The sequence below is a fragment of the Flavobacterium sp. GW823-FHT06G12 genome (genome assembly GCF_058794775.1).
In genome coordinates, this window is the sequence record NZ_JBXAHE010000007.1 from 1 (window position 1) to 57,671 (window position 57,671).

Annotated in this window: 35 protein-coding genes (1 of these 35 running past the window's edge); 28 read left to right on the forward strand and 7 right to left on the reverse strand. The window is 34.0% G+C overall.

Annotated features, from left to right (window positions below):
* The first annotated feature begins 891 nt into the window (after positions 1-891).
* Positions 892-3,165, forward strand: a complete 2,274-nt coding sequence (katG, locus tag AC1Q5Z_RS22360; protein ID WP_343586645.1) for a catalase/peroxidase HPI — start codon at positions 892-894, stop codon at positions 3,163-3,165.
* Positions 3,166-3,225: 60 nt separating this feature from the next.
* Here katG and AC1Q5Z_RS22365 read toward each other — a convergent pair whose 3' ends face one another.
* Positions 3,226-3,684, reverse strand: coding sequence for an RNA methyltransferase (locus AC1Q5Z_RS22365; protein WP_198858494.1), 459 nt, complete (start codon positions 3,682-3,684; stop codon positions 3,226-3,228).
* A 221-nt stretch (positions 3,685-3,905) separates the two neighbouring features.
* Between AC1Q5Z_RS22365 and AC1Q5Z_RS22370 the strand changes: the two genes are divergently transcribed.
* Positions 3,906-6,398 carry a cation-translocating P-type ATPase gene (locus AC1Q5Z_RS22370; RefSeq protein WP_492446894.1) on the forward strand — a complete coding sequence of 831 codons (2,493 nt, stop codon included), beginning with the start codon at positions 3,906-3,908 and terminating at the stop codon, positions 6,396-6,398.
* Positions 6,399-6,427: 29 nt separating this feature from the next.
* Here the strand turns inward: AC1Q5Z_RS22370 and AC1Q5Z_RS22375 are convergent, their stop codons facing one another.
* The gene (locus tag AC1Q5Z_RS22375; RefSeq protein WP_198858496.1) at positions 6,428-7,300 is read right to left on the reverse strand and encodes an AraC family transcriptional regulator; all 873 of its coding nucleotides are present in this window, start codon (positions 7,298-7,300) and stop codon (positions 6,428-6,430) included.
* A 246-nt stretch (positions 7,301-7,546) separates the two neighbouring features.
* Between AC1Q5Z_RS22375 and AC1Q5Z_RS22380 the strand changes: the two genes are divergently transcribed.
* From AC1Q5Z_RS22380 to AC1Q5Z_RS22425, 10 genes are read left to right on the forward strand one after another with little or no spacing between them, the layout of a single operon-like run.
* The gene (locus AC1Q5Z_RS22380) at positions 7,547-10,609 is read left to right on the forward strand and encodes a SusC/RagA family TonB-linked outer membrane protein (protein ID WP_198858497.1); all 3,063 of its coding nucleotides are present in this window, start codon (positions 7,547-7,549) and stop codon (positions 10,607-10,609) included.
* A gap of 9 nt (positions 10,610-10,618) precedes the next feature.
* The gene (locus tag AC1Q5Z_RS22385) at positions 10,619-12,112 is read left to right on the forward strand and encodes a RagB/SusD family nutrient uptake outer membrane protein (RefSeq protein WP_492446896.1); all 1,494 of its coding nucleotides are present in this window, start codon (positions 10,619-10,621) and stop codon (positions 12,110-12,112) included.
* Between the two features lie 18 nt (positions 12,113-12,130).
* Positions 12,131-13,072 carry a hypothetical protein gene (locus AC1Q5Z_RS22390; protein ID WP_343586638.1) on the forward strand — a complete coding sequence of 314 codons (942 nt, stop codon included), beginning with the start codon at positions 12,131-12,133 and terminating at the stop codon, positions 13,070-13,072.
* A gap of 24 nt (positions 13,073-13,096) precedes the next feature.
* Entirely contained in the window at positions 13,097-14,572 is a 1,476-nt protein-coding gene (locus AC1Q5Z_RS22395) for a hypothetical protein (protein WP_343586636.1), read from the forward strand.
* A 13-nt stretch (positions 14,573-14,585) separates the two neighbouring features.
* Entirely contained in the window at positions 14,586-15,779 is a 1,194-nt protein-coding gene (locus AC1Q5Z_RS22400; RefSeq protein WP_343586634.1) for a glycoside hydrolase family 26 protein, read from the forward strand.
* Positions 15,780-15,801: 22 nt separating this feature from the next.
* Entirely contained in the window at positions 15,802-16,833 is a 1,032-nt protein-coding gene (locus tag AC1Q5Z_RS22405) for a glycoside hydrolase family 130 protein (RefSeq protein ID WP_343586631.1), read from the forward strand.
* Positions 16,817-18,346, forward strand: a complete 1,530-nt coding sequence (locus tag AC1Q5Z_RS22410) for a hypothetical protein (protein WP_492446898.1) — start codon at positions 16,817-16,819, stop codon at positions 18,344-18,346. Before AC1Q5Z_RS22405 ends, AC1Q5Z_RS22410 begins: the two co-directional genes overlap by 17 nt.
* Before the next feature lie 2 nt (positions 18,347-18,348).
* Positions 18,349-19,986, forward strand: a complete 1,638-nt coding sequence (locus AC1Q5Z_RS22415; RefSeq protein ID WP_492446900.1) for a sodium:solute symporter — start codon at positions 18,349-18,351, stop codon at positions 19,984-19,986.
* 16 nt (positions 19,987-20,002) lie between these two features.
* Positions 20,003-22,237: a beta-glucosidase BglX gene (bglX, locus tag AC1Q5Z_RS22420; RefSeq protein WP_492446902.1), complete on the forward strand. Its 2,235-nt coding sequence runs from the start codon at positions 20,003-20,005 to the stop codon at positions 22,235-22,237.
* A 4-nt stretch (positions 22,238-22,241) separates the two neighbouring features.
* Positions 22,242-23,516 carry a glycoside hydrolase 5 family protein gene (locus tag AC1Q5Z_RS22425; protein ID WP_492446903.1) on the forward strand — a complete coding sequence of 425 codons (1,275 nt, stop codon included), beginning with the start codon at positions 22,242-22,244 and terminating at the stop codon, positions 23,514-23,516.
* 110 nt (positions 23,517-23,626) lie between these two features.
* Here the strand turns inward: AC1Q5Z_RS22425 and AC1Q5Z_RS22430 are convergent, their stop codons facing one another.
* Positions 23,627-24,604: a GlxA family transcriptional regulator gene (locus tag AC1Q5Z_RS22430; RefSeq protein ID WP_492446905.1), complete on the reverse strand. Its 978-nt coding sequence runs from the start codon at positions 24,602-24,604 to the stop codon at positions 23,627-23,629.
* Positions 24,605-24,743: 139 nt separating this feature from the next.
* Here AC1Q5Z_RS22430 and AC1Q5Z_RS22435 point away from each other — a divergent pair, with 139 nt between their 5' ends.
* Positions 24,744-25,055: an EthD family reductase gene (locus tag AC1Q5Z_RS22435; RefSeq protein ID WP_492446907.1), complete on the forward strand. Its 312-nt coding sequence runs from the start codon at positions 24,744-24,746 to the stop codon at positions 25,053-25,055.
* 483 nt (positions 25,056-25,538) lie between these two features.
* Here AC1Q5Z_RS22435 and AC1Q5Z_RS22440 read toward each other — a convergent pair whose 3' ends face one another.
* From AC1Q5Z_RS22440 to bioB, 3 genes are all read right to left on the reverse strand, one after another.
* Complete coding sequence (locus tag AC1Q5Z_RS22440; protein ID WP_492446909.1) at positions 25,539-26,045, reverse strand: DNA-deoxyinosine glycosylase; 507 nt, start codon at positions 26,043-26,045, stop codon at positions 25,539-25,541.
* A gap of 70 nt (positions 26,046-26,115) precedes the next feature.
* Positions 26,116-26,670: a GNAT family N-acetyltransferase gene (locus tag AC1Q5Z_RS22445; RefSeq protein ID WP_492446911.1), complete on the reverse strand. Its 555-nt coding sequence runs from the start codon at positions 26,668-26,670 to the stop codon at positions 26,116-26,118.
* Positions 26,671-26,843: 173 nt separating this feature from the next.
* Positions 26,844-27,833 carry a biotin synthase BioB gene (bioB, locus tag AC1Q5Z_RS22450; RefSeq protein WP_492446912.1) on the reverse strand — a complete coding sequence of 330 codons (990 nt, stop codon included), beginning with the start codon at positions 27,831-27,833 and terminating at the stop codon, positions 26,844-26,846.
* A gap of 576 nt (positions 27,834-28,409) precedes the next feature.
* On the opposite strand from bioB, the gene AC1Q5Z_RS22455 reads away from it, so the two are divergent.
* The 4 genes from AC1Q5Z_RS22455 (at position 28,410) to AC1Q5Z_RS22470 (ending at position 33,068) form a co-directional block, all read left to right on the forward strand.
* The gene (locus AC1Q5Z_RS22455) at positions 28,410-29,012 is read left to right on the forward strand and encodes a murein L,D-transpeptidase catalytic domain-containing protein (RefSeq protein ID WP_198858003.1); all 603 of its coding nucleotides are present in this window, start codon (positions 28,410-28,412) and stop codon (positions 29,010-29,012) included.
* A gap of 264 nt (positions 29,013-29,276) precedes the next feature.
* The gene (locus AC1Q5Z_RS22460; RefSeq protein WP_198858004.1) at positions 29,277-30,302 is read left to right on the forward strand and encodes an NAD(P)-dependent alcohol dehydrogenase; all 1,026 of its coding nucleotides are present in this window, start codon (positions 29,277-29,279) and stop codon (positions 30,300-30,302) included.
* A 397-nt stretch (positions 30,303-30,699) separates the two neighbouring features.
* The gene (locus AC1Q5Z_RS22465) at positions 30,700-31,206 is read left to right on the forward strand and encodes an acetolactate synthase small subunit (protein ID WP_492446913.1); all 507 of its coding nucleotides are present in this window, start codon (positions 30,700-30,702) and stop codon (positions 31,204-31,206) included.
* Positions 31,207-31,283: 77 nt separating this feature from the next.
* Positions 31,284-33,068 (forward strand): mechanosensitive ion channel family protein, encoded by a 1,785-nt coding sequence (locus tag AC1Q5Z_RS22470; protein WP_492446915.1) that lies wholly within the window; start codon positions 31,284-31,286, stop codon positions 33,066-33,068.
* Between the two features lie 33 nt (positions 33,069-33,101).
* On the opposite strand, the gene AC1Q5Z_RS22475 is transcribed toward AC1Q5Z_RS22470, so the two are convergent.
* Positions 33,102-34,565, reverse strand: coding sequence for a glycoside hydrolase family 125 protein (locus tag AC1Q5Z_RS22475; protein ID WP_492446917.1), 1,464 nt, complete (start codon positions 34,563-34,565; stop codon positions 33,102-33,104).
* A gap of 414 nt (positions 34,566-34,979) precedes the next feature.
* On the opposite strand from AC1Q5Z_RS22475, the gene AC1Q5Z_RS22480 reads away from it, so the two are divergent.
* From AC1Q5Z_RS22480 to lacZ, 11 genes are all read left to right on the forward strand, one after another.
* Positions 34,980-37,133, forward strand: a complete 2,154-nt coding sequence (locus AC1Q5Z_RS22480) for an alpha-N-acetylglucosaminidase (protein WP_492446918.1) — start codon at positions 34,980-34,982, stop codon at positions 37,131-37,133.
* 277 nt (positions 37,134-37,410) lie between these two features.
* Entirely contained in the window at positions 37,411-40,422 is a 3,012-nt protein-coding gene (locus AC1Q5Z_RS22485; protein ID WP_343586602.1) for a SusC/RagA family TonB-linked outer membrane protein, read from the forward strand.
* Between the two features lie 18 nt (positions 40,423-40,440).
* Complete coding sequence (locus AC1Q5Z_RS22490; RefSeq protein ID WP_343586600.1) at positions 40,441-42,054, forward strand: RagB/SusD family nutrient uptake outer membrane protein; 1,614 nt, start codon at positions 40,441-40,443, stop codon at positions 42,052-42,054.
* A gap of 338 nt (positions 42,055-42,392) precedes the next feature.
* Positions 42,393-44,693: a GH92 family glycosyl hydrolase gene (locus tag AC1Q5Z_RS22495; RefSeq protein WP_492446920.1), complete on the forward strand. Its 2,301-nt coding sequence runs from the start codon at positions 42,393-42,395 to the stop codon at positions 44,691-44,693.
* Between the two features lie 120 nt (positions 44,694-44,813).
* A complete protein-coding gene (locus tag AC1Q5Z_RS22500; protein WP_492446922.1) occupies positions 44,814-47,081 on the forward strand; it encodes a GH92 family glycosyl hydrolase in 2,268 nt (755 codons plus the stop codon).
* A gap of 13 nt (positions 47,082-47,094) precedes the next feature.
* Positions 47,095-47,658 carry a hypothetical protein gene (locus AC1Q5Z_RS22505; protein WP_492446924.1) on the forward strand — a complete coding sequence of 188 codons (564 nt, stop codon included), beginning with the start codon at positions 47,095-47,097 and terminating at the stop codon, positions 47,656-47,658.
* 298 nt (positions 47,659-47,956) lie between these two features.
* On the forward strand, positions 47,957-48,808 hold the full coding sequence (locus AC1Q5Z_RS22510) for a DUF4861 family protein (RefSeq protein WP_198858014.1): 852 nt from the start codon (positions 47,957-47,959) through the stop codon (positions 48,806-48,808).
* A gap of 226 nt (positions 48,809-49,034) precedes the next feature.
* Entirely contained in the window at positions 49,035-50,864 is a 1,830-nt protein-coding gene (locus tag AC1Q5Z_RS22515) for a metallophosphoesterase (RefSeq protein ID WP_343586591.1), read from the forward strand.
* Positions 50,865-50,916: 52 nt separating this feature from the next.
* A complete protein-coding gene (locus AC1Q5Z_RS22520; RefSeq protein WP_492446926.1) occupies positions 50,917-54,951 on the forward strand; it encodes a hybrid sensor histidine kinase/response regulator transcription factor in 4,035 nt (1,344 codons plus the stop codon).
* Between the two features lie 479 nt (positions 54,952-55,430).
* Positions 55,431-56,318 (forward strand): inositol oxygenase family protein, encoded by an 888-nt coding sequence (locus AC1Q5Z_RS22525; RefSeq protein ID WP_286971706.1) that lies wholly within the window; start codon positions 55,431-55,433, stop codon positions 56,316-56,318.
* Positions 56,319-56,517: 199 nt separating this feature from the next.
* Positions 56,518-57,671, forward strand: partial view of a beta-galactosidase, LacZ type gene (lacZ, locus tag AC1Q5Z_RS22530; protein ID WP_492446928.1) — the start only. It continues 1,984 nt past the right edge of the window; the window shows 1,154 of its 3,138 coding nt (coding positions 1-1,154); it begins with the start codon at positions 56,518-56,520; the stop codon falls past the right edge of the window.

Sequence of the window (57,671 nt, forward strand, 5' to 3'; positions counted from 1 at the left end):
AGAGTATGTCGTCGCCTTTCTTTTGAAAACCCTATCCAAACCGGATAGGGTTTTTTGTTTTATAGCCATTTTTTAAAGTATTATCAAAAAAAGATAAAATTTCATTTATGCTGTCTGGAGATATCGCTGATGAAACCGTTTCTTTAACTCCTTTTCTTTCATTAAAAAATCCAAGCATAAATTTTGAGTGAGATAGTAACTTCAATAAACTAATAATCTTTGGAGTATAAAATCAAATGAATTTTGACATTCTATAATAATTTATTTAAGAATGATATTTAAACTGTCTAAATAATAAAACGTAAACGCATTTTAAATGAAATTTCACAATCGTTTCAACGTACACGTTGATTTAATGGTGTGGTATTGTTTGGCTAGATATAAAAAAAAGGTGAAGATAGCAGTGGCTTATCATTTGACCAAATTAGAGAAGTCGAGACTTGATAAAACATCTTAAAACAGCATACTAAACAAAACGTTACAAAAAAAACGAGTTAAATAATGATTTGACTCGTTTTTTACTTTTGGAGTGTTTATATCGAGGATTTAAACTTATTTTTTACCTTTTAAGTATGATTAATAAATTAATGAAAATAAAAAAACTTCCGAGTCTGTGCGCAAAAATTGGAACGTAACAGACAGGGAAGTAAATGTTTATAAAAATAAAAGGATTCTTTTTATTAAATTTATATAATTAAAATTCGATATTACAAAATTGTTGCTCATTTAGAAAAGTATGATTTATCTATAACGAGTAGTATTATAAGTAATTAAGGATGTAAAAAAAGAGTTGCATAGATTTTATCTATTCTGTAAGAATTATTTATGATTCACAGCTGTATTTTTCTTTTTCATTAGTTAGTAATTTAGTAAAAAATAAAATTTTGAACTATGGATAATCAATCAAATGACATCAGCAAATGCCCATTTCACAATGGGAGCATGGACAAACAAGCTGCTTCAGGAACGAAAAATCGAGACTGGTGGCCAAAGCAGTTAAAAGTAAATATTCTGAGACAGAATTCGTTATTGTCAAATCCGTTAGATAAGGATTTTAATTATGCTGAAGCTTTTAAAAGTCTCGATATTGAGGCGGTGAAGAAAGATTTACATGCTCTTATGACTGATTCACAAGATTGGTGGCCTGCAGATTTTGGTCACTATGGCGGTCTTTTCATACGAATGGCGTGGCATAGTGCAGGTACTTATAGAGTACATGATGGACGAGGCGGAGCAGGAGCAGGACAGCAGAGATTTGCTCCTCTTAACAGCTGGCCTGATAATGTGAGCCTTGATAAGGCAAGAAGATTGCTTTGGCCAATAAAACAAAAATATGGACAAAAGATTTCATGGGCCGATTTGTTAATCCTAACTGGTAACGTTGCACTAGAATCAATGGGTTTTAAAACATTTGGTTTTGCAGGAGGACGTGCTGATGTTTGGGAAGCTGATGAATCTGTTTACTGGGGATCTGAAACTACATGGTTAGGCGGAGATGAGCGTTATAAAGATGGTTCTGAAGGCGTTCCAAAAGATCATGGAGTAGTTTCATCAGATGATAATGCAGATGGAGATATTCATAGTAGAAATCTTGAAAAACCTCTTGCAGCAGTGCAGATGGGACTTATATATGTAAATCCTGAGGGACCAGATGGAAATCCAGACCCTATTGCGGCTGCTAAAGACATCAGAGATACTTTTGGACGTATGGCAATGAATGATGAAGAAACAGTAGCGTTAATAGCTGGTGGACATACTTTTGGTAAAACTCACGGAGCTGCTTCATCAGATCATGTTGGGGCAGAGCCTGAAGCAGCTGGTTTAGAATTACAGGGATTAGGATGGAAAAATAGTTTTGGCTCAGGAAAAGGTAGTGATGCGATTACAAGTGGACTTGAAGTTATTTGGACAACAACACCAACACAATGGAGCAATAACTTTTTTGAAAATTTATTTGCTTATGAATGGGAACTTTCTAAAAGTCCTGCAGGTGCGCACCAATGGGTAGCAAAAAATGCTGAGGCAATTATTCCGGATGCATTTGATGCTAACAAAAAACACTTGCCAACAATGCTTACTACAGATTTATCATTAAGATTAGATCCTGCTTATGAAAAAATATCTCGTCGTTTTCTAGAAAATCCTGATGAGTTTGCTGATGCTTTTGCTCGAGCATGGTTTAAATTGACGCACCGTGATATGGGACCGCGTGCTTTATATCTAGGATCTGAAGTGCCATCAGAAGAACTTTTGTGGCAAGACCCTATTCCAGCGGTAAATCACACCCTAATAAACGATGAGGATATAGCACAGTTAAAAGAGAAAGTTTTAAACTCAGGATTAAGCATATCACAATTGGTTTCTACAGCTTGGGCTTCTGCCTCTACTTTTAGAGGTTCAGATAAGCGCGGAGGAGCAAATGGTGGACGTATAAGACTCGCACCACAGAAAGATTGGGAAGTAAACAATCCAACTGCTCTTAAAGTGGTTTTAGATAAATTAGAGGCTATTCAGAAAGATTTTAATGAAGCAAATGGCGACAAAAAAGTTTCACTGGCTGATTTAATAGTTCTTGCTGGTAGCGCAGCTGTCGAAAAAGCGGCTAAAGAAGCAGGAGCTTCAGCTAAGGTACCTTTCTCACCTGGACGTATGGATGCATCTGCAGAACAGACAGATGTTGAATCTTTTGGATATTTAGAGCCAAAAACAGATGGTTTTAGAAATTACAGAAAAACAAAATCTTCTGTTTTAACAGAAGAGCTTCTTATAGATAAGGCAAATCTTTTAACTCTTACCGCACCAGAATTAACAGTGCTTTTAGGTGGACTTCGTGTTTTAGATATTAATGCTGACGGAAGTAAAAATGGTGTATTTACCAATAGACCTGGTTATTTGACAAATGACTTTTTTGTGAATTTACTAGACATGAACACACAATGGCAATCTGTTTCAAATGATAAAGAACTTTATACAGGAAACGACAGAAGTTCAGGACAACCAAAATGGATAGGAACACGTGCCGATCTTGTTTTTGGTTCAAATTCAGAATTGAGAGCGATAGCAGAAGTTTACGCTGCAGCGGATGCTCATGAGAAATTTGTGAATGATTTTATTGCGGTATGGACTAAAGTAATGAATCTAGACAGATTTGACTTAAGAAAATAATGCTACTGAGAAGGATATTAAACTAAAAGACGCCCATTGTGGCGTCTTTTTTATTAACTTTTAAGAACGTGGTTTAGATAAATTTCTATCATACATTACAATAGTTCCTGCAACAGCCACATTTAAACTTTTTTCAGATTTAAATTTCACTAAATGATGGCATTTATCCATAACTTTTTTAGATAAACCATGATCTTCTGCGCCCAATATATAAACACAACGTCTAGGGTGTTCAAAAGTTTCTAAATCAGAGGCTTTTTCAGATAATTCAACCCCAACTAATCGGGCTCCTTTTGGTAAATTTTCAAAAAAAGCTTCAAAAGTATCATAGTGGAAGTAAGGAATTGCTTTTACAGCATCATGCGTATCACACGCCTGTTTAGCATATCGATTGCCTATAGTAAATATGAAAGTTGCGCCTAAGTTTTGAGCTGATCGCCACAAAACACCTAAGTTTTCGGGCGTTTTACCATTTTGTATTCCTATGCCGAAATATTCATTTATAAAGTTGTCATTCATATGGCAAAAATACAAAGTGTAAGTACATAAATCAATATTTTATTGAGATCAAAAGAATGTGTGGTCTGTAAAGATTGTTTCAAATCGCAAAATGAAACCTAAAAAGACGCATTATTATATTTAAATTTAAGGTAATAGTATATTTTTATAAGAGTAAAGAAATCGATTGTTGAAATCGTTCGGCAATATTTTACTCTACTGTTATTTTTATTGGAAATTATATGGAAGCAAACGAGCAAGAATTAATCGGACTAAACTTTAGTGAGGTGGCTGAGTCTAGAAAAGAATTCGGGACTAATCAGTATCATTATAAGAAAGAGAATAGAATTTTAGCTTTTTTTAAAAATGTTTTTGCAGAACCAATGATTCTGTTGCTGCTTGCCGCTTCCGGAATTTACTTTATTAATAGACAATATAGCGATGGATTTTTTCTTTTAGTTTCTATATTGTTGATTGCTGCAATTTCACTTTATCAGGAAAAAAGAAGCCAGAATGCTTTGGCAAAATTAAAAGAATTCATAGAACCTTTATGTACAGTTATTCGTGATGGAAAATACCAGAACATTAAAACGCAAGATATTGTTGTTGGAGATTTGGTAGTAATTGAAGAAGGCGCTTTGGTTCCGGCTGATGGAATAATTATACAATCCAATGATTTTTCAGTAAATGAAGCAATACTAACTGGCGAATCAATGGTTGTTTTTAAAGATAGTAATCAAGAAGATAATAAGGTTTTTTCTGGAACTATTACAGCCAGCGGATTAGCCATAGTTAAAGTAACTGAAATTGGAAATGACACAAGATTAGGCAAAATAGGAAGCAGTTTAGAATCTATAGATACAGAAAAAACACCATTAGAAATACAGATTGGGAATTTTGTAAAAAAAATGATTTTTACTGGTGCTTTCGTATTCATTTTAGTATGGGTTTTAAACTACTTGCGAGTGGGAAATGTGCTCCAAAGTCTTTTATTGGCACTAACACTTGCAATGAGTATTCTGCCAGAAGAAATTCCAGTTGCTTTTGCCACATTTATGGCGCTTGGAGCTCGCAGGCTTATGAAAATCGGGATTGTTGTAAAACAGATGAAAACAGTAGAAACATTAGGAAGCGCTACAGTAATCTGTACAGATAAAACAGGAACAATTACCCAAAACAAAATGGATTTGGCGGGACTTTATCTGCCATCTGGGATAGAGACTGGAATTAATACATTCAAAGATATAAAAGAAACAGAAGAACTTCTTACGACTGCTATGTGGGCAAGCGAGCCAATTCCTTTTGATCCTATGGAAATTGCGCTTCATGACACCTATAAAAAATTTGCAGAAACAGATATGACGGCTCATTTTAAAATGATTCACGAATATCCTTTATCGGGTAAACCTCCAATGATGACGCACGTATTTGAAGATTCTTCAGGAAATAGAATTATTGCGGCTAAAGGTGCGCCTGAAGCAATTTTAGAGGTTTGTGGTCTTTCTGAACAAGATAAACAGAAGATTATAACCGCGATGGATCAATTGACTGGTAAAGGCTACAGAGTACTTGGTGTGGGAGAGGGAAATTTGCAGGGAAATAATTATCCTGATGAACAACAGAAAATCTCATTTACTTTTAAAGGACTTGTTGCTTTTTATGATCCTCCAAAAGATAATATTGCAGAAGTGCTTCAGTCTTTTTATACAGCAGGAATTGCCGTTAAGATTATTACTGGAGACAATTTGAAAACGACTAATGCTATCGCGCAGCAAATTGGTTTTATTGGTTCTGAAAAAGCTATAACTGGAGATGAACTAATGAAATGGAGTGATCAAGAGTTGCAAAACAAAGTAATGGATATTAATATTTTCAGTCGGATGTTCCCAGATGCTAAATTGAGAATTGTAAATGCTCTTAAAGCTTGTGGGCAAATTGTTGCCATGACAGGAGATGGAGTTAATGATGGGCCTTCGCTAAAAGCTGCTCATATCGGAATCGCTATGGGGAAAAAAGGAACAGCAATAGCAAAAGATGCCGCATCGCTTATCCTTACGGAAGATGATCTTTCAAAAATGGTTGATGCTGTAGCAATGGGGAGAAAGATTTATACGAATCTAAAAAAAGCAGTTCGATACATCATATCTATTCATATTCCAATAATTCTCATTGTCTTTATTCCGCTTGCTTTAAGATGGATTTATCCTAATATATTCAGCCCGCTTCATGTTATTTTGCTTGAACTAATTATGGGGCCAACTTGCTCCATTATATTTGAAAATGAACCTGCCGAAGCAGATACAATGAAGAGAGGGCCAAGGCCGATGCGAACAGATTTTTTTAATTTTAAAGAATTGACGGCAAGTATTATTCAAGGGATTGTAATAACTTTAGGATTGTTGCTTTCTTACCAGTGGGCAATATACAATCAATGGAATGAAAACATTACGCGTAGTATGGTTTTTTTAACTTTAATTACTTCGAATATTGTCTTAACGCTGGTTAATAGATCATTTTATTATTCGTTATGGACAACATTCCAATACAAAAATATCCTTGTCTCTATAATAATAGGCATTACTATTTTTTTAACGATATTGTTATTTACTATTCCTTTTTTACGTTCTCTTTTTAATTTTGAACTTATTACACTTTCTCAAATGTTTTTTTGCATCGTGACAGGCTTAGTTTCAGTATTGTGGTTTGAAGTTGTGAAATATTTTAGGAGAAGATAAAAGACACATTTTTATAACAGACTCATTTTTTAATGTTTCGTAATTAATTTGCTTTGATCTCTAAACTCACTTGGTGTAAATCCCATTTTGCGTTTGAAAGTACGGTTAAAATTAGAAATGTTATTAAATCCGCTATCATAACATATCTCTTTAATAGACTGTTCAGATTCAAATAATAATCTTGCGGCAAGCCCCAATCTTAAATCCGTTACATAATCTGAAAAAGAACTATTAGTACATTTCTTAAAATAATGGCTAAATGCCGATTCTGACATATTAACTAGATCGGCAACTTCTTTTAGCTGAATTTTATTCTGAAGGTTGTCTTTAATAAAATCATTTACTTTTTCAATTTTATGGCTTTCAGAAAAACTATAATAATCTACATAAGAATGTGAGGAAAGGCTTTTTGTATTTTTTGCAATCGCTAAATCATGTAATATAGATAAGAAGTTAAGCAAAGAGTCAAAATCTTGTGAATCTGATAACTGCAGTATTTTAGGCTTAAGCGCTTCAATAGTTTCTTTAGAAAAAGCAATTCCTCTTTTAGATCTTTCTAATAACTCACGAATCGGAAGAGCTAATTTTCGATTTAAAGTCTTTTCCGAAAACAAATCTTCATGAAACTGTATCGTAACCACATGCGCCTCAGTGTTTTCTTTTATTCCTGTCCATAAATGAGGAGTGTTCGAACCTATAAGCGCCATATCGCAATCTGTATATTCTATGACAGAATCTCCAATAATTCTTTTTCCTGAAGAATTCAAAACCAAATTAAGTTCTATTTCAGGATGAAAATGCAGCGGAAAATCAAATTTGGCATTCTTATGATTTAATACTATAAAGAAGTCATCTTCTGAAATAGGTACTAATTCTCTTAGGATATTGCGTTTTTCGTTCATAATAGTATTATAATATTTCATTTGGAGAATAAGAAACTTGTTCAAAAATAAATAATATTTTTCTGTTATATGCTATTTTTAGTGTAAATAAAAATTATTTGTTCATATAAAGAACATGTTTGTTGTTAAAAGTATTATTTATTATTCATGAAAGTATTACTATTTGATGGTATTTACAAAATCGTTACGAAAACGAAGTAGTTAATTTGTCTCGAAACTATTAACTAATCTTTAACCAATCAAACAATGAAAAAAAAATGGACAAAAAGTATACTTTTTTGTATTCTGTTTGTTAGCGCATTTTCAGCTTACAGTCAGAATATAATTAAAGGTACAGTTGCAGACGAAACAGGTCTCACTATCCCCGGTGTAAATATCACTGTGGAAGGATCTTCTAAAACCGCCTCAACAGATTTCGATGGAAAATTTGAAATTAATGCTCCGGCAAATGCAGTTTTATCTTTTTCTTTTATGGGTTTCGATACTCAAAAAATTTCCGTTTCAGGAAAAAATACTTTGAATGTTGTTTTAAGAGCAACTTCGCAAAATCTTAAAGAAGTTGTCGTTATCGGATACGGCTCTGTTAAAAAAGCAGATCTTACCGGTTCTGTAAGTACAGTAAAAACGAAAACTTTAGAAGATATTCCATCAAATTCTGTAGAACAGGTACTGCAAGGTCGAGTTGCTGGGTTACAAGTAACAACTTCTCAAGATCCAGGATCGACTTCGACAGTAAGAATCAGAGGAGGAAGTTCACTTAGAGGTTCAAACGCTCCTTTAGTAGTATTAGACGGGTTTCCATTAGGAGATGCAGGCGATTTAAAACAAGTAAATGTTGCAGACATTGATAAAGTAGACGTATTAAAAGACGCTTCGGCTTCAGCAATCTACGGTTCTAGAGGGGCAAACGGAGTAATTATTATTACTACTAAATCGGCCAAGAAAGGAAAAACACAAATTTTAGTGCAGCAGCAATCTACATTTTCTGAATTTAATTCAGAGTTGAATTTGTGGCGCGATCCTGTTTTAATGGCGCAATTGAGTAATGAAGGAAGAATCAATGGCGGACAGCAACCTTTATATATCGGAGCAAAGAATTCTAATGGTGTTTATTATCCGTCTATTCAGGAATTGCAGTCAGGTTCATGGCCTTATTTCACAAAATGGGACGATGTAACTTTTAGAAACATGCCATTAGGAAATAACACTATCGTGAGCATTAATAGCGGAACAGACAAAACAAGTTTCAATCTAAGCGGAAATTATTACAGTGAGCAAGGTGTTTTTGTAAAAGACGGTTATAGCAAAGGCGGTTACAACCTTCGTATTAAACACGATGTTTTTGACAATTTTACAGTAAGATTTTCAAATATTGTAAGTAAAGGAAAAAGAGATTCAAATGGCGGTTTAGCTTATTGGAGAAATCCTATTTTCCCAGTTTACGACGAAAATGGAGAGTATTACATGATTGGTCAAAACGATTATACACATCCGGTGGCAATTACAAATCTTCGTCAGAACGAAACCAAAACTATAGATGTAATTACTTCTGCGGCTTTAGAATGGCAAATTATACCAGAATTGCGATTAACATCAAGATTGAATTATAAATATGGCTCGTCTGTAAATGATCAATATTTTCCAAGTAAATATACCGAAACTGGCGATTTTAACAACGGGGCTGGTTACATCAATAACTGGGAAGGTCAGAATTTTGTTTCAGAGACTTTTGCCAACTTCAATAAAACATTCAATAAACATGATTTTGGTATAACAGGCGGTTATACATATGAAAGTTATGTATCGAGAAGTTCAGGACTTGGTGCATTTGACTTTGTGAATGAAACTTTAGGAAATGAAAACATGGGAGCTGGAAATCCTGAGAGAAATACAGTTTCTAACGGAAAAATTGAAACCAAATTAGTTTCTGGAATTTTCAGAATGAATTACGCTTACGCAGATAAATACTTGATGACGCTTACAGGGCGTGCAGATGGTTCTTCAAAATTTGGTAAAAACAATCAATGGGCATTTTTCCCTTCAGGTGCATTAAGCTGGAAAGCACACAACGAAGAATTCATCAAAAAGTTAAATGTATTTGATGAGCTAAAATTCCGTGCGAGTTATGGTATTTCAGGAAATCAAGGAATCAATCCATATCAGACTTTAAGCCGTTATGGTGTGAGCCAATATTATGATAACGGAAGTTGGGTTTCTGCAATCGGGCCTGGATATGTTGTGGGCACAACAGGGCAAGACGGAATTGAAAAACTTTGGGGCGGAATTCCAAATCCAGATTTAAAATGGGAAACCACAGCGCAAAGCGATTTTGGGGTTGATATTTCGATCTTAAAAAGCCGATTAAATATCGTATTTGATTATTATAACAAGCGTACAAAAGATCTTTTGAGAGAAAGAATTTTAACGCCTTCGTCTGGATATGATAGAATTTGGGTAAACGATGGAGAATTGACCAATAAAGGTTATGAAATTACATTAGACGGCGAAATCTTCAAAAATAAAGATTGGCAAATTAATGCTTCTGTAGTGTATTCTAAAAATAAAAATCAAATCGTAAGTCTTGGATCTGTTGAGCAATCTGGATTAAATGTTGATCCGAATACAGGAATGCAATATGAATATTCAGGAAACAGTTTAGAGCAGTTTAGACAATTTCCTAATCTTTTGGCAATTGGTCAGCCAGTAAATGTTTTCTACGGATATAAAACAAACGGAATTGTTCAAACGCTTCAAGAAGGAATCAATGCAGGTTTAGACGGTCAATTGGCGCAGCCTGGAGAATTTAAATATGTAGATATAAATGGCGACGGAGTTGTAGATACAAAAGACCAGACAATTATTGGAAACCCAAATCCTGATTTTATGGCGAGTTTCAATATGACACTAAAATACAAACAGTTCGATTTTAGCTTCTTCTTAAATGGCGTTTTCGGTCAAGATGTCTTAGATACACAAGCATTCAATCAGCCAAGCAATACGCCATTACGTTGGACATTAGATAATCCGACAAATGATTATCCAAGTTTAAGAGACGGTAGAACAGTTAAATTTTCAGATTGGTGGGTAAAAGACGGCTCTTTTGTTAGAATTCAAAACATCACATTGGGCTATACTTTAAAACCAGTAAAAAGCGCATTTCAAAGTGTACGCTTGTATTTAAATGCAAACAATGTATACACCTTTACCAAATTTGATGGTTACGATCCAGAAGTTGGAACAGACGGAATTTACTGGGGAGGATATCCTAGATTGAGCAAATGGACATTTGGATTGGACTTAACTTTTTAAAAAACTACTATGAAAACAAGATATAAAATAGCAACAATGGCACTGTTGATGAGTGTGTTTGCTTGCGATTTGAATGAAGAGCCATACGGATTTTATTCAGAAGATAATTTCTATAAAAGTGCTTCTGATGCTGAGTCTGCTGTAGATTATGCCTATGATGCCCTTACATTTTTAGAATATTCTAGAGCTATATTTTATGTAGGCGATTTGCCAACAGAAGAATGTGGTCCAAAAGGAGATGAAACGGCAGATAATCAGAACTTAGATAAATGGCAGGTTGGAACTTTTAGCACCAACAGAATGCTTGGGAATTATTTTAAATATGCTTACATCGCTATTAATAGAACCAATGCAGTTATTAAAAATGTTCCAAACGGAAAATTTGAGCAAGATTTAAAAGATAAATTCTTAGGAGAAGCTTATTTCTTAAGAGCTTGGAATTATTTTAATCTGGTAAAGAATTTCGGAAAAGTGCCAATGCATACTTCGGTTGTAGAAACAGTAAGCCAGACTGCAGCACCAATGGCGAAAAACCTAGATGAAGTTTACGATTTTATAATTGCTGACGCCGAAAAAGCAATTGAACTTTTAAAAGTAAATCAAGCTTTAGGACGTGCAGATAAAGTGGCAGCACAAGTATTATTGGCAAAAGTGTATTTGTATATCGCTTCTTCAAAAGAACACAATGTGCCACAATATGCTGAGATGAACAAAGATGTAGCAACTATGTATCAATTGGCAGCAAAAAATGCAGGAGATGTTATTACAGGTCAAAGTGTTTATGGTTTTGAAAACAATCTTTTGAGTATTTATGATGTCGAAAAACCTTTAGGAAAAGAAAATATCTTTTTGCTTTCTATGGACAGAACAGGAGCAACAGAAGGAGATTATTCTAAAATTTCAAAATTGTTTATCCCGTATATCGATGGCGCTACAATTTATTTGAAAAATCCAGACAATACCTATACAAAATCGCATGATGGATGGAGTGTTTTTCAAACTTTAACGGGGTTCTTCAATAGTTTTGACAATTCAGATAAAAGAAAAACAGACTTATTTGTAACCACAACTTACGATGCTTCGGGAGTTGTTTCTGCACAGTATCCTGGAAAAATTGTATATCCGTTTACACGAAAATACATTGACCCAAACTTCATAGGAGACAAAACAAGCACCAAACCTTTTTTAATCCGCTTTAGCGAAGTAGCATTAACATATGCAGAAGCTGCAGGACCAACTACAGAATCTTACGCTTTAATCAATCAAATTAGAAACAGAGCAGGTTTAGGAAACTTAACACCTGGATTAAGCGTCGATAATTTCAGATTGGCAGTTTTAAACGAACGTTCTTTCGAATTGGCTTTTGAAGGAAATCGCCTTTACGATTTGCGCCGTTTCAATAAAGTATCTCAAGTTGTGCCAGAAGCTTCTGGAATAACGGCAGAACAAGCTGCATTCTATCCGATTCCGCAGACAGAAATTGATTTGAACACAGGATTATAATTTTAAAAATATACTATTATGAAAAGAATACTATACTTCTTGTGTGTTGTCACAGCGCTGGCGCAAACAAGCTGCCAGAACGATCCTTTGGAAGATATTGAAGAAGGAAAGTGGAATAATGAGCGCAATGTTTTGGATATAAAATTTGAAAACCAAGTAGGAAATGCTTCAATTGTACGAGTTGATGATTTGACTGGTACAATCAATTTAGCAATCAATGTTGATGCTGTTCCAGACTTAAGCCATATCGTGATCAAGGAAATGGTTTTGTCTTACGGTGCCAATTCATCTATTAAAGAAGGTGAAGCTTTAAATTTTGAAAACGCGCAAAAAAGTGCAGAATTAACAGTAACATCTCCAACAGGAAAATCTAGAAAATATACGGTTGTAGCAAGCTCTTTTAGAGAATCACTTATTGGGACTTATGATATTGATAATTTGATTGTTTACGGAGGTACAGGGCCAGAATATGGAGGAGGAGCTGTTATGGCAATGACAGATAAACCTTGGATTTGGTCGACAACCTTAGGTCCAGATAAAGAATTAGACAATCAGCTGATTTTTGAAATGACAGGAATTACAGAAGATGGAAATACTTACGGAACTGTAACCAATACAGCTGGAGCCGATGGTGCATATGCAGATTTTATTTATATCGGAGATCCTCAAACAGATGTAAAGAAATTCTACAGACAAATTCCAGAAGGAGAAGGAAAATGGCTGAGAAACTATGCTACAGGAACCATCACTTTCACTTTTGCTGACGGTACAACGAAAGTTGGAACATTTGAAAATGCAGGTACAGAAAACCTTGGAAATGGCAGTACTAAAACAATTGCACACAATGCTTTCGCCTTCAATTTAAATGGTACAGATGATTGGGATAAAATTTATTCTGATTATGACAAGTTCGTTAAAAAGCCAAGACGTTTTTGGATCGATGTAACCAAAAAAGAATAGGCAAAAAGATTGTAAATCACTTATATGAGACAAATAGTTTTAAAACTTACAGTATCATTTTGGTTAGTGACAGCAGTAATCAGTTGCTCGGCTTTGCCCGACGCAACTGTTGCTGTTGATAACAATACCATTATAAATGAAAATTACATTGGCAACGGAGTTCAGTGGGATCCGTACCAATTAGATTATGGAGAAAAACAACTAAGCATTTCTAAATCGGACTGGCAGAAATTGTATGATCGTCTAGATTTTATGAAACCCCAATTTATAAGAGTCATGATCAATACAACTTCGGTAATTGAAAATGGGACTTTAAACGAAACTAAAAATTACCAGAATATTGCCCCAATTCTTGAATATTGCCAGTCCAGAAATGTAAAAGTTGTTTTAGGCGACTGGGGAGATCGTATGGTCAATAGTAAAACCAATACGATTACTGAAGCCAATTTGAAATTAGCAGCAAAATATCTTGATTTTCTAGTAAATCAAAAAGGATTTTCGTGCATTCATTATTACAATATGATCAACGAACCTAACGGTTTTTGGTCTTCTACTGATGAAAATTATAAACTCTGGAAAAATGCGGCAAGTTATTTTTGGTTAGAATTAAAAGCTTTAAATCTAGATAAAAAAGTTTCTTTATTAGGTCCCGATATTGCCATTTGGAAGGCAGATAAAGTAGATTGGATTTCCAATTCAGTTAAAGATTTAGGTGACGCAATCGGCGTTTATGATATTCATACGTATCCTTCTAAAATTACAGTCAATTCAGGTGAATATACTTCAATTCTAAAGGCTTATAAAAATGAGGTTCCCGCAGGAAAACCAATTGTAATGGGCGAAATCGGGTTCAAATTTGTAGAAAAACAAGACGAAGCTTTAATGAATGAAAACATAGAAAGAGCCAAAGCTAAACCGTATGCATCAGTTGAAGATTCGCAGATGTTTGTTTACGATTATGTTTATGGTTCTGATATGGCCGATGCTTTGATTCAAACTATTAATGCTGGCTATTCTGGCTCTGTTGCTTGGATGTTAGACGATGCGATGCATGCAAAAGAGCAGAAAAATAAACTCAAAGTCTGGGGATTCTGGAATATTTTGGGAGAAGAATATTTTGGCAAAAGCGAAGAAGAGGTTCGTCCTTGGTTTTATGCTTGGTCTTTACTAACCAAATATATGCCTTCGGGAGCTAAAGTGCATCACGTTTCGGTTGAAGGAAATCCAAATTTGAAAGCAATTTCGGTTTCAAAAGACGGAAAAAATATGATTGCCATTGTCAATGTTTCTCATCAGGAAACCAAAGTTAAATTGACCTCTCAAAATATGCCTGTTTTAAATCAAGTCAAAAAGTTTGTTTATGCAAAAGGCCATTTAAAACTAGAAGGCGATCATAACATGCTTCCAAATCAGACCAATATCTCTTTAGATCTAAAAAAGAATAAAACAGAAACAATTCCATCTGAAGGACTTTTGGTATTAACCAATTTCGCTTATTAACCTTAAAAAGAAAATGATGAAATCATTATATACAATTCTGATTGCCATGAGTTTGTCATTCGTAGGATGTTCTTCGGATGATAAAAACGATTCAGGCGGAAACGAGCCCGAAGTTCCAACTTCGGTAGAATTAAAACTGAGTGACCCAAATGCAACTGCAGAAACCAAAGCGTTGTACTCTAATTTATGGAGAATTCAAGAAAAAGGAACAATGTTTGGGCATCATGATGATTTGCTTTATGGCAGAAATTGGATGACGGAACAAGGAAGATCAGACATTAAAGATGTCTGTGGAGATTATCCAGGAGTTTTCAGTGTCGATTTAGCCGAAATTATGGATGATAGAAGTGCAACTTCAACCTTAAACAATGACAGAATTCGAGTGATAAAAGAAGCTAGAGAAAGAGGCGAAGTAATTACAGCCTGCTGTCATTTAAACAATCCTTTGACAGGCGGAGATAGCTGGGACAATTCTAACAATACTGTTGCAAAAGAAATCTTGACAGACGGAAGCGCTACAAATGTAAAATTCAATTCTTGGTTAGATAAATTGGCAGATTTTGCCACTAATTTGAAAGACAAAAACGGAAAACTAATTCCAATTGTTTTTCGTCCTTTTCACGAGCATACGCAAGCTTGGTCTTGGTGGGGTTCGAGCGCGACTACACAAGTAGAATTCATTAGTTTATGGAAATATACGATTGATTATTTGAAAAATAAAAAAGGCGTTCACAGCTTTATTTATGCTATTTCACCTCAATTAGATTCACAAGGCACGGTTGATAATTTCCTTTTCAGATGGCCAGGCGATAATTACGTAGATTTTATTGGTTGGGATAGTTATCATGGAACCAATACTTCAGCCTTTAGCACCAATTTAAGAAACCTTGCAACACTTTCACAGCAAAAATTAAAACCTTGTGGAGTAACTGAAACAGGAGTTGAAGGAATTGTAAAAAATGGTGCTCCGTATGATACCTATTGGACAAACGAAATCAGTATTCCGCTAACAGGAAAAAAAGTAAGCATGGTAGTTATGTGGCGTAACAAGTACGATCCGTCTCATGAAGGAAACCATTTTTATGCTCCATTTGACGGACATAGTTCGGCAGCAAATTTTAAACTGCTATACGCAAGTCCAAATATGATCTTTAGTAAAAAACTGCCAGATATGTACACCTTAGCAGCAAACACAACAGTAAAATAAAAACCAAAATACAAATCTAAAAATGAAATTAATTAAGTGCACTCAAAATCCAGTTTTAAGCCCAAACCCTAATAATTACTGGGAAAATCTCGTTGTTTGTAATCCAGGAGTCTGGTACGAAAACGGAACATTTTATATGCTTTACAGGGCAGCAGGAGATGATGTGGATCATTATATCCGTGTGGGATTGGCAACAAGTACAGATGGAATCAATTTTAAAAGAGAATCTGATGAACCTGTTTTTGGACCAAGCAGTAACGGTCCAGATATGGGCGGAGTAGAAGATCCGAGAATCATTAAATTTGGAAACGAGTATTACGTTACTTATGCCTACAGACCTTATCCTCCGGGGCGTTATTGGACATTTCCTCATGATGTGATCAATCTTCCAGAAACAGGTCCAGATGCTCCAGCCGTTTACAAGCATAATATCGCAAATTCTGGTCTAGCGGTAACAACCGATTTTAAAACCTACAGAAGATTAGGAAGAATTACGACTTCTAATTTAGATGATCGTGACGTAATCTTGTTTCCAGAAAAAATCAACGGAAAATATGCTATGCTGCACCGTCCAAAACAATGGATTGGAGAAGAATATGGTTGCGATTATCCTTCAATCTGGCTTCGATATTCTGATGATTTAATGGTTTGGGAAGAAAAAAGCACCCTTCTTTTAAGTGGCAGAAACGGAACTTGGGAAGAAAAAATTGGCGGAAGCACACCACCTTTGCGTACAGATGATGGCTGGCTGCTTATTTATCATGGAGTTGAAAATGGTGGAAATGGTTATTACAGAGTAGGCGTTGCACTTTTAGATTTAGAAGATCCAACAAAAGTAACGGCAAGACTAGAAGATTGGATTATGGAACCCGAACATGATTATGAAATAGAAGGGTTCTATAAAGGCTGTGTTTTTCCTACAGGTAATATGATTGTCGATAATATTTTATATGTTTATTACGGCGCAGCTGATAAATACGTTGGTTTAGCAACTTGCGACATCAATGAATTGTTACAAACTTTAAAAGATTCTCAAAATGAAAATTCAAAATAGCTTTTTACTGTTTTGCGCTTTAGCCAGTTTTTCGGCTCAGAGCCAAAACAGCATTCCTGTCGTTTCTATTAATCCGAGCGAAATTATTTCGAATGAATTTATTGGAAATGGAATTGAATTTTCAGCCTATCCGCACGCTGATACTGAAAGCTCGGAATGGGGAAAATTGATGACTGACGAAAAATGGAAAATGGTTTTTGACCGAGTTTCATTCATTAAGCCTAAAATTGCTCGAGTAATGGATCAGGCAAATTGGCGCTATCTAAAAGGATTTGATGCTTCTGGAAATCCGATTGTTGATTTTGAAAGTGATCAAATGCAGGCTCTTTATAAATTGTTAGATTACTGTGAAAAAAACAAAATCACGGTAATTCTAGGAGAGTGGGGACAGCCGTACAAAGTGCACGATACACATTTAAATCTTCAAAACAGTTTTACTGGCGCAAACGATCAGAGATGGATTGATTTGATCATTAAAAATCTGAATCATTTACTAAATGTAAAGAAATATACTTGCATTAAATATTACAATCTGGTGAATGAACCAAATGGTGATTGGGCAACAACAGACGGCGATTTTGAACAATGGAAAGAAGGAATTACAATGCTTCATAAGTCTATTCAAAAGGCAGGTTTAGATAAAAAGATTTCGATTATTGGTCCAGATGCAACTTCGTTTAATAATCCGAGGTCAAAATATAAAGGTCTTGATTGGGTAAAACAAACCACACTTCAAATTCCGAATTTAATTTCTGCTTATGATGCGCACGATTATCCTTCTAAAGAAAGCATTCGTTCTGGAGAATTTCAGAAGACATTTGGAGACTTAGTCCGTTTTACCGATTCAGTTCATAAAAAGCCTTTTATTTTAGGCGAATTGGGTATAAAAGGAGATCCTTCTTCAAAAGAACATTTAGGAGATAAATTTACTAGTGTCGACAGTCAACTTTCGGTTTACGATTACGATTATGGAGTAGATATGGCAGATGCTTTAATTCAGGCAATGAATGCAGGATTTGATGCCGTAATTGCTTGGGATTTAGACGATGCAATGCATACAAAAGATGATAAAGGCGACAAATATCAGCTCAAGCGTTGGGGAATGTTTAATAGTTTAGGTAAAGAATTAACAGGCAAGAAAGAAGATGAAAATCTGCGTCCGTGGTTTTATACTTGGTCTATTATGACACGTTATTTTACCAGCGATATGAAAATTGTTAAACTAGATCATTTAAATATCGAAAAAGTACGCGCCACAGCAGGATTTACAGCTTCAGGAGAGGCAACAATTGCCATTGCAAACAACAGTGATAAGGAAGCTAATTTTACAATTGATGCTAAAAAACTAAAACTGAAATCGAAACTTAATAAATATTTATACACCGTAAGCAAACGCCCAGTTGACCAAAATGGTTTTCCTATTCCTTCTGAAAAAATGAGTTTGAAAGAAAACAGCATTAAAGTTTCTATTCCAGCCAAAAGCGTTATTCTTTATACCACATACCAGCAGTAATTATGATAAATTTAAATATAATTGACTTAGTTGTCTTGGTTTTATACATCATCTTTATTGTTTGGTGGGGATTAAAAAATAGTAAATCAAGCGATTCAGATGCTTACTTTTTGGCGGGGAGAGATTTAAAATGGCCAATGGTCGGATTATCACTTTTTGCGGCCAGTATTTCGAGCTCGACTCTAATGGGAAATTCTGGAGAAGGTTTTATCAATGGAATTGCAGTTTTCAATTACAATTGGATTTCGATTCTGGTAATGGTCTTTTTTGCCATCTTTTTTCTTCCATTTTATATTAAATCGGGAATCTTTACAATGCCAGAATTTTTGGAAAGAAGATTTGATGCGAGATCAAGAACTTATTTTTCGTTTATAACTATTATCGGAAACATTTTTCTTGATGCTTCAGCGACACTATATGCAGGAGCATTAATCATCAACATGATTTTTCCGGGAGCAGACATGATGCTTATTATTGTCGGAATGGCTGTTGTTGCTGGAAGTTACACTATTATTGGCGGACTTTCGTCTGTTATTAATACAGAAGTAATTCAAGCTTTTATTTTAATAATCGGATCGACTTTATTGGCTTTTTTCGCAATGGATAGCATTGGAGGTTGGGATGCATTTTATAAGCAATTTCACGACGGAATTTGGCTAAAATTGACAAGACCGATGGACGACCCAACTGTGCCTTGGTTAGGAATGTGGGTAGGAATTCCGATTCTGGGCTTTTATTTCTGGGGCAATAATCAGGTTATGGTACAACGAGTTTTGTCTGCAAAATCTATAGATCATGGAAGAAAAGGCGTTTTACTAGTGGGATTTTTATATTTATTTACACTTTTCATTTTTATTTTTCCTGGTGTCATTGCGAGAGGAATTAATCTTTTTGGTGTAGAGAATTTACCGCACGAAATTATTAGCGGAAGCGAATTAAAATCAAAATACGGAATCAATACGGATCAAGTTTATCCAAGATTAATCAATAAAGTGCTTCCGGTTGGTTTAATCGGAATTATTCTTTCAGCAATGATTTCGGCTTTAACATCAGCTTTGAGCGCAACTTTAAACTCTGTTTCTACTTTGTTTACAATGGATTTTTACAGCAAGTTTGATAAAAATGCGTCAAGCGAAAAAAAGGTAAGAGTTGGTAAAATAACTGCTGTTGTAACTTTGATAATCGCTATTTTATGGGCTCCTTACATTGGTAAATTTGACTCGCTTATTGCTTATTATCAAGAAATCTTATCTTATTTAGCACCGCCAGTTGTTGGCACTTTTTTTCTGGGATTGTTCTGGAAACGTTCTAATGCCGTTGGAGCTTTCAGTGGTTTAATGTCAGGATTGTTTATTGCAATCGTCATTATGTCTGCAAAATATATTTTTGGTATGCATTTAGGGCTTCACTTTTTATTATTGGCGCCAATTATTTTAGTTTTAAGTATTTTGGTAAATGTGACAGTGAGTTTAACAACAGCTCCTCCATCAGAAAAAAAGGTAAAAGAAAACACTTGGACAAAAGCAATTTGGAGAGAAGAAACGATCGCTTTACAGAATGTAGTTTGGTATAAAAACTTCCGTATACAAGCTCTTCTTCTTGTTTTAGCCTGTTTCGGAATGTACGCAGCGTTTTTCTAATGAAATAATTTACAAGATGAAAAAGCTACAATTTTTAGCGCTGTTTCTACTCTTATCAGGATTAGAAACAAGCGCTCAGGTTTTTGATGCCTCAATAGAAAAAAAGATTGATGTTCTGTTAAAGAAAATGACTTTAAAGGAAAAAATCGGTCAGATGAATCAATTGTCTGCAGATGATATGGAAACCAATTATAAAGTTATTCAACAAGGAATGGCAGGTTCGGTTTTGAGTATTACCAATCCCGAAATAGCCAACAAAGCACAAAAAAAAGCGATAGAACAAACTAGATTAGGAATTCCGCTAATTATTGGGCGCGACGTAATACACGGTTTCAAAACCATATTTCCAATTCCGCTAGGACAAGCAGCAAGTTTTAATCCAGATTTGGTAGAAAAAGCAGCTAGAATTGCTGCAATAGAAGCATCAGAAACTGGAATTCGTTGGACATTTGCTCCTATGATTGATATTGCGAGAGATCCTCGATGGGGAAGAATTGCAGAAAGCTGTGGAGAAGATCCTTATTTAACTTCGGTTATGGGAGTTGCTATGGTTAAAGGTTTTCAAGGAAAAAATTTGTCGGATCCAACTTCGATTGCAGCTTGTGCCAAACATTTTGCTGGATATGGAGCAGCAGAAGGAGGACGTGATTATAATACGACTAATATAACTGAAAGGCAATTTAGAAATACTTATTTAGTCCCGTTTGAAGAAGCCGTTAAAAAAGCCGACCTGGCTACAATTATGACCGCTTTTAATGCTAATGACGGAATTCCTTCTTCTGGAAATGAGTTTCTTTTAAAACAAATGCTCCGAAAAGAATGGAATTTTAAAGGGTTTGTAGTTTCTGACTGGGCATCGATTACAGAAATGGTCGATCATGGTTTTTGCACGGATAACAAAGAAGCGGCTCAAAAAGCCATAAATGCGGGAGTAGATATGGAAATGGTTAGCGGTACATATGTTGCTTTTGTTGAATCTCTTTTAAAGGAAAAGAAAATTAATATAGAAACTATAAATGATGCTGTTCGTAATATTTTAAGAATAAAATTTAAACTAGGACTTTTTGAAAATCCTTATGTAAAAGGAAATACTGAAGCTGTTTTTTATAAAAAAGAACATTTAGAAACGGCTCAAAAAACGGCAGAAGAATCGGTAGTTTTATTAAAGAATGAAGCACAAATTTTACCGCTTAAAAATCCTAAAACGATAGCTGTTTTTGGTTCGTTTGCAGATGCGCCTCACGATCAATTAGGAACTTGGGTTTTTGATGGAGATAAAAATCATAGCGTAACGCCTCTTCAAGCTTTAAAAGATCAATACGGAAAAAATGTAAAGATTCTGTATGAACCAATTTTAAAATATTCAAGAGACAAAGATTCTACTGAATTCGATAAAGCTAGAAAAATAGCAAAAGAAGCAGATGTTGTGTTACTGTTTGTAGGCGAAGAATCGATTCTATCGGGCGAAGCACATAGCCTTTCTAATCTGAATTTGCAAGGCGTGCAATCACAACTTTTAGTAACTTTAGCTAAAACAAAAACGCCAATAATTACTGTTGTTCTAGCGGGAAGACCTTTAACAATAGAAAAAGAAGTTAAAGAATCTAATGCTGTTTTATATGCGTGGCATCCAGGAACGATGGGCGGACCAGCACTTGTAAATTTATTATTTGGTAAAGCAAATCCTTCGGCAAAATTACCCATTACGTTTCCTAAAAATGTGGGACAGATTCCGATGTATTACAGTCATTTAAAAACAGGTCGTCCAGCAAACGGAAGTGAATTAAATGTAGAAAACATTCCTATTGAAGCTTCTCAAACATCTTTGGGAAATAAATCTTATTATTTAGATAGTGGGAACGAACCTTTATTTCCATTCGGATTCGGACTTTCTTATACCTCATTTGAATATGGAAAAGCAACACTTGCAAAATCAGTTTTGAAACAGGATGAGACAATTGAAATTTCCTTTTCATTAAAAAATACTGGTAATTATGATGGTGCTGAAGTTGTACAACTTTATGTGAGAGATATTGCAGGATCTATTGCATTGCCAGTTAAAGAATTAAAAGCTTTTAAAAGAGTTGAATTGAAAGCTGGCGAAAGCAAAAATGTAAAGTTTGATTTAAAAATTAGTGATTTAGCTTTTTATGGAATTGATATGAAAAAGAAAGTAGAAGCAGGAAAATTCGATTTGTGGGTAGGAAGCAGTAGCGTAACTGGAGAAAAAGTATCATTTGAAGTGCAATAAAAAGATGAAAAAAATACTATATCTATTGTTTTTGGCTTTATCACAGCTGAATTTACAAGCTCAGGATTTTGTCAAAGTGCAAAACGGAAAATTGGTTAAGGATGGAAAACCGTATCATTATCTAGGAACCAATTTTTGGTACGGAATGAATCTGGCTGTTTCAGATAAAGCAAGGTTGGTTCGCGAATTGGATCGTTTGAACAATTTGGGAGTTAAAAATCTTCGCGTTATTGCAGCTTCAGAAGGTAATCTTGAAACTCCGTGGACCGTTCAGCCAACAATGCAAAAAGAGCCTGGAAGTTATAATGAAGAACTTTGGGAAGGGCTTGATTTGCTACTAGCAGAAATGAAGAAAAGAAACATGACAGCAGTTGTTTGCCTGAATAATTTTTGGCCTTGGTCTGGCGGTTTTGCGCAATATGTTTCTTGGGCAAATCAAAATGAAGCAATTCCATATCCGCCACCAGCAGAAAATGGCGATTGGAGAAAATATCAGCACTATTCTGCTCGTTTTTATAGTGATAAAACGGCTCAAAAATGGTTTGAGAATCATATCCAGAAAGTAGTTACACGAGTAAATTCGGTTACTAAAATACCATACAAAAAAGACCCAACTATTATGGCTTGGCAATTGGCCAACGAACCAGAAGGAAGCAATAATATCGAGGCTTACAGAAAATGGATTGATGATACAGCAGGATTTATTAAGAAATTAGATCCTAAACATTTGGTTTCTATTGGTTCTGAGGGAAATACGCCCTCTCCTGAAAACGGAACCAATTTCGAAATTGATCATCAAAGCAAAAATATTGATTACTGTACATTTCATCTTTGGGTTCAGAATTGGGGTTGGTTTGATCCGCTTAAAGCGAAAGAAACGTATCCGATGGCATTAGAAAAAGCAGAAAAATATATCGATGAACATATAAAAACAGCTCAGAAATTAAATAAACCTCTTGTCTTAGAAGAATTTGGAATTTCAAGAGATGAAAATAGCTATGATGCCAACTCATCAGTTGAATTAAGAGATCAATATTATACTTTTATTTTCGAAAAGATTTATGCTTTAAGTCAAACTATACCACAAGTTTCGGGAGTAAATTTTTGGGCTTGGGGAGGCGAGGGAAGACCTAAATCTAATAGAAGCATTTGGAAACTGGGAGATGATTTAGTGGGAGATCCTCCTCATGAATATCAAGGTTGGTATTCTGTTTATGATCGAGATTTAAGTACACAAAAGATAATTAACGAATATGCATTAAAACTAAATAACGAATGATTAGAAGAAAGAGTTAGCAATGCATTAGAAAGATAAAAAATCGGAGTTTAAATTGAACTCCGATTTTTTTTATAAATGCTGATTTTGCTTTCCTGCTTTTTAAATCTAGATTATGCAGCTCCTTTATGATATTTCTTTTTGTATTCGATTGGAGGAATTCCGGTGATTTTTTTAAATGCATCTCGAAAAGCTTTAATATCAGAATAGCCCACTTCGTACATTACTTCATTTACTGTTTTACGATCTGTTTCAAAAGCTTTTTTAGCGGCTTCAATTTTTACTCTTTGCAGGTATTCGCTTGGTGTATTCCCAGTGGCTTTTATAAATCGTCTATCAAAATTTCTTCTGCTGACATTAAACTTAATCGAAAGATCGCTCATTGATAATTTTTCGCCCAAATTATTTTCGATATAAGATTGTGCACCAAGTACCATTTCGTCTTCATGTTTCTTTTGGCCTGAGAAAATAATAAATTGTGATTGAGATTTTCTATTCATTTCAATCTGAAACACTTTGGCACAATAAACTGCGGTTGCTCTACCGTAATATTTTTCGATAAGATAAATCATTAGGTTAAGAAAAGAGTATGCTCCGCCATTGGTATAGATTCCATTTTCATCTGTAATTAATTCATCAACTCTCAGATTTATTTGAGGAAACATTCTAGAGAAATTTTCTCTAACAGACCAATGTGTCGAACAATTTTTTCCGTCAAGAAGTCCCGATGCAGCAAGCATAAATGCTCCTGTACAGATCGTTGCAATTTCTGCACCTTTTTGATATTGTTTTTGCAGCCACTGCACAAGTTCGTCATTATGCTGAAGGGCAAGATTGTAATTGTGGTTTAATGAAGGAATTATAATAAGGTCGGTTTTAGCAATCTGCGAAATATAGGCATGGGGCTTTACAGTAAAAATACCGCCATTAAATTCTATTTTTTCAGAAATTCCCGCCAATTTGATTTGAAACAATTCTGTTCCGCCGTTCATTTTAGCAAAAGCATTTGCTTTGGTAAAGATTTCGTACGCACCAGATATACTAGAAAGATTATTATCTCCTTCGGGAACTATTATGGTAAGCTGTTTCATTATCTTTTTTGTATAAAGATACTAAAAGTTGATGTCCAAATATACCTGTAAGAATGTCTATTTTGCATATTAGAAAAGTCTGTAGTTGCTTTTAAATTTACGTTAGATAATTTTCTAACGTATTAAACAAAAAACTATTATGGCAAAAATGACTGTTATTTATAAAACGCCAAAAGATATTTCTTTTTTTGAAAAACATTATTATGAGGTGCATATTCCGTTGGCAAAAAAACTTCCTGGAATAGTAAAATATGAAGTTAGCAAAGAACCCGTCATATCATTGACTGGACATTCTGATGTATTTCTTGTGGCTAATTTATATTTTGAATCTTTAGATGCAATGATGGAGTCTTTTAAAACCGATATTGGGCAACAATGCGCTGCAGATCGTAGAATTCTAGCTAGTGATGATGAAGTGCAAATTTATGTTTATGATGTAAAAAATACCTGATTTTACCTTGTTGCATTTTAACGGCTGTGGGTTCATTTTACTATTTCTGGTTTCAGATTATAATCTGAAACCATTTATAGAGGTTCAGATAGAGAGATTAAGCTTTTTCATTATAATTTTAAATATCTTTTCGATACAAGATGTACGAATAGAGAAGTAAATTAAAATGTAGAATACTTAAAATTAATTGTTTGAACTTTTAAGGTAAAATTCAGTATTAATTTAAATATGACCCAACCTATGGCCGCTATCCCTGACGAATTATATAATGTTAAGTTTGCTGCGTACTTCGATTCTATGAAAGAGTTGTATATACTCGATGAGAAATTTAAGGTTATTTGTGATGCTTATTGTATAAGTACCGCCAAAACGGAGCTTTACAGGGATAAAAGCGATAAAAATCACCGACGCAGAATGAAGTTCGAAAATTTATCGAGAGAACTAGAAGAAGAAATACTGTTTTATATTATGAGAAACAGGTAATTAGTTTTCTTCTTTTTTAGAAAGCGCTATTTGAGATATGGCTCTCCATTCGGCCATTTTTTCTGCTCTTGTCAGGCCAGCATTTAATCCGCTGGTAGAAGGGAGAGTTACATAGGTAATTCCTTTTTGTGCAAAAGTATGTTTCTGAAAATACTTTGCAGCAGCTTTACTTTCAAAAAAGACATGTCTTATGTTAGGATATTGTTTGTGCAGACTTTCAAAATCGTTTATCGTTTCTTCGGTAATTGCAGCATCACTGCTTCCTTCTCTTTTGCAGCTTTGCAAAACATTCCAAAGACCAATTTTATATTTTGTTAATAGAGCTTTTCGATCTTCGTACAAATCGCTAAATTCTTCTTCAAAAATAGCAAACATAATTTTCCAAAAAAGATTTCCTTTGTTGGCGTAATACTGCTGTTTGGCAATAGACTGTTCGCCAGCCATAGTGCCCATAATTAGAATAACAGTAGAATTGTCAATTAATGGTTGGAGGGCTTTTTTATACATGTTTTTGCTTCGTTCTTCCTTTATTGTAAAATTATCAATAAAGATTTGAAATGAGTAAAAGAGTTCCTTATTACAATTTTCTCTCGTCCCATTCCCGTTTTAGCATTGCATACTGAAATTCGCTTCCCCATTTTCCTTTAAAGAAAATATTCTCAATAAAGTGCCCTTCTTGTCTAAAACCGATACTTTTCAATAGGTTAATCGAAGCAATATTTTCAGCATCTACAATTTCAACAACTCGATGTATTTGTTTGGTGTCAAATAGAAAATCCAGAATGCCAACAAAAACCTCTTTTGCAAAACCTTTTTTTTGCTCAAGGTGCGAAATTGTTATTCCGATTTCGGCAATTCTTGTATCATATTGATCAAGTTTAATTGCACAGTCGCCAATGAGTTGTTTGGTTTTAGTATTTTCAATTCCGTATTGTACCCATTCTCCAGCTTTGCCAAAATGTTTTGTTGCGTTTTCTTTAATAAATTCTTCAGCCTCTTCAATTGTCATAACATCAAAACCTTGATATTTTGTAACTTCTGGATTAGACCTATAGATATGAAAATCAGATAGATCTGATATTTTAAGGTGTCGTATGTTAAGTTGTGCCGTTTGTATATTTAATATTTCCATTATCTGAATTTCTGCTCGCAATAATGCTTTTCAAATATATTTAATTATTTTCTGAAATATGCCACTTTACAAAGAGATCCAAATTGGAATAAAAAAACTGCGCATCCTCAAACATTTTTAGAGTTGCGCAGTTTTTTATGTTTTTAAGTGTTTTATAGTTTCAAAAATATTTTTTAAACCACAGAACAGCTACTTTTTCTTTCTTTAGTTAAAGGTTTAAGTCCAAGATTTTGAAACATTTGCATATCTTCTGATAGTCCTGGGTTTGGTGTTACTAGTAAAGTTTCGCGTTCTCCAGTAAAAATAGAATTGGCACCAGCCATAAAACACCAAGCTTGCTCTTCTTCTGTCATTTCAATTCTTCCTGCACTTAAACGTACAACAGATGCAGGCATAATAATACGCGCTGTAGCAATCATTCGAACCATATCCCAAAGAGGTACTTTCGGATTATTTTCTAATGGTGTTCCTTTTACTCTTGCCAATGCGTTTACAGGAACAGATTCTGGATGAGTAGGCATTGTAGCTAAAGTTGCTAACATAGAAACACGATCGGCAGGAGCTTCTCCCAAGCCAATGATTCCGCCAGAACAAACTGTAATGCCCGCTTTTCTAACATTATTTATAGTATCAAGACGCTGATCAAATTTACGTGTGCTAATAATTTCATCATAGTAACTTTCAGAAGTATCTAAATTATGATTATAAGCATACAAACCTGCTTCCTGAAGTCTTATAGCTTGCTCTTCGGTAAGCATTCCTAGTGTACAGCAAACTTCTAATCCGAGATCATTAACGCCTTTTACCATTTCAATAACACGATCAAAATCTTTGTTATCTCGTACTTCGCGCCAAGCTGCAGCCATACAAAAACGGGAAGAACCTCCATCTTTTGCTTTTTGTGCGTGTTCAAGAACAGTTTCTGTTGGCAAAAGAGCCTGAACTTTTATATCAGTATGATAGCGTGCTGCTTGTCCGCAATAGGAACAATCTTCTGGACAGCCGCCTGTTTTTACAGAAAGTAACGTACAAACTTGTATTTCTGAAGGTTTATGCCAATTGCGATGTACAGTTGCTGCCTGATAAACTAACTCAAGCAAAGGCTTATCATAGATGGCTTGAATTTCTTCTTTGCTCCAGTCATTTCTTATTTCCTTGTTCATTTTTTATTTTGATGCTTTATGATTTTTAGTCAAAAGTATCGTTTTGCTGTATCATCAAAATGTACCACTTTTTATATTTTGGGTAGTCCGGTTTAAATGGAAACCCATCAGGGTTGAGGTTTCAGTCTGTAGCAGTACAAGAAGTATGCAGAATTACTTGCGTCCATTGCATTAGAGCAATCAAAAGGATTGATAAAAGATTTGGAGGTCCAGAAGTACTTCATTGTGAAGAAATGACTAAATCTTACTTAGAACAATTCAAAGTGATAAAGATATAATACTAGAAATACCAGAAGATATTCGCCATAAATTGTTTACTACCGGAGTAAATCTATGCCAAGAAAATAATACTGGAACACAAACTTGGAAAGAGTATTTAAATATACTTATCTGAAATCATTATGTAGCAGATTAACGTTATTTAGTTAAAATTTAACGTTTAATGTTGTTGTTTTCAGATATTTATAATATCTTTAACTTATGATATGGGAATTGTATAAACTTTGTGTATAATTTTGCAACATTAAATTTATATTTGTCCCAAATTATAATTATTAACTTAACCGTCTGCCTGATATGAGAATATTTTTAGTGGCGCTGCTTTTTTCCTTGAGTTCCTTTACTACAATGAATGTATGGGATGATGATGAAATATTAAGCGAAGTTGAATTTGCAAGACTTACAGAGCATGTAAATGAAATTAAGGCTTTTACATCTGGAAATCACAAGTTTAATAACAAAATTGCTTTTCTTGTTGATATGAAAATTAAATCAGGAAAAAACCGCTTTTTTGTTTACGATCTAGAAAATAACCAGATCCTTGACCAAGGGCTTGTAGCACATGGTTCAGGTTCTGAGACAGGAATTAAAGGAGATATTCTTCAGTTTAGTAATGCTCCAGAATCTAATTGCACTTCACTTGGAAGATATTCAGTAGAGAAACCATATAAAGGTATATTTGGTAAAGCTTTTAGACTTGCTGGATTAGACGAAACCAATAATAATGCAATGAAACGTGCCATTGTATTACACTCTTACAAAGAGGTTCCATCAGATGAAAAAGAATACTATATAATCAATAGCCACGGCTGTCCAATGGTTAGTCAAGAATTTTTAAATAGACTTTCAAAATATATAGAGAGTTCAAATTCAAAAATCTTATTGTCTGTTTATTATTAAAATTAAATTACGGAGCAGTTAGTTTTTGAAACGATATAATCTAGCTGATTTTAAACAGTATAAAATAAAATTTAAAAGAGAACTTTGGTTCTCTTTTTTTATATCTATACACTAGATTTTACCATTTTTTATTTCGCCCTTTTATCTAAACCTCCTATAAATGCTCATTAAAAGTAATAAATTAGGATAAACTTAACTTGCTTAATAAACTATATAGAAAATACAAGTTGTAAATTAGTAGAATAGTAATCAAAAGTTTATTTTATGAAAGCAGTACGTTTTTTTGGACACAAAGATGTCCGCGTTGTTAATGATCTTGAAAAACCTGTTCCTAAAGGTGATGAAGTTTTATTAAAAATTGGCGGGGCAGGAGTTTGCCACTCAGACCTGCATATTATAGACGAAGGAACTGTTGTTGGAACAGTCTTTACTCTAGGACACGAAAATGCTGGATGGGTTGAAGAAATTGGCGAAAATGTTGAAGGTTATAAAAAGGGAGACGCCGTTTTAGTATATGGCCCTTGGGGATGTGGTCATTGCAAACCTTGCCAGCAGTCAAAAGAAAATTATTGTGATCATCAATCTGAGCAAGCTTACGGCGGAGGTTTAGGATTAGATGGCGGTATGGCAGAATATATGCTGGTGCCATCTTCGAGACTTTTAGTGCCTATTTTTGACTTAGACCCTGTTATTGCAGCTCCATTGACAGATGCGGCACTTACGCCTTATTCTGCGATTAAACGTTCGCTTCCGAAATTAATGCCGGATGAATTTGTGGTAGTAATTGGAGTTGGCGGACTAGGGCACGTTGCTTTGCAGATATTAAGAGAAATAAGCGGAGCAGCTATTATTGCTTGTGATGTTACCGAAGATAAATTGGCTTTCGCTAAAGAATTGGGAGCAACTTTTACGGTTAATTCTAAAGATGCTGATGCAGCAGAACAGATTCAGAAAATTACAGGAATCAAGAAAGCTAAAGTTGTTATTGATTTTGTTGGCGCAACTTCTACAATAGATTTAGGAACAAAAGTAGTAAGCCTTGACGGAGATCTTACTATTGTGGGTCTTGGCGGAGGACATTACCAGTATAGCATGAATGTTTTGCCATTTGGAGTTAGTATGACCAATCCGTATTGGGGATCACGAACTGAACTGATGGAAGTTGTAGGCTTGGCAAGACAAAAGAAAATTCATATAGAAATTGAAAAGCATAAACTAGACGATGCCAATGAAGTTTATGATAGAATGAGACAAGGAAAAATAAAAGGTAGAGCCGTTTTAATACCTTAAAATTCAAAATAAATAAATCCGTCCAACAGTGACGGATTTATTGTTTAGAGATTAAAAAATATTAATATATTTGTGCATCAAATCAAACAAATGAAAAATACAATTAACATCGCAGCTATTATTATCACAATTATCATTAGATAATGGTGTAGGGATGTTATATAAATAAGTAAAAGATACAATTTAGAAAACCTCCCCGCAACGGGAGGTTTTTTTGTTTAAAGCAATTATGAAAAATTCAATTCAGAATAGCATTATTATTTCAATTATCATTATTCGTATTACATGACGAGTCAGGATTCTATTGTCTATTCAAAAAAAGCCTTTCTCAGTTCAAATGTGAAAGGCTTTTTTTATTTCGATTACGAACAAAAAAAGCATATATAAAAATCAAGCAATGAAAAACGAATTTACCCTTACCATTTATTCTGAGGATCAATTAAGATTAATGAACAAATTAAGCTCAATGTTTATAAGAAAGCAAATAGACATTTTGAGCCTTAATATGTCTATTTGTGAGATTGATAAAGTATACAGACATACAATTGTAATAACTGAAACATTGAATACAGTGGTAAATTTAGTTGCACAAATAGAGAAAATTATTGAGGTCTTTAAATGCTATTATTCATCAAATGAGGAAATTGTTTCAAAACAAACCGCATTGTTTAAAATGTTTACAGAAGTATTTATGACTAATTCGAAAATTGAAAATTTACTTCGTGAAAACAATCTTAAAGTTTCAGAAATTCAAAAAGAGTATACAATATTAGAGACTACAGGAACAAATGAAGAAATACTAGATTTAACAAAAAAGCTAAATCAAATAGGATTAATTGAATTTGTCAAAGGCTCTAGAATTGCTCTTATGAAATCTTATGAAGGCTTTTGCATAGAAAATTAAAAAAAGGCAATGCAAATAACTTTTAATTCTGCTATATTTCTTATTTTTAATAGTCTAAGTTACTAAAGCAAAAAAATATGATTTTAGGTACTAAACGTTTATTCTCTTTTATACTGTTGATTTCAGCATTAATGTTAACTCCTTGTAAATTAGAAGCACAGCTTTTAGGAGGAGCAAAAACTACTACTGAGGAACCTGTTAAAACTCCCGACGATTCTTTAGGAAGGAGAACACCTCAAGGAACTGTCAACGGTTTCATAAAAGCAATTGGCGATCAGAATTATCTGCGCGCCAGCCAGTATTTTATGCTTAGTAAACGTTCGTATCGTAAAACGTCTGAAAGAATACGAATAGCCAAAACCTTTCAACAGCTGTTGGATCAGGGAGGTAATTTCTCTCCATCATCTATTCTTAGCAATAAAGAATTAGGTCGTATAGATGATAATCTGGCAACTGGTGTAGATTTGGTTGGAAATATATCTACCGATAAAATAAGCATTCAACTTTATTTAGAAAATCAGTCAGATGATAGTGAGCCAGCCTTATGGCTTTTTTCTGCTGAAACTATAGAAGCAATTCTTTCTGCTGATATTAGTGGCGAAAAGACTTTTTTAGACAGGGTATTGCCAAATGCTTTAAAAGTAAGAAAACTAGGAAATGTACCAATTGGACATTGGGGAGTAGTGGTTGTAATGACAGTGCTTACGTACCTGCTTTCCAGATTATTGATATTTGTGTTTATATTTTTATTGCAAAAAATATGGAAGAAAGCAGATAGTGAGAAAGGTAATGCTATAATAGAAGCTTTTACGCTTCCAGTTCAGATGTATCTGACGGTGATTTTGTTTGTGACTTTAACACAGCGAATGGGAATTTCTATAATAGTTCGCCAGCGATTTAGCATTATAATAATTACAATCGGAATTGTAGCTTTTTTAATTCTGCTTTGGAGATTGACCGATTTTGTGAGCATGTTTACAAGAAGCAGAATGAACAATCGCGGACGTGCTTCTGCGGTATCTGCGGTATTATTTTTAAGTCGTACCATGAAAGTTGCAATTGTTGTAATCGGAATTATTGCAATATTAGGAATTATTGGAGTAGATGTTACAGCTGGACTTGCAGCACTAGGAATAGGAGGGATTGCATTGGCGCTTGGCGCGCAAAAAACAATAGAAAACTTTGTAGGGAGTGTCAGTCTTATTGCTGATCAGCCACTTCGTGTAGGCGATTATTGTAGAGTCGATGATATAAAAGGAACTGTAGAATCTATCGGGATGCGTTCTACAACACTTAGAACCCCTGCTCGTAGTATTGTAACAATTCCGAACGGTCAGTTGTCAGCTAGTAAAATCGAAAATTATGCACATCGCGATCGATTTATATTCAATCCAATTTTTGGATTTAGAATGGAAACTACGCCAGACCAAATGCGTTATCTGCTTGTAGAACTAAGATCATTGCTTTATGCACATCCTTCTGTTTTAAATACAAATCCAATAGTTCGTTTTACTGGTATTACAGCAGATTCTTTAAAGGTTGAGATTACAGCTTATATTGAAGCCATAAATGTAGAGACATCGCAAGAAGTGCAAGAAGATCTTTTATTGCGAATGTTGGACATTATAGAAAAAAGTGGCACCTCTCTGGCTTATCCTTCGCAAACACTTTATATGACTAGAGATACGCCTGTTTCTAATGAAAAAGCAGCAGAAGTTTCTAAAATAGTTAAAAAATGGAAAGAAAATAATGAATTGCAATTACCTAAGTTTGATCCAAAACGAGTAGAAGAACTAAAGGACAGCATTAAATATCCAGATGAAGGAAGTTTTGATCCTAATGCGGATGAAACAATATTTTAAATAAAAGAGCTTCATAAATGGAAGCTCTTTTCATTATAAGTTTTTGTCTTTTAAAATTTGAGGATATTGAAGGCTCGTATGTACAATCATTTCTCCAAACAAAGTATTTGCCCATGCAAACCATTTACGTGTAAATTTGGTTACGTCATCTTTATGAAAAGATTCATGCATAAATCCTGTATTGGCATTGGTTTTAATTAAAGTGCTTATACAACTTTTAATTTCTTTTTCATCAATGCTTGTAATGGCTCTTAAAACAATACTCATGGGCCAGATCGTATCAACACCAGTGTGAGGGCCTCCAATTCCTTCTCCGGCTGTTCCTTTATAAAAAAACGGATTATTTTCTGAAAGTACTACTTTACGAGTATTTAGATACAAAGGATCATCGGGAGAAACTGCTCCGAGATAAGGCAGTGACAAAAGAGAAGGAACATTGGCATCATCCATCATATGAAAACTTCCATATCCGTTTACTTCAAAAGCTATGATTTTTCCAAATTTAGGGTGATCTATAATTCCATATTCATTTAAACCTTTCTGAACTTGTGCTTGAAGTTCTTTAGCTTCAGCTGCTAAATCATTATCTTTTAAAGCGGGACTTGAAAACATTTCTACAAGATAACCTAGAATTTCGATTGCAAACATATTGCTCGGAATTAGATATCCAAACAAAGTAGAATCGTCGCTTGGTCTAAAAGTCGAAACAATCAGCCCGCATGGTTTTACAGGATAACCATAACCGCTTAAAGGAACTCCATCTGTTGCCCAAGCTGTTTGTCGCATAAAACTGTATGGTCCGCCTTTTCCGTCCATTCTCTGCTGTTCTTTAAATGTTTTCAGAATCAATTTCATGGCATCTTTCCATTGTTTGTCAAACATGCTAATATCTCCAGTTTCTTTCCAATAGCCATGAGCCAATCTAACAGGATAGCATAAGCTGTCTATTTCCCATTTTCGTTCATGAATTCCCGGTTTCATATCGGTAATATCATTTTTCCATTCACTTTCTTTATTGAAATCTTTATAAAAAGCATTTGCATACGGATCAAGGAGAATGCATTTTGTCTGACGATTTATAACGCCTTTTACCAATTCGGCAAGTTTAGCATCTTCTTTTACAAACGGAATATAAGGCCAGATTTGAGCAGTACTATCACGAAGCCACATTGCATCAATATCGCCTGTAATGACATAAGTATCGGGTTTGCCATCTATAATTTCAAATTCGACAGTTGTGTCTAGCGTATTTGGAAAACAGTTTTCAAAAAGCCAAGCCAATTCTGGATTAGCAATTTGTTTTTTAATTTTTACAATTGCAGCTTCAATAGCTTTACTAGTAAATTTTCTTTCTGCAATCGGAGGTCTTTTGGTTATAAAATCTTTTAAAGGAAATTCAAAAAGATTAGAATTTAGTCCAAAAGCATCAGCTTGAACAGCCAATAATCCTGCTGAAAAAATACTGGCATTTTTTATAAATTTTCTACGAGACTGCATATGTTTTTTTAGTTTTAAATAGAATGAGAATAGTTAGATCTGTATAGCATTATAAATAAACGACTTTTTTTTATTATTCTATTGAAATTTAGACCAATGACATTTGCAACGCTTTCAATGGCAGAAAGAATTCGTAAAAATGAACTAATTAAAGAGATATGAAAAATATGTCTATTCTTTTGATTGATTCGTCCATCTTGAAGAATAACAATGCGAGTAATTTTATTTTCGATCCAAAACCCAATTGAATCGCAGTAGTTTTCAAAAAGAAAACACAAAAAAAGATAATAAATTGAAGGTGATTGATTAGTAAATATTTGTTAGTTTTTATTAGTTAGGGAGATTAATGAGAGATTTAATCTCCCTTTTTTTATTCAATTTTTAAAGAAAGAAATTTATTAAATACATGATTATATGAAAAGAGTGAATCTTAAAATTAAAAATGCTGTACCATTATTTGTACTGTTATTTTTTTGTGCTTTAAACGGATATTCCAAAAACGACGAAAAAACAAAAAGCGCTTCTGCTGTAATAGAGCGATTAATTGGTAGTCGTGTCAATGAGTTTGAACTGAGTATAAGTGAAAATAAAAATCAAGATAAAGATTGGTTTGAAGTGGAAGCAACCAGTAATCTTGTAAAAATTAAAGCTTCAAATAATACAGCACTTTGCTATGCAGCATATAATTTTCTTAGAGATATCGGTGCGGTTTTAATTAGTTGGGAAGGAAACAGAGTCAATTTACCTAAAGATTGGCCAAAATATTCCAAAAAAGGAAGTACGCCATTTGAGTATAGAGAATATTTAAACGCTTGCACTTTTGGCTATACAACTCCGTGGTGGGACTGGAAACGTTGGGAACAAGAAATAGATTGGATGGCTATGCACGGCATTAATCTTCCAACTGCAATGGAAGGTCAGGAAGCGGTGTGGCAGGAATTATGGAAAGAATATGGTTTGACAAACAATCAGTTAGAGGCACATTTTGCTGGGCCAGCTTTTTTACCTTGGCAAAGAATGGGAAATATTAATAGTCTAGAAGGTCCTTTGCCACAAGAATGGTTTGCTAAAAAAGAAGAACTTCAAAAGAAAATATTGGAGAGAATGAGGACTTTGGATATGCATCCTGTTGTTCCTGCTTTTAGCGGATATGTTCCTAAGGCTTTCGCCGAAAAACATCCTGAAGCTAAAATTACCGAATTAAAATCGTGGTCTGGCGGTGGTTTTGCGAGCACTTTTCTTTTAGATTCTAAAGATCCTTTATTTAAAAAAATCGGAAAACGTTTTATAGAAATTTATACCAAAATGTACGGAAAGTCAGATTTCTATTTGGCAGATTCATTTAATGAAATTGAACCGCCAGTTTCTGAACATAATAAATATGAAGAACTTTCTAATTATGGAAGTGCCGTTTATGAGACTATAAATGAAGCAGCTCCTGGTGCAACTTGGGTTATGCAAGGATGGCTTTTTGGAGACAATAAAGAATTCTGGACCAAAGAAGCTACAAGCGCATTTTTAAGTAAAGTTCCAAACCATAAAGTAATGGTTCAGGATTATGCCAATGACAGATATAAAGTATGGGATAATCAGGAAGCTTTTTATGGAAAACAGTGGACTTATGGTTATGTACATAATTATGGTGGATCGAATCCTGTTTATGGCGATTTAAATTTTTACAAAAATGAATTGACAAGTCTGCTTAAAAATCCGCATAGAGGAAATATTGCAGGTTATGGAGCAATGCCTGAAGGTTTAAATAATAATTCGATTGTATACGAATACATTTATGATCTTCCGTGGACTAAAGGAGAGCAACCTGTAAATGATTGGCTAACTAAATACTTAAACGCAAGATACGGGCAAACGACTTCTAAACCTGTTTTTCTAGCGTGGGAATTATTATTAGAATCTGTTTATAATGTCAAATATTGGGAAACACGTTGGTGGAAGGATAGGGCTGGAGCGTATTTGTTGTTTAAACGTCCAACAGTAACCATTACAGAATTTAAAGGAAATCCTGGAGATAAGAAAAAACTAAAAGAGGCTTTGGATATTTTAACCAAAGAAGCGAAGAAATACGATAAAAAGAATTTTATTCAATATGATTTAATAGATGTTACAAGGCATTATTATTCATTATGTATTGATGAAGATTTAATAGAATGCGTAAAAGCATATCAACAGAAAGACATTGAGCAAGGCGATCGATTATTTAAAAAGATAGAAAAACAAGTTTTGAATATCGATGCTGTAATGTCAGGTCAGCCACTAAACAGTTTGGATCAATGGGTAAAATCGGCTTCAGATTATGGTAGTTCGGCAGAGGTTTCTTCATTATATGTAAAAAATGCCAAAACATTAATTACGCTTTGGGGCGGAGAAGGACACTTAAACGATTATGCTTCTAGATCTTGGAGAGGAATGTATAAAGGATTTTATTGGCCAAGATGGAAAATGTTTTTAGAAGCTTTAAAAAAATCTGTTGCCACAAATACTCCTTTTGATGAAAACAAAGAAAGAGAATCAATTAAAAATTGGGAAATTAATTGGACAAAAAGCAAATAAAAAGTTACCAAGATTATAATTGTTACGTATATAGACAAAATTTAACTTAATATTTATAACATAACCTTAAACCATACTAAAAAGATGAATAGAAAATTTTACGAAATCGATTAATTAATAAGTTTTTAACTATATAATTTTAGAAAAAATACTTTGCGAAGCCTTGTCATTATTGATTTTAAAGAAATTATCCATGTTTATGAATAACTTGTCCATTTGTTAACATTTCTTTGGCACTAATTTCGTCAATACTATTTAACCAATTAACCAATATACAATGGAAAAACTTAAACTTTTATTATTAGCCTTTTTCTTTGGCTTCTCAATTAATACTTGGGCACAAAAAACAGAAGTGTCTGGTGTTGTATTAGATGACAAAGGTATTCCTCTGCCAGCCGCTAATATCCTTGAAAAAGGGACGACTAATACTGTAACGACAGATTTTGATGGAAAATTTAAATTTTTAGCGTCAAACAAAAATGCGACGCTTATATTTTCTTTTATTGGATTTGATGATCAGACTGTAAAATTAGACGGAACCAAAACTAATTATTCGATTAAATTACAATCTACTACTACAAACTTAGAACAAGTTGTAGTTGTGGGGTATGGTAAAGGATCTCGTAAAAACTTAACGACTTCAGTTTCTTCTGTTAAAGCTGAAGATTTAAACAGAGGTGCAATTAGCGACGTTGGACAACTTTTGCAAGGTAAAGTTTCTGGTTTGAATATTTCTTCAAGCGGTGACCCAACAAAAACAGCTTCGGTAGTTTTACGTGGAGCTTCAACATTAAACAGTTCGCAAGGACCTTTTTATGTAATTGATGGTATTCCAGGAGTTGATATTTCGGTTATATCACCAGATGATATTGCAACAATCGACGTATTAAAAGATGCGGCTGCAACAGCAATTTATGGTAACCGTGCAGCAAATGGAGTTATCATGGTAACAACAAAAAAAGGAAGTAAAGGAAGAACACAAGTTGCCTACAATGGATATTTTGGTTTTGAAGAAGTTTCTAATAATTTGGATATGATGAATGCAGATCAACTTAGAGCTTTTACAACTAAAAACAATTTGAATTTTACTCCAGAAAATGACAAAGGTGCTAATACAAATTGGCAAAAAGAAATTCTAAGATCAGGGCGTGCAGCGTCAAGCAGTCATAACTTATCTATGAGTGGCGGCGGTGATCACGGAAGTTATACCGCAAGTATTACTTCTCTTAATAAAGAAGGAGTTATGCTAAAAAGTGACTTTTCTCGTATCATTGCTCGTTTATCTGTTGAACAATATGCTTTTAATGATAAAGTAAAGTTTGGTTTAAATGTTACTAATTCTAGAACAAAATATCAAAATGTACCGCAGCGTAATACAGTTCTTTTACAAGCAGCAAGTTATCTTCCTGTTTCTCCAGTAAGAAATGATGATGGTAGTTTTTTTGAAAACTTTGTAAGTCCTGGATACTTTAACCCAGTAGCTTTAATTGAGCATGGTACAGACGAAACTAAGACAAATAATCTTGTAGGTAATCTTACCGCAGAAGTAAAATTGCCTTTCGGATTAACGTATAACTTGAATTTGGCACACCAAAGACTAAATACATCTCACGGAGAATTTTATGACAGCTATTATTCACAATACAACAGTGCCAACTTTTACAACAACCCAGATCCGCCTTTGACAAAAACATTGGTTAACTTTGGAGTAAATGGTTCTGCATTGAGAAATGCTTACGAGAACACAAACAACATTATTGAGAGTTTCTTTACTTGGGATAAATCAATTGGAGATCATAAAATAAAAGCTGTTTTAGGTTACTCTTGGCAAGAAAACACTTTAGGAGATGGTTTTCAGGCTACGACAACAAATTTCCCAGTTGACAATGTTGGGTATAACAACTTAGCTTTAAGTAACTATACTTCTGTTAATGGTTATGTGGTGAATTTTGGAGATAGCAAAGCATATCAAAAAACACGTTTAATTGCTTACTTCGGACGTTTAAATTATAATTATAAAGATAAATATCTTTTACAAGGATCACTTAGAAGAGATGGTGGATCTATGTTTGGTGCAAACAACCAATGGGGATACTTTCCTTCTGTAGGAGGTGCATGGAGAGTTGACAAAGAAAGTTTTATGAAAAACCAAAACTTTTTTAGCGATTTGAAATTTCGTGGTAGCTGGGGAGTAACTGGAAACTCTTCTGGATTTAATGCTTACACAGCTCAATTTATTTCTGGAAGTTTAGGAACTTTCTATTACAACGGACAACAGATTGGAGCTTACGGACCAAACCAAGCAGCAAATCCTGATTTAAAATGGGAAAAAACTGCAACAGCAAATATTGGTGTTGATTTCTCTATCTTAAAAGGAAAAGTAACAGGTTCTGTTGATGTTTACGATAAGAAAACAACAGATATGATTTTTAACTACAATGTTAATCCAGTATTGGTGCCAGTAGGAACAATTGTAGCAAACGGAGGAACAATGTCTAACAAAGGTATTGAAGTTAGTTTAGGCGCAACTATTGTTAAAACAGCAGATTTTAGCTGGAATACTAATTTGAATTTGGCGCATAACAAAAATGAAATTGTTAAATTAACTAGTCCATTCTTTGTTGGTGGAGATTCAATTCGTCGTGTACAACCAGACGGAGGAGGACAAACAGGAAGTACTTTACAAATCTTTAAAGAAGGAAAACCATTAGGACAATTCTTTACATTGAAATATGCTGGAAAAAATGCTGACGGAGTATCTCAGTATTATGACAAAAACGGTGATCTAACAACTACACCTCAAATTGGAGTAGATTATCATTATGCAGGAAGCGCACAGCCAAAATTATTGATGGGATGGGCAAATAATTTCCAATACAAAAAATTCGATTTAAGTATTTTCTTTAGAGGAGTTTTTGGTAATAAAATTTTCAATGCAACTCGTGCAGACTTATTTAGACCAAGTACCGCAATGACCAATAACATTTTAGTAGATGCTGGTAATGAGTCGCCAAATGATTTAAACTCTTATAAATATTCAGATCGTTTTATAGAAGACGGCAGTTATATAAGATTAGATAACATGACTTTAGGTTATAATTTTGGAAAAGTTGGAAATTACATCAGCAGTATCCGTATTTATCAGACTGTAAATAACGTATTTGTTATTACTAAATACAAAGGAATTGATCCAGAAGTTGAACAAGGAGGAACGGCTCCAGGTGTAGATTCTAATAACTTCTATCCAAAAACCAGAACATATATGTTCGGTGTAAATGTGATTTTCTAAAAATTAAAGCTAAACATTATGAAAAAGATATTAAAATATTTAGGGCTTCCAGTACTTTTAGCTGGTTTGGTATGGTCTTGTGATGATCTAGAAGTGCCTATCACAACTCAATTGACACCTGAGGTATTTCCTCAAAACTCAACACAATATATTCAGACAACAGGACCAGTCTACGCAGCATTTAGAGGTGAGTTTTCATTTGCTTGGTGGTGGTCGCAGTCATTATCTACAGATGAAGCTATCTTACCAGCAAGAGGAGGTAACTGGTTTGATAATAGAAACTATATTTCAATGCATTACCATGACTGGAATCCAGACAATGGTATCATAGGAAGCCTTTGGGATTGGTCATCTAAAGTAATTGGAACAAGCAATCAGGCTATTTCGATCTTAAGACAGACAATGCCTGAAGGAACTGATAAAAAAACTTTGATTTCAGAGTTAAGAACAATGCGCGCTATTTCTTATTTCATGTTAATGGATAGTTATGGAGACGTGCCATTAGATACTTTATATGGGGATTTTACTTCTCATGCTAAAACTCCAAGAAAACAAGTTTTCGAGTACATTGAGAAAGAACTAAAAAGTTCAGTTCCTAATTTGAACCCTGCTTCAGGAGTTACAACTTACGGTAGACCAAATAAACAAACCGCTAATGCAATGTTGGCTAAATTGTATTTGAACGCCGAAGTATACACAGGAACGGCACGTTATAACGAATGTATCGCAGCTTGCGATGAAGTAATCAATTCTAATTTATATGTTGTAGAACCTAGAACGACTTACCTTCAAATGTTTTATCCGACTAACGGACCAGCAATGAAAGAATTCATCTTTGCGGTTCCTTACGATCCAGCAGCTGTTACAGTGGGTTTCAACGGGCAAATGTATCACGCACGTTATGATGTCCCACGTTCAGAAAGAGCTAAGTTCGGACTTTCTTACACGCCAAGTGCGCCTAGAAGTACACTGCCAGAATTTTATGCCTATTTTAATGATGCCAATGATATTCGTAACAAACAATGGCTTACGGGACTTCAATTTATGAATGATGGTGTAACTCCGGTAATGGTTACCACAACTAAAAAAGGTTACGATCAATTCTACACAGGATCTGATGGTGGAGCGGCATATACTTATCAAGTAAATTTAACTCCAGATATTGAACTTCGTCAGAGCGTAACATTATTCGATTGTGGTAATGATGAAATCGCTTGGAATATGGGATACAGAAACGTTAAATTTTATCCTGATGCATCTTCAACAAACCGTAATCAAAACAATGACGTTCCTTTCTTGCGTTACTCTGATATTCTTTTAATGAAAGCAGAAGCAATTTTACGTGGCGGATCTGTGACTTTAGGTCAAAGTGTTGATGCATTAGTAAACATGGTTCGTTCTAATCGTACAACATCTGCTGCTTTAAGCGGAGTAACTTTAGAAGATCTTTACAAAGAAAGAAGCCGTGAATTTGCTTGGGAAGCTTGGCATAGAAACGATATGATTCGTTTTGGAAAATATGAAGGATCTTGGGGATATAAAACTAATACAGACACATATCGTCGTGTATTCCCAATACCAACAAATGCAATGGTTTTAAACCCAGCCCTTACTCAGAATGATGGTTATTAAGAATAAAAATTTAGTTAAGTACGCATTTGTAATTCAATTTTAATTTTGAAAAGGAGAAGAGCGTAAAAAGCCTTCTCCTTTTTTCTAAAAAAAAACTGATTTTTTTCAGTTGCTCGTAAAAATCAGTTCAGTTTATTTTTTGAATGAAAACAAAGCTTAATCAAAAGTATTTCGGACAATTCTATACAGATTAAGCTTTGTAACATTCTACTATTTTTTTTGAGAATAATTCTATAATTCTCACAGCCATCCTTATGCTTAATATTTTCGATTTTGTGATAAATCAAAAACATAAAATCGTTCTAAACCAATATCGCCCCATTCAATACAGAAAATAAATGGAACTAAACAAAATCTATAAAATTGGACTCCTAGGAATAAGTTTAAGTCTTATTTTTTTAGTGTCATGCAACGCCCAAAAAGCTGTTTCTTTAAAAAAGAAACAAATCTCAGATATGGTTTATCCGTTGTTGGACACCGAAAATTCAAGATGGTTTTACTTTTCTTCTGCAAGTCGTCCGTTTGGTATGGTTAACTTAAATCCCGATACAGAAATCAATGGCGATTGGGGAGGCGGATATAAATATACTACAGATACAGTAAAAGGTTTTAGTCATGTTCACGAATGGCAAATGTCTGGTGTATCAGTAATGCCAGTAACAATCTCAAACGCAAACAAACAAACTGTTTTTAAAGATTTTTATTCCAAATTCAGTCATAAAACAGAAATTATTACACCAGGTTATCATTCGTTAAAACTAGATAGATATCAGATAAAAGCAGAAATAACGAGCACGCCAAGAGTTGGTTTTCATCAATATACATTTCCAGCAAAGGCACAAAAAGCAATTCTTTTTAATCTGAATACCGTTTTAGGTCCTTGCGAAAACACCAATGGAAAATTAGAAAAAAACAATGATTTCGAACTTTCTGGTTCATTAGTTTTAAGCACGAATTTTAGGCGTCCAAAACCTTTGACAGTATTTTTTAAAGTTAAAACAGAACAACCAATAACCTCTATAGAGAAAGACAACGCAACAGGAAATTATCTGATTCATTTTAATAAAAAGGGAACGCAAGTACTAATGAAAGTTGGTATTTCGTACACGTCAATTGAAAATGCTAATAACAACATCGAAACCGAATTAACCCACTGGGATTTTAATAAAACTGTTGAAGATTCTAGAAATGAATGGAGTAATTTATTGGGAAGAATAAAAGTAGAAGGAGGAACAGAAACAGATCAAAGAAGATTTTATACTGATTTATGGCATGCTCTCCAGGGTAGAAAAATGATCAGTGATGTAAATGGAGCCTATCCTGATAATACAGGGGACAAATTCAGGATAGGACATTTGCCTTTAAAAGCAGACGGAAAACCAAAATTCAATCACTACAATTCTGATGCTTTTTGGGGTGCTCAATGGACAATTAATAATCTCTGGGGATTGGTGTATCCTGAGATCATGGAAGAATTCGTGTATTCTCTAATGCAGTATTACAAAGATGGAGGTTCTATTCCGCGCGGACCTTCAGGCGGAAATGACACCTATGTAATGACAGGAGCTTCGGCAACACCTTTTATTGTAAGTGCCATTCAAAAAGGAATTGTAAAAGATGATTTAGAAGCTATTTATGTGGCACTAAAAAAAGGACACATAGAAGGCGGAATCATGGCAAAAGCAGGTTATGAACACAATACCAGTATTGGCGGAGGATTAAAATATTATTTAGAAAAAGGATATGTGCCGTATCCATTACCAGACGGTAATTTTGGAAGCCATGAAGATGGAGCTAGCCAGACTTTAGAATACTCTTATCAAGATTGGACTTTGGCGCAATTGGCAAAAAAACTCAATCACGAAGACGATTACAAGTATTTCATGAAAAGAGCCAAAAACTATCAGAATGTTTTCGATCAATCAACTGGATGGATGCGTCCGAAAAATGTAGATGGAAAATGGAGAGAAAACTACGATCCGTATCAATATGAAAACGGATTTATAGAATCAAACGGAGCACAGTCGACTTGGTTTGTGCCACATGACATTCTTGGTTTGGCTGATTTAATGGGAGGAAAAGAAAAAGCTGTAACTAAATTAAATCAGCAATTTGAAACGGCTAAAAAGCAAAACTATACTTCTGGTACTTCTCATGACGCAGAATTGCATCCGGAGTTTAGTAGAATTCCAGTCAATTTTGGAAATCAGCCATCCATGCAGACTTCGAATATTTTCACCATTTTAGGAAGACCAGATTTAACGCAATATTGGACAAGAGACGTAGTAAAAAGCACCTTCAGCGGATTATCGCCAGCAACAGGTTACAACGGCGATGAAGACCAAGGATTAATGGGAAGTTTGAATGTTTTACTTAAATTAGGTTTGTTTCAAATGAATGGAGGAACCGACCAAGATGCTGTTTACCAAATAGGAAGCCCAATCTTCAATAAAATCTCGATTGATTTAAATTCGAAATATTATTCAGGAAAAACATTTGTGATCAAAGCCAATAATAATAGTTCCGAAAACGTGTACATAAAAGACATCAAATACAACAATAAAGCGGTAAAAGATTTTACGTTGTCGCATCAGGAAATTACCAATGGAGGCGAATTGATTTTAGAAATGTCAAAGTAAAATTTTGCCACATCTTTCAAAGATTAAATAGATTAATTTCAGCCTTAGTAAAATCATTTTAATTCTTTTAATCAGTGGTAAAAAAATAAGTTTTTTAGTTCTTAAAGAAATAAGTAAGTAATGAAAATATACAGTAAAAATATACTTTTAGGAATATCATTTTTGTTTACCGTAATCACAAACGCTCAAACAGTCCATCACTATGTTGATCCAATGATTGGTTCAGAAGGAGTAGGGAGAGTTTTTATCGGGCCGTCATGCCCTTACGGTATGGTAAAACCAAGTCCAGACTGCACCTCGAGTCCAAACAGCGGCTGGCTTCCAATGCCAAAAGAAGTAACAGGATTCAGTCAGGTTCACGTAAGCGGAACAGGCGGAGGTCCAAAATACGGAAATATTCAGATTATGCCATTTTCTGGTGCTTTAGACAAAATAGACCAGACCTCTTTTAGAGCAGAAGAAAACGTAAAACTGGGGTATTACGAAACGGTTTTCAAGGAAAATAATATTAAAACCGAAATCACTACTGGCGAGAAAGTTTCTTTTTACCGTTTTACCTACCCAAAAAATAAATCAAAAGAATTAAAGATAGACCCTGGATTTTTTCTTGGCGAAGAAAAAATTCCAGAAGCTAGAGAAGCACAACAGTTTGTGGGTTCACAAATCGAAATAGTTTCAGATACAGAAGTTAGAGGTTACAGCAGAATACGTGGAGGATGGAACAACGGACGCGCTTACACCGTTTATTTCTATGCTTTTTTTGATCAGCCAATTGCTAAATATGTCACTTTTAAAGACGGAAAATTTTATAACAATCAAAAAGCACAATTTGATTCAGGAAAGAAAACAGCAGCTTTACTTTCTTTTGAAAATGGAAAAGAGGAGCTGAATGTGAAAATTGGAATTTCATTTTTAAGCGAATTAAAAGCAAAGAATAATATAGAAGTTGAAATTCCGCATTGGAATTTTAATGAAGTTTTAAAGACTTTAGAAAACAAATGGGAAAATTTATTAAGCAGAATCCAGCTTTCTAAAGATACCTCAGACGAATACAGAAAAATGTTCTATACAGGTTTATATCACACGATGATTATGCCTGTAGACAGAACAGGAGAAAACCCTTTATGGACAAATGACGAGCCTTATTATGATGATTTTTATACCATCTGGGATACATTTAGAACATCAAGCCCTTTAATTACATTGATTGACAGCAAGCGAAAAGTAGAAATCATCAATGCAATGCTGAACATTTACAAACGCGAAGGCTATATGCCAGAAGGAAGAAGCGGTAATGACAATGGAAGAACTCAGGGAGGATCAAATGCTGAGGTGGTAATTGCCGATGCTTTTGTAAAAAACTTAAAAGGAATAGATTACGAATTAGCACTTCAAGCAATGCTGAAAGATGCAACAGTGCCTCCCGGAGGAAATGAAGAGAAAGAAGGAAGAGGCGGACTTTTAGATTATCTTAAACTAGGATACGTTCCTTATGGCACAGACAGAGCAGGAAACAGAACCATCGATTACTCCTACAACGATTATAATATTGCAACAGTTGCCAAAGGTTTAGGCAAAACAGATTTGTACAATCAATACATAAAACAAGCTGAAAATTGGCAGAATCTATGGCGAGCAGATTATGAAAATAACGGAGTAAAAGGATTTATCATGCCAAAAGACAAAGACGGAAACTGGCTGGATGATGTTGTTTTTGGCGAATCAAAAATCCAAAAGCCAACTTTTAAATATACGCCTGTCATTATCGAATCGCCTTGGTATGTTTGTCATTGGTGTGTTTTCTTTTACGAAGGAACTTCATGGGAATATTCATTTAGTTTGCCACACGATATTCCAGAATTGATAAAAAAATCAGGCGGAGAAAAAGCATTTGAAAACAGATTGGATATTTTCTTTGATAATAATTTATTTAATGTTGCCAATGAACCTTCATTCTTAACCCCGTGCTTATATCACTGGATTGGAAAACCGTATTTAAGCAGTAACAGAATCAGAACGATTATCAAGGATAATTTTAATACTTCAAGAGAAGGACTTCCAGGTAACGACGACTCAGGAGCAATGTCTTCATGGCTGGCTTTCCATATGATGGGATTGTATCCAAATGCAGGACAACCTTATTATCTGATTAATACGCCTTTGATTAAAGAAACAGTTGTAAAATTAGAAAACGGTAAAAGTTTTAAAATCATCACAAAAAAAATGAATGATAAAAACAAATACATCAAAACCGCTTTGTTTAACGGAAAACCATACAACAAAGCATGGATTACGCATGATGATATTATGAATGGAGGAGAACTGATTTTAGAAATGGATTCGAAACCTTCGGCTTGGGGAACGACAATTTTACCACCGGCAAAATAAAAAGATAAGTAAGATGAAAAATATATTTTTAGTTATTCTTTTCTGTGCTCTTTATCAAACCACAATAGCACAGAATTATATTCCGACATTAAAAAATAATACCCAACTGCATTATGTCTGTAAACTGCACGGACAAACGAGAACTTTACAGCTTACGGCCGAAACGTCGAATAATGCATTGGCTTTTAAATTAGAAACAAGAGGCGTAAACAGTAAAATAGTAATGCTTCCTGAAGCAGTAAAAAATGGAAATGCCTTAAGCTTTAATCAAGGAGAATATGCACCAATTCTAAACTTAAAACCAACAGAAACTTTTTTTATGATTTCGCAATCAGCTTATCAGGATTTAGTCCAAAACAATTCCTTTGTTTACAACAATACAACTTATGTTCTAGATAAAAGTGAAGATAAAAACGGTGTTTCTATTGATGGAAAAATAATCGAAACATTCCATATAAAAGCGCAAATAGACGAAACCGAAATGTGGATTGTAAAAAATCCAGAGTTCCCTTTAATCTGTAAAATCATTAATAATCCGTTAGGAATTAATCCTACCTTGGTAAAAGTTGTGGATTAAAGAAAATAGAAAATAGAAAATAGAACTGTTTTATTAACAGACTAAATTGGTTTTAAAACCACAGATTAAAAAGATTAGAAGGATTTTTAAATGAACAAATTTAATCTGTGTTAATCCTTTTAATCTGTGGCAAAAAAATACAATTAGAAAAGCAAAAAGGAAATTTTATAGTTTAAGATTTTTCACAATTTTGATATAAATTGATAATTTCAGAACAATAGATAGAATTCATAGTAGATTGTTGAAAGTTGTTTTTAAATTTACAGGAATTACACTTAAACTTATAATATTTTAAATTATGAAATTATCTATCGTAACCTCTTTACTTTTTTGCTGCATTTGTTTCGGACAAAATAATACAGACACCAGTTTGTATATGAAGTCTGATAAAATTACGTATCTAACAGATATTGGCTCAGAATCAGGAGATTTATATAAAACGATCGGACACCACGGTCCAGCAATTGAAAACGAATGGATGGCTTTGCGAATTTATTTCAGCGATAAAGTAGCAATCGATGTTTATTCTAAAGCTAAACCAGGTTTAGAATTAAAAAAAGCAAATTGGTACCCAACGCCAGAACAGCAAAAAGAAGGCTGGGGAGCAGATTATTATAAAGTGGCATCTACTGTTGGTTTAGGAGGAGTAAAACTTTGGGATGGCGAAAAATTGGTGCCGTTAAATCCGGTAACAAATCGTTTGGCTCGTGTTGGAAAAACAGAAAATACTTCTTGGATGGAAATGATTTCAAGAGGCGTTCCTTACAAAGGAAAAAAAGTAGACATTTTAGTTCGCGTTACCGTGTTTTCTGGTAAAAGAGAAGCAAAAGTAGAAGCGGTTTCTTTAACTGGAGAAAAAGTGCAATTTGCAACAGGAGTAAATTACTTTAAAGATTGCGCAACAAAAAAAGGTGCTAATTACATAGCAGTTTGGGGAAAACATCCAGAAGACGTTGCTGCAGAAATTGTTGAAGTAGGAGGAGCGATTATATACAATCCGAAAGATTATGAGAAAACAACAGACGATGGAACGCAATATTTGTTGATTTCAAAACCTGCAAAAACTTTAGAGACTTCAATTATATCTTCAAGTGCAAGAGAAACAGAACTAAACACTTTAGATAAATTGGAAGCATTTATTAAAAAATAATTGAATTATCCTTTAAGCAAGGACGCGGATTAAACGGATTTATTTCGTAAAGGCGCGGATTAAAACGGATAATCTATTTATATTTTTAAACAGATTAATAAAATCCGGTTTAATCCGCGCCTTCGCGTTAGCGAATCGGTTTAATTCGCGTTTGATTTTATAGACTTTCTATTTTTAAAATAGGATAAATAACGGATAATCATAAAATTAAAAACAAACAAAACACATGTTTAGAATATCGATTATATTAGTACTGCTTCTTTCTTTATATTCCTGCAAATCACAGCAGAACATTAAGAAAGAAATTCAGATTGCTTTTATAGCCGATGCTCATCTGCAAGATATTTATGCCAAATTTGAGGACAGTAATTATCAAGGCATTCCAAATCCTGTAACGGGCGAATATGCCAATATTAGAACGATGAATTCTCAATTGCATTCTACGAGAATTTTTAATGAAAACTATTTTGCCTTTTTAGAAGCTTTAAATGATATTGTAAAAAGAGGCATAAAACAGGTAGTGCTTCCAGGCGATTTCAGCGACGACGGACAGCCTGTTCACGTTCGCGGATTAAGAAAAATTCTAAATGAATACTCCGAGAAATACGGAATTTCATTCTTTGTTACTACAGGAAATCATGATATCGTAAAACCTTTTGCTCAAGATGCTGTTAAAACAGATTTTTTAGGAAAAGACGGAAAAGAACAAATTATTAGCAGTTCTCCAGACAATTTTAATAAAAGTAAAAGCGAACTGGAACCCATTATTACAGCCGATATAAAAAATTGGGGTTATAAAGAAACCATTAGCGAAATGCGTGATTTTGGTTTTTTTCCAAAAAAGAATGATTTGTATTGGGAAACTCCTTTTTCTAATTACAGCTATGAAAATTATAATTTTGAAGAAGCTCAAAAAGAATCCGTTTTAGAAAAAAGAACGTATTTAATAAAAAACACCAATTTGTATTTGCCTGATGCCAGTTATTTGGTTGAACCAATAAAAGGAATCTGGCTTTTGGCAATAGATGCAAATGCGTATGTTCCAAATGAAAAATTATCAGGAGAATCTAATAATCCGCACGATTTTTCGGGAGCAAATACAGGTTATAATAACGTTCTGATTTATAAAAACCATTTAATTAATTGGGTAAAAAAGGTTTCTGCAGAAGCAAAACAAAAAGGAAAAATATTGATTGCTTTCAGTCATTATCCGATGGTTGAATTTAATGACGATGCTTCGCCAGAATTAAAACAGCTTTTCGGTGCTAATAAAATGCAATTGCAAAGAGTTCCAAATGAAGAAGTAGCACAGCAATTTGCCGATGCTGGAATTCAGATTCATTTTGGCGGACATATGCACATTAACGATACGGGAGTTAGAACAACAGCAAAAGGAAATACACTTTTTAATCTTCAAACACCGTCGCTAGCGGCTTATATGCCAGCTTATAAAATATTGACTATTCATTCTCAATATGATCTGGAAGTAGAAACTGTTGTAATTGGTAAAGTCAATAAATTCAATAGTTTATTTCCTTTTTATGAAGAAGAATATGCTCATTTGGAAGCTATTAAAAGTAACATCATTTGGAACAAAGAAATTCTAAAAGCAAATGATTATGCAGCATTTACCAATTGGCATCTAAAGGAATTAGTTCGTTTGCGATTCTTACCCGAAGATTTTCCGACAGACTTTTTAAAATCGATCGAGAAACTTTCTGGTAAAGATTTATTAGAATGGAATAAAAATGCAAATGAAGTTTCTAAAGATTTGAAAGAGAATTCGCTAACATTTTCTGATTTTGAATCATGGACAGGTTTTGATATGATTTTCGATTTTTACAGATTAAAAAGTGCCGATGAATTGGCTTTTTCTGAAATTGGAAAAAAGAGATTAAAGCAATATGAATTGATATGCAAACAGTTAAAAAAATCAAATAACCCTAAGTTGGTTTTATGGGCCAAAATATTTTGGAAAACCATGAACGGCGAGCCTTCCAATCATTTCAGAATTGATTTAAAAAACAACAAAATTGATAATTTATCTGTTAAATAATTTTAATATTTATTGAATCAAAAAGATTAAATTGCATTTATAATTTATTTCCATGAGCCAAAAATCCTTTTTATTATTCTTGTTATCCGCCCTTTTTTATCATTCGTATTCACAGAATATAAAATTTGCGCATTATAATGATAATAACGGATTGTCTCATAATTCGGTGCGCCATATTGTACAGGATAAAAAGGGTTTCATGTGGTTTGGAACTTTTTCAGGACTAAATCGTTTTGACGGTTATCAGTTCAAAAATTACATGAGTTCTACGCCCGGTAAAAACAAATTGTACAATGATGATATCACGGCTTTAGAGCTGGATGAAAAAAATAATTATCTCTGGATTGGTACCCGAAAAGGACTCACGCTTTTCAAAATGGATACGCATGTTTTTACTACTTATTTTCATAAAAAAGACGATCCAAACAGTTTGCCAGATGACGAAGTTAGAGCCGTTTATGTAGATAAATTTGAAAGAGTTTGGGTAGGAACCAAAACGAAAGGAATTTATTTATTCTTTTTAAAAGAAAACCGATTCGAAAAAATTAAACTGAATGGTTATGAATATATAAAAGAAATTTTTGAAGATAAAAAAGGAAATGTCTGGGTTGGAAGTTATGAGAAATCATCTGTAGCCAAAATTACGATGGATGCGAAAGGCGCGATTGTGAAAATCAATAATTATACGCTTTCTGTTCCAAATTCGAATATAAAAAATCCATACTTAAATTTTATTTACGAAGATGCCAAACAAGATATTTTTGTTGGAACTCGCGAAGGTTTGTATAAACTTGATAAAGCAAGCGATAAGTTTGTTAATCTATATATTGAAAGCAAACAAGTCAGAGGTGCTTTAGGACCTTATTTTCTTTCTGTTGCCCAAGCTCCTGATGGCAAATATTGGGTTGGAACTTTGGGCGGATTATTAGTTTGTGATCAATTAGAAGACATTCAAAAAGGAAATTATAAATGGTATTATTCTATTCTTTCAGATGACACTTCGCTTGTCGATAATTTAATTTCGGCTCTTTATTTTGATAAATCTGGAGTCTTATGGATTGGAACCGAAGATGGTTTGGATAAATACGATCCGTATGAGAATCAGTTTACTTTAAATAAAGATATTTCGCGTTCTATTGGCAATCAAGCGCCTAGAATTAGAGGTTTTGCCAAAACCTATGATGAAAAAGTAATTGTCGCAACTTATCACAACGGGCTTTTTATTTCTAACATAAAAGGTTCGACACCTTTGCACAACACAGGAAAAGATATTGCTAGTATTTATTCTGAAGACGGAAAGATTTTTTATTGTGGTCTTTGGGATGGCAATGTTTTGGTTTATAATTATTTGAGCAATTCTTCTAGAGAAATAAATTTAGGATTTGAGAAATCGCCTGTTTTTGCCTTTAGAAAAATTACAGACGATAAAATGATTGTAGGTTCTTTTGGAGAAGGAGCTGTAATTCTAAATACTAAAACACTTCAAGTAGAAACTTCAAGTAAACTTTTACCCGATTTTCAGATTAATGCTATTGAAAGAGATACCAAAAATAATGTTTGGTTTGCAACAGAAACGGGAGTGGTAAAATACAATATCAGTACCGGAAAAATAGAAACATATTCGTCACTTTTTATCAAAGAAAAAGGTGTTCCTCATGACGAAAATGTTAGTGATGTTTTAGTTGATGTTAAAGGAAAGATCTGGGCTTCAACTCGTTTTGGGCTATGTTTGTACAATCCGAAAAAGAACGAATTTGAACCCGTAAAAAATCTTAAGGAACTTTCTGGAAAATGGATTACTGATATTTTATCAGATGCCAACGGTAATTTGTGGTTGAACATCAACAATAATAATATTGCTTTTGTAAAATCGAATTTAAAAGATATTAGCATTTATCACGTAAATAGCGGAAACAGATTGGATGTTTTTAGTTCTAGCGGTTTCTTTTATTTTAATAATTCTAATATTTTTCTTGGCGGTAAAAACGGAATTATTTCTTTTTCTCCGCCAGCGATGAAAAGAAATAATTGGTCGCCATTGCCTGTTATTTCTGAATTTAAGATTCAAAATGAGGAAGTTTTTCCAGAAATGGAAATCAATGGAGAAATTCCGCTTTCTAAAGATTTAAATTATGGAAATGAAATCGAATTAAGCCACAAAAACAGGAACTTTTCTCTGCAGTTTTCGGCACCTTCATTCGCAAACGAAAAATTGAATAAATTTCAATACATGTTAGAAGGTTTTGATAAAGAATGGATAACAGTTAATAGTACATCTAGAATTGTACAATATACCAATCTTTATCCAGGCAATTATACTTTTAAGATAAGATCAAGCAATAGCGACGGTTATTGGAGTAAAACGGTTTCTTATAAAATAAAAATTCTGCCTCCGTTCTGGCTTACGCCGACTTCTTTTTTAATGTTTTTTGCTATTTTATTCGGTGTTTTTTATTTCATTAGAAAAGAGATTAAGAATCGTATTCGTTTAAAACAAGAGCTGCTCACAGAAAAAGTAAACAGAGAACACGATATAAAATTAAATAATGAGAAATTACGTTTCTTTACCAATATTTCGCATGAATTAAGAACGCCATTAACGCTAATTTTAGGTCCAGCAAAACAGCTTTTGGATGAAAACAGTAATGCTACAGATTACGAAAAGAGCCGTTATAACTTAATTTATCAAAATGCCAGCCGATTGCTAAATTTGGTAAATCAGGTTTTGGATTTTAGAAAGGCGCAGTCAGGTGAATTAAAACTAAAAGTAACCAAAACGGACATTTTATCGTATTCGAAAAATATTTTCGATTCGTTTAAGGAAATGGCTTATAATAAAAAAATTAAGCTCAATTTTATTTCTGAAGATGATGAAATAAATGGCTGGCTAGACAATGACAAATACGATAAAATTCTTTACAATCTTTTGTCTAATGCCTTGAAATTTACCAACAAAAACGGTAATGTAGATTTGTATGTGAGACTAAAAGATACGGTTGAAGATATTTTGGTAATTGAAGTTACAGATGACGGAATTGGTATTCCGTTAAAAAGTATAGATAAAATTTTCAAACGTTTTTACCAAGCATCAAACAGTAAAGACAATAATACTGGATCAGGAATTGGTTTGTCATTGGTAAAATCTTTGGTAGCCATTCATAAAGGAACTATTTCTGTAGAAAGTACAGCAGGAAAAGGAAGTACTTTTAAAGTAGAAATTCCGATTGATCGTGAATCCTATGAACATAAAGAAGTGTTTGAATATGCTCTTAAAAATGACAATCTAAGTATGCTGATTCCAGAAAAAGCGGCCAAGAAAATTATTCAGAATACAGATTTAAAAGAGAAGATTCTGGTTATTGAAGATAACTCAGAACTCAGAAAATATTTGGTCGATTATTTATCGGATTATTACAAAGTATATGATGCTGAAAATGGAGAAGAAGGCTTAAAAATCTGCCGACAAATAAAACCTATTTTATGCGTAACCGATGTTATGATGCCCGTTATGGACGGATTGGAATTTTGCCAACAATTAAAAAATGATGAATTTATAAGTCATATTCCAGTTGTGATGCTTACAGCGTTGGGAGAAAATATGGATAAAGTAAAAGGTTATGATATTGGAGCCGATGGTTATTTGGTAAAGCCTTTTGAGCCTTTACTTTTAAAAACTGTTATAGAAAATATGATCAAATCGAGATTAGAACTGAAACAAAAATTCTCTGGCGAAGTAGAAAGCAAAGTTAGCATGCTGACACATTCGCCAATTGACCAGGAGTTTATGGAAAAAGTTACAAATCTAATTAACGATAATTTAAGCGATGTCGATCTTTCAACCGATTTTTTATGTGACAAACTGGGCGTTAGTTCTTCCAAATTATATAGAAAAATTAAAGAATTGACCGATTTAGCACCAAACGAATTTATCAGAACCATTCGGTTAAAAAAATCAGCAGAATTGCTAAAAACCAAAAAATACAATGTTTCTGAAGTAACAGATTTAGTTGGTTTTAATGATCCGCTATATTTCAGTAGATGCTTCAAGAAGCAGTTTGGTTTCCCGCCAAGCAAGTTGATTAATTAGTTTTTTTGCAGGATTTGGGAGATGGCGATTGGAGAAGCAATTCAGGAATTTTACAATCCAGCTCTGAAAGAGCCAAAAGCACCAAAGCAGTGCACCGCACTGCTTAAGAATACATAACATCCGATTCAGCCCTGAAAGGGTGAAAGCATATTCTCAGTATTGAGTTGTTATATACGCACAGTTGCGCTTTCACCCTTTCAGGGTGTTATTTATTCACATGTTAATGTGTAGTGTGGTGCACTACTTTGGTGTTTTCATCCTTTCAGGGTGTTGTTTATTCTCATTTTAGTGTGTAGTGCGTTGCACTACTTTGATGCTTTTGGACTTTCAGTCCAATTCAAATTCTATCCATTTTTTCTTTGATTGATATGTAAAAATCCTACAATAATCAATTTTATCCATGTTTTTGATGTATTAATCCATTTTGAAAGAAGGATGTAATTCTATTTTTGTCTTATAACTTTTAACTATTTAGCATTATGAAAAAGCATATAGATACAGACAATCCGTTAAATAATTTAGATGAGTGGGAAGATGATTTATTAATGCGATATCCTGATCCTTCTGAAGAAAATGAAGAAGTAAAAGAAAAGCAGAAAGAAGAATTTAGAAACTATGTCGATTCGGAAAGAGTAGAAACTGTTAAGGAGTTTTACAGAATAAACCACACGTATCAGACTTATGATTTTGTATGCAGCAAAGAACAAGATTTTCTTCAATTTAATAGAAAAGAAATGTCAATCTGGGAAGCTGTTGAGTTTTTAAACACGCTTGTAGACGACAGTGACCCAGATATTGACTTAGACCAAACACAGCACCTTTTACAAACTTCAGAAGCAATTCGCGCAGACGGTCATCCAGATTGGTTTGTATTGACTGGTTTTATTCATGATTTAGGTAAAGTATTATGTTTGTTTGGAGAACCGCAATGGGCAGTTGTAGGAGATACATTTCCTGTTGGATGTGCTTATTCGGATAAAATTGTATATTCAGAGTTCTTTAAAGAAAATCCAGATTTTACAGACGAAAGATTCAATACTAAGTTTGGTGTTTACACAGAAAACTGCGGATTGGACAATGTAAAAATGAGTTGGGGACACGATGAGTATTTGTATCAAATAATGAAAGATTATCTTCCAGATCCAGCTTTATACATGATTCGTTATCATTCCTTTTATTCTCAGCACAAAGAAAATGCTTATACACATTTAATGAATGAAAAAGATATCGAAATGTTTGACTGGGTGAGAAAATTCAATCCTTACGATTTGTATACAAAAGCACCTGTAAAACCAGACGTGCAAGCATTGCTTCCTTATTATAAAGAATTAGTTGCGAAATATTTACCAGAAAAATTGAAGTTTTAAAAAGGTCATATAAACACATAGAAACATAGTCCCGATAGCTATCGGGATTCTTTTAATCGTAAAAACATTTATTAGAAGAAAATAGTTTCCCACACATAGTTATATGTTTTAATAATAAACAGAAACGCCTTTCAAGACAAAGAAAAACTATGTTTCTATGTGTTAAAAAATAAATGCCAGCTATCTAAAACCAAAAATAATGCAGAAAACCACAACCAAAATATTTTTTATTAGCCTGTTATTGCTTTTCACAATAGGAATTTCGGCTCAAGAAAAAGACCGTAATGATTGGGAAAATCCAGAGGTATTTCAAATTAACAGAGAGCCAGCTCGTGCGGCTTTTCTTCCGTATGCAGATGAAACTTCTGTTATAATGGATAAATATGAAAACTCACCTTGGTATTTTTCTTTAAACGGAAAATGGAAATTTTCTTGGTCGCCAACACCAGACGAACGTCCGAAGGATTTTTATAAAACGGATTTCAGTACTTTACATTGGAAAGAACTTCAAGTGCCTTCTAATTGGGAGCTGAATGGTTACGGTGTGCCAATTTATACCAACATTACATATCCCTTTGAAAAAAAACCGCCTTTTATTAATCATTGGGACAATCCAGTTGGGTCTTATAAAAGAGATTTTGTGCTGCCAGAAAACTGGAACGGCCGACATGTCTTTCTTCATTTTGAAGCAGGAACTGCAGCTATGTATATTTGGGTGAACGGAGAAAAAGTAGGCTACACAGAAAACACCAAAAGTCCGGCAGAATTTGATATTTCGAAGTATTTAAAATCTGGAAAAAATGATTTAGCGATAGAAGTGTACAGATGGAGCGATGGTTCGTATCTAGAAGATCAAGACATGTGGCGACTTTCTGGTATTGATAGAAATGTGTATTTGTATAGTACAGATAATGTTCGTATTGCAGACTTTTTTGCTAAACCAGATTTAGATGCGAAATACAAAAACGGAAGTCTAAATGTAGATGTAAGTTTAAAAAATCTGACTTCAACTTCTGCTAACAACCAAAAATTAGTTGCAAAACTGGTTGATGCTTCTGGGAAAAATGTATTTGTAAAAGAATTGAATGTCAATTTAGAAGCGTCAAAAGTTCAGACTTTAAATTTTTCTCAAAATGTATCAAGCCCCAAATTATGGAGCAGTGAGACGCCTAATTTGTATACGTTGGTGCTGACTTTAAAAGATGCAAAAGGAAATATTGTAGAAACAGTTGGAACACAAATCGGATTTAGAAAAGTAGAATTAAAAGGTGGCCAATTATTGGTTAATGGAGTTCGATTGATGGTTCATGGCGTTAATATTCACGAACATAATCCAGAAACTGGACATTATCA

Excerpts from the sequence above, each read along its gene's own strand:
- katG (WP_343586645.1), top strand. The coding sequence starts at position 892 with ATGGATAATCAATCAAATGACATCAGCAAATGCCCATTTCACAATGGG.
- AC1Q5Z_RS22365 (WP_198858494.1), bottom strand. The coding sequence starts at position 3,684 with ATGAATGACAACTTTATAAATGAATATTTCGGCATAGGAATACAAAAT.
- AC1Q5Z_RS22370 (WP_492446894.1), top strand. The coding sequence starts at position 3,906 with ATGGAAGCAAACGAGCAAGAATTAATCGGACTAAACTTTAGTGAGGTG.
- AC1Q5Z_RS22375 (WP_198858496.1), bottom strand. The coding sequence starts at position 7,300 with ATGAACGAAAAACGCAATATCCTAAGAGAATTAGTACCTATTTCAGAA.
- AC1Q5Z_RS22380 (WP_198858497.1), top strand. The coding sequence starts at position 7,547 with ATGAAAAAAAAATGGACAAAAAGTATACTTTTTTGTATTCTGTTTGTT.
- AC1Q5Z_RS22385 (WP_492446896.1), top strand. The coding sequence starts at position 10,619 with ATGAAAACAAGATATAAAATAGCAACAATGGCACTGTTGATGAGTGTG.
- AC1Q5Z_RS22390 (WP_343586638.1), top strand. The coding sequence starts at position 12,131 with ATGAAAAGAATACTATACTTCTTGTGTGTTGTCACAGCGCTGGCGCAA.
- AC1Q5Z_RS22395 (WP_343586636.1), top strand. The coding sequence starts at position 13,097 with ATGAGACAAATAGTTTTAAAACTTACAGTATCATTTTGGTTAGTGACA.
- AC1Q5Z_RS22400 (WP_343586634.1), top strand. The coding sequence starts at position 14,586 with ATGATGAAATCATTATATACAATTCTGATTGCCATGAGTTTGTCATTC.
- AC1Q5Z_RS22405 (WP_343586631.1), top strand. The coding sequence starts at position 15,802 with ATGAAATTAATTAAGTGCACTCAAAATCCAGTTTTAAGCCCAAACCCT.
- AC1Q5Z_RS22410 (WP_492446898.1), top strand. The coding sequence starts at position 16,817 with ATGAAAATTCAAAATAGCTTTTTACTGTTTTGCGCTTTAGCCAGTTTT.
- AC1Q5Z_RS22415 (WP_492446900.1), top strand. The coding sequence starts at position 18,349 with ATGATAAATTTAAATATAATTGACTTAGTTGTCTTGGTTTTATACATC.
- bglX (WP_492446902.1), top strand. The coding sequence starts at position 20,003 with ATGAAAAAGCTACAATTTTTAGCGCTGTTTCTACTCTTATCAGGATTA.
- AC1Q5Z_RS22425 (WP_492446903.1), top strand. The coding sequence starts at position 22,242 with ATGAAAAAAATACTATATCTATTGTTTTTGGCTTTATCACAGCTGAAT.
- AC1Q5Z_RS22430 (WP_492446905.1), bottom strand. The coding sequence starts at position 24,604 with ATGAAACAGCTTACCATAATAGTTCCCGAAGGAGATAATAATCTTTCT.
- AC1Q5Z_RS22435 (WP_492446907.1), top strand. The coding sequence starts at position 24,744 with ATGGCAAAAATGACTGTTATTTATAAAACGCCAAAAGATATTTCTTTT.
- AC1Q5Z_RS22440 (WP_492446909.1), bottom strand. The coding sequence starts at position 26,045 with ATGTATAAAAAAGCCCTCCAACCATTAATTGACAATTCTACTGTTATT.
- AC1Q5Z_RS22445 (WP_492446911.1), bottom strand. The coding sequence starts at position 26,670 with ATGGAAATATTAAATATACAAACGGCACAACTTAACATACGACACCTT.
- bioB (WP_492446912.1), bottom strand. The coding sequence starts at position 27,833 with ATGAACAAGGAAATAAGAAATGACTGGAGCAAAGAAGAAATTCAAGCC.
- AC1Q5Z_RS22455 (WP_198858003.1), top strand. The coding sequence starts at position 28,410 with ATGAGAATATTTTTAGTGGCGCTGCTTTTTTCCTTGAGTTCCTTTACT.
- AC1Q5Z_RS22460 (WP_198858004.1), top strand. The coding sequence starts at position 29,277 with ATGAAAGCAGTACGTTTTTTTGGACACAAAGATGTCCGCGTTGTTAAT.
- AC1Q5Z_RS22465 (WP_492446913.1), top strand. The coding sequence starts at position 30,700 with ATGAAAAACGAATTTACCCTTACCATTTATTCTGAGGATCAATTAAGA.
- AC1Q5Z_RS22470 (WP_492446915.1), top strand. The coding sequence starts at position 31,284 with ATGATTTTAGGTACTAAACGTTTATTCTCTTTTATACTGTTGATTTCA.
- AC1Q5Z_RS22475 (WP_492446917.1), bottom strand. The coding sequence starts at position 34,565 with ATGCAGTCTCGTAGAAAATTTATAAAAAATGCCAGTATTTTTTCAGCA.
- AC1Q5Z_RS22480 (WP_492446918.1), top strand. The coding sequence starts at position 34,980 with ATGAAAAGAGTGAATCTTAAAATTAAAAATGCTGTACCATTATTTGTA.
- AC1Q5Z_RS22485 (WP_343586602.1), top strand. The coding sequence starts at position 37,411 with ATGGAAAAACTTAAACTTTTATTATTAGCCTTTTTCTTTGGCTTCTCA.
- AC1Q5Z_RS22490 (WP_343586600.1), top strand. The coding sequence starts at position 40,441 with ATGAAAAAGATATTAAAATATTTAGGGCTTCCAGTACTTTTAGCTGGT.
- AC1Q5Z_RS22495 (WP_492446920.1), top strand. The coding sequence starts at position 42,393 with ATGGAACTAAACAAAATCTATAAAATTGGACTCCTAGGAATAAGTTTA.
- AC1Q5Z_RS22500 (WP_492446922.1), top strand. The coding sequence starts at position 44,814 with ATGAAAATATACAGTAAAAATATACTTTTAGGAATATCATTTTTGTTT.
- AC1Q5Z_RS22505 (WP_492446924.1), top strand. The coding sequence starts at position 47,095 with ATGAAAAATATATTTTTAGTTATTCTTTTCTGTGCTCTTTATCAAACC.
- AC1Q5Z_RS22510 (WP_198858014.1), top strand. The coding sequence starts at position 47,957 with ATGAAATTATCTATCGTAACCTCTTTACTTTTTTGCTGCATTTGTTTC.
- AC1Q5Z_RS22515 (WP_343586591.1), top strand. The coding sequence starts at position 49,035 with ATGTTTAGAATATCGATTATATTAGTACTGCTTCTTTCTTTATATTCC.
- AC1Q5Z_RS22520 (WP_492446926.1), top strand. The coding sequence starts at position 50,917 with ATGAGCCAAAAATCCTTTTTATTATTCTTGTTATCCGCCCTTTTTTAT.
- AC1Q5Z_RS22525 (WP_286971706.1), top strand. The coding sequence starts at position 55,431 with ATGAAAAAGCATATAGATACAGACAATCCGTTAAATAATTTAGATGAG.